Annotated in this window: 51 protein-coding genes and 2 tRNA genes (2 of these 53 running past the window's edge); 20 read left to right on the forward strand and 33 right to left on the reverse strand. The window is 69.5% G+C overall.

The window, feature by feature from the left end; all coding sequences use genetic code 11:
- Positions 1-497, reverse strand: the 5' portion of a protein-coding gene (locus EHF32_RS06870; protein ID WP_137417492.1) for an isoprenyl transferase. The gene continues 289 nt to the left of window position 1, outside the view; the window shows 497 of its 786 coding nt (coding positions 1-497); it begins with the start codon at positions 495-497; its stop codon lies beyond the left edge, outside the window.
- Between the two features lie 99 nt (positions 498-596).
- Between EHF32_RS06870 and trhA the strand changes: the two genes are divergently transcribed.
- Positions 597-1,310, forward strand: a complete 714-nt coding sequence (gene trhA, locus EHF32_RS06875) for a PAQR family membrane homeostasis protein TrhA (RefSeq protein ID WP_137417493.1) — start codon at positions 597-599, stop codon at positions 1,308-1,310.
- 4 nt (positions 1,311-1,314) lie between these two features.
- Here trhA and EHF32_RS06880 read toward each other — a convergent pair whose 3' ends face one another.
- Entirely contained in the window at positions 1,315-1,599 is a 285-nt protein-coding gene (locus EHF32_RS06880) for a hypothetical protein (RefSeq protein WP_137417494.1), read from the reverse strand.
- A 66-nt stretch (positions 1,600-1,665) separates the two neighbouring features.
- Here EHF32_RS06880 and EHF32_RS06885 point away from each other — a divergent pair, with 66 nt between their 5' ends.
- Together EHF32_RS06885 and greA are read left to right on the forward strand one after the other, a co-directional pair.
- Positions 1,666-2,061 (forward strand): DUF4307 domain-containing protein, encoded by a 396-nt coding sequence (locus EHF32_RS06885; RefSeq protein WP_137417495.1) that lies wholly within the window; start codon positions 1,666-1,668, stop codon positions 2,059-2,061.
- Between the two features lie 96 nt (positions 2,062-2,157).
- A complete protein-coding gene (gene greA, locus EHF32_RS06890) occupies positions 2,158-2,649 on the forward strand; it encodes a transcription elongation factor GreA (RefSeq protein WP_137417496.1) in 492 nt (163 codons plus the stop codon).
- A 15-nt stretch (positions 2,650-2,664) separates the two neighbouring features.
- Here greA and ilvA read toward each other — a convergent pair whose 3' ends face one another.
- The gene (gene ilvA, locus EHF32_RS06895; RefSeq protein WP_137417497.1) at positions 2,665-3,891 is read right to left on the reverse strand and encodes a threonine ammonia-lyase; all 1,227 of its coding nucleotides are present in this window, start codon (positions 3,889-3,891) and stop codon (positions 2,665-2,667) included.
- A complete protein-coding gene (locus tag EHF32_RS06900) occupies positions 3,888-5,078 on the reverse strand; it encodes an AI-2E family transporter (RefSeq protein WP_137417498.1) in 1,191 nt (396 codons plus the stop codon). The genes ilvA and EHF32_RS06900 overlap by 4 nt, the downstream gene beginning before the upstream one ends.
- 42 nt (positions 5,079-5,120) lie before the next feature.
- Between EHF32_RS06900 and EHF32_RS06905 the strand changes: the two genes are divergently transcribed.
- The gene (locus EHF32_RS06905) at positions 5,121-6,383 is read left to right on the forward strand and encodes a winged helix-turn-helix domain-containing protein (protein ID WP_137417499.1); all 1,263 of its coding nucleotides are present in this window, start codon (positions 5,121-5,123) and stop codon (positions 6,381-6,383) included.
- A gap of 3 nt (positions 6,384-6,386) precedes the next feature.
- Here EHF32_RS06905 and EHF32_RS06910 read toward each other — a convergent pair whose 3' ends face one another.
- Positions 6,387-6,956 (reverse strand): LemA family protein, encoded by a 570-nt coding sequence (locus EHF32_RS06910; RefSeq protein WP_137417500.1) that lies wholly within the window; start codon positions 6,954-6,956, stop codon positions 6,387-6,389.
- A gap of 96 nt (positions 6,957-7,052) precedes the next feature.
- Complete coding sequence (locus EHF32_RS06915; RefSeq protein WP_137417501.1) at positions 7,053-8,228, reverse strand: low temperature requirement protein A; 1,176 nt, start codon at positions 8,226-8,228, stop codon at positions 7,053-7,055.
- 210 nt (positions 8,229-8,438) lie between these two features.
- Here EHF32_RS06915 and EHF32_RS16215 point away from each other — a divergent pair, with 210 nt between their 5' ends.
- The 4 genes from EHF32_RS16215 to EHF32_RS06935 all read left to right on the forward strand — a co-directional run bounded on the left by EHF32_RS16215 (position 8,439) and on the right by EHF32_RS06935 (position 13,945).
- A complete protein-coding gene (locus EHF32_RS16215) occupies positions 8,439-8,639 on the forward strand; it encodes a hypothetical protein (RefSeq protein ID WP_443189867.1) in 201 nt (66 codons plus the stop codon).
- A 9-nt stretch (positions 8,640-8,648) separates the two neighbouring features.
- A complete protein-coding gene (locus EHF32_RS06925) occupies positions 8,649-8,951 on the forward strand; it encodes a hypothetical protein (RefSeq protein WP_137417502.1) in 303 nt (100 codons plus the stop codon).
- A protein-coding gene (locus EHF32_RS06930; protein WP_137416810.1) for an IS3 family transposase occupies positions 8,935-10,187 on the forward strand; the annotation gives its coding sequence in 2 pieces (ribosomal slippage) (positions 8,935-9,217 and positions 9,217-10,187; 1,254 coding nt in all). The genes EHF32_RS06925 and EHF32_RS06930 overlap by 17 nt, the downstream gene beginning before the upstream one ends.
- Positions 10,188-10,309: 122 nt before the next feature.
- Positions 10,310-13,945: a phosphoribosyltransferase-like protein gene (locus EHF32_RS06935; RefSeq protein WP_161594068.1), complete on the forward strand. Its 3,636-nt coding sequence runs from the start codon at positions 10,310-10,312 to the stop codon at positions 13,943-13,945.
- A gap of 163 nt (positions 13,946-14,108) precedes the next feature.
- Here EHF32_RS06935 and EHF32_RS06940 read toward each other — a convergent pair.
- The 8 genes from EHF32_RS06940 to EHF32_RS06975 form a co-directional block, all read right to left on the reverse strand.
- Positions 14,109-14,181 (reverse strand) — tRNA-Leu (locus EHF32_RS06940).
- Positions 14,182-14,274: 93 nt separating this feature from the next.
- Positions 14,275-15,723 carry an NAD(P)/FAD-dependent oxidoreductase gene (locus EHF32_RS06945; RefSeq protein ID WP_137419152.1) on the reverse strand — a complete coding sequence of 483 codons (1,449 nt, stop codon included), beginning with the start codon at positions 15,721-15,723 and terminating at the stop codon, positions 14,275-14,277.
- A 35-nt stretch (positions 15,724-15,758) separates the two neighbouring features.
- Positions 15,759-17,063, reverse strand: coding sequence for a S8 family peptidase (locus tag EHF32_RS06950; RefSeq protein ID WP_337678156.1), 1,305 nt, complete (start codon positions 17,061-17,063; stop codon positions 15,759-15,761).
- Positions 17,060-17,593: a DUF501 domain-containing protein gene (locus EHF32_RS06955; protein ID WP_137417504.1), complete on the reverse strand. Its 534-nt coding sequence runs from the start codon at positions 17,591-17,593 to the stop codon at positions 17,060-17,062. The genes EHF32_RS06950 and EHF32_RS06955 overlap by 4 nt, the downstream gene beginning before the upstream one ends.
- A gap of 37 nt (positions 17,594-17,630) precedes the next feature.
- Complete coding sequence (locus EHF32_RS06960; protein ID WP_137417505.1) at positions 17,631-18,164, reverse strand: FtsB family cell division protein; 534 nt, start codon at positions 18,162-18,164, stop codon at positions 17,631-17,633.
- A 36-nt stretch (positions 18,165-18,200) separates the two neighbouring features.
- On the reverse strand, positions 18,201-19,481 hold the full coding sequence (gene eno / locus EHF32_RS06965; protein ID WP_137417506.1) for a phosphopyruvate hydratase: 1,281 nt from the start codon (positions 19,479-19,481) through the stop codon (positions 18,201-18,203).
- Positions 19,482-19,539: 58 nt separating this feature from the next.
- On the reverse strand, positions 19,540-20,256 hold the full coding sequence (locus EHF32_RS06970) for an O-methyltransferase (RefSeq protein ID WP_137417507.1): 717 nt from the start codon (positions 20,254-20,256) through the stop codon (positions 19,540-19,542).
- 32 nt (positions 20,257-20,288) lie between these two features.
- Positions 20,289-21,137, reverse strand: coding sequence for an SGNH/GDSL hydrolase family protein (locus tag EHF32_RS06975; protein WP_443189861.1), 849 nt, complete (start codon positions 21,135-21,137; stop codon positions 20,289-20,291).
- 95 nt (positions 21,138-21,232) lie between these two features.
- Here EHF32_RS06975 and EHF32_RS06980 point away from each other — a divergent pair, with 95 nt between their 5' ends.
- A complete protein-coding gene (locus EHF32_RS06980; RefSeq protein ID WP_238343820.1) occupies positions 21,233-22,483 on the forward strand; it encodes an APC family permease in 1,251 nt (416 codons plus the stop codon).
- Here the strand turns inward: EHF32_RS06980 and hisS are convergent.
- From hisS to EHF32_RS06995, 3 genes are read right to left on the reverse strand one after another with little or no spacing between them, the layout of a single operon-like run.
- Complete coding sequence (gene hisS, locus EHF32_RS06985) at positions 22,467-23,720, reverse strand: histidine--tRNA ligase (RefSeq protein ID WP_238343836.1); 1,254 nt, start codon at positions 23,718-23,720, stop codon at positions 22,467-22,469. The two genes, EHF32_RS06980 and hisS, sit on opposite strands and share 17 nt — an antisense overlap.
- Before the next feature lie 34 nt (positions 23,721-23,754).
- Positions 23,755-24,402: a MazG family protein gene (locus tag EHF32_RS06990; protein ID WP_137417510.1), complete on the reverse strand. Its 648-nt coding sequence runs from the start codon at positions 24,400-24,402 to the stop codon at positions 23,755-23,757.
- Entirely contained in the window at positions 24,399-25,541 is a 1,143-nt protein-coding gene (locus EHF32_RS06995; RefSeq protein WP_137417511.1) for a Na+/H+ antiporter NhaA, read from the reverse strand. Before EHF32_RS06995 ends, EHF32_RS06990 begins: the two co-directional genes overlap by 4 nt.
- Positions 25,542-25,672: 131 nt before the next feature.
- Between EHF32_RS06995 and EHF32_RS07000 the strand changes: the two genes are divergently transcribed.
- Positions 25,673-28,342, forward strand: coding sequence for a phosphoenolpyruvate carboxylase (locus EHF32_RS07000; RefSeq protein WP_137417512.1), 2,670 nt, complete (start codon positions 25,673-25,675; stop codon positions 28,340-28,342).
- Positions 28,343-28,468: 126 nt separating this feature from the next.
- Here the strand turns inward: EHF32_RS07000 and EHF32_RS07005 are convergent, their stop codons facing one another.
- Complete coding sequence (locus tag EHF32_RS07005; protein WP_137417513.1) at positions 28,469-29,068, reverse strand: gamma carbonic anhydrase family protein; 600 nt, start codon at positions 29,066-29,068, stop codon at positions 28,469-28,471.
- Between the two features lie 117 nt (positions 29,069-29,185).
- On the opposite strand from EHF32_RS07005, the gene gdhA reads away from it, so the two are divergent.
- Positions 29,186-30,544: an NADP-specific glutamate dehydrogenase gene (gene gdhA / locus EHF32_RS07010; RefSeq protein WP_238343821.1), complete on the forward strand. Its 1,359-nt coding sequence runs from the start codon at positions 29,186-29,188 to the stop codon at positions 30,542-30,544.
- Between the two features lie 13 nt (positions 30,545-30,557).
- Here gdhA and EHF32_RS07015 read toward each other — a convergent pair whose 3' ends face one another.
- From EHF32_RS07015 to EHF32_RS07030, 4 genes are all read right to left on the reverse strand, one after another.
- Positions 30,558-30,923 carry an SdpI family protein gene (locus EHF32_RS07015; protein WP_137417514.1) on the reverse strand — a complete coding sequence of 122 codons (366 nt, stop codon included), beginning with the start codon at positions 30,921-30,923 and terminating at the stop codon, positions 30,558-30,560.
- A 9-nt stretch (positions 30,924-30,932) separates the two neighbouring features.
- A complete protein-coding gene (gene mfd / locus EHF32_RS07020) occupies positions 30,933-34,517 on the reverse strand; it encodes a transcription-repair coupling factor (RefSeq protein WP_137417515.1) in 3,585 nt (1,194 codons plus the stop codon).
- A gap of 99 nt (positions 34,518-34,616) precedes the next feature.
- A complete protein-coding gene (gene pth / locus EHF32_RS07025) occupies positions 34,617-35,201 on the reverse strand; it encodes an aminoacyl-tRNA hydrolase (RefSeq protein ID WP_137417516.1) in 585 nt (194 codons plus the stop codon).
- A gap of 129 nt (positions 35,202-35,330) precedes the next feature.
- Positions 35,331-35,957, reverse strand: coding sequence for a 50S ribosomal protein L25/general stress protein Ctc (locus tag EHF32_RS07030; RefSeq protein ID WP_137417517.1), 627 nt, complete (start codon positions 35,955-35,957; stop codon positions 35,331-35,333).
- Between the two features lie 213 nt (positions 35,958-36,170).
- Between EHF32_RS07030 and EHF32_RS16140 the strand changes: the two genes are divergently transcribed.
- From EHF32_RS16140 to EHF32_RS07040, 3 genes are all read left to right on the forward strand, one after another.
- Positions 36,171-36,293, forward strand: coding sequence for a hypothetical protein (locus EHF32_RS16140; RefSeq protein WP_267955137.1), 123 nt, complete (start codon positions 36,171-36,173; stop codon positions 36,291-36,293).
- 140 nt (positions 36,294-36,433) lie between these two features.
- Positions 36,434-37,837 carry an NADP-dependent phosphogluconate dehydrogenase gene (gndA, locus tag EHF32_RS07035; RefSeq protein ID WP_443189868.1) on the forward strand — a complete coding sequence of 468 codons (1,404 nt, stop codon included), beginning with the start codon at positions 36,434-36,436 and terminating at the stop codon, positions 37,835-37,837.
- Between the two features lie 7 nt (positions 37,838-37,844).
- Positions 37,845-38,276: a VanZ family protein gene (locus EHF32_RS07040; RefSeq protein WP_137417518.1), complete on the forward strand. Its 432-nt coding sequence runs from the start codon at positions 37,845-37,847 to the stop codon at positions 38,274-38,276.
- A 102-nt stretch (positions 38,277-38,378) separates the two neighbouring features.
- On the opposite strand, the gene EHF32_RS07045 is transcribed toward EHF32_RS07040, so the two are convergent.
- Positions 38,379-39,101: an ABC transporter ATP-binding protein gene (locus EHF32_RS07045; RefSeq protein ID WP_137419157.1), complete on the reverse strand. Its 723-nt coding sequence runs from the start codon at positions 39,099-39,101 to the stop codon at positions 38,379-38,381.
- 28 nt (positions 39,102-39,129) lie between these two features.
- Positions 39,130-40,590 carry an ABC transporter permease gene (locus EHF32_RS07050; protein WP_137417519.1) on the reverse strand — a complete coding sequence of 487 codons (1,461 nt, stop codon included), beginning with the start codon at positions 40,588-40,590 and terminating at the stop codon, positions 39,130-39,132.
- A gap of 192 nt (positions 40,591-40,782) precedes the next feature.
- On the opposite strand from EHF32_RS07050, the gene EHF32_RS07055 reads away from it, so the two are divergent.
- The 3 genes from EHF32_RS07055 to pgi are packed head-to-tail and all read left to right on the forward strand — an operon-like array spanning position 40,783 to position 44,663.
- Positions 40,783-41,517, forward strand: coding sequence for a response regulator transcription factor (locus tag EHF32_RS07055; RefSeq protein WP_137417520.1), 735 nt, complete (start codon positions 40,783-40,785; stop codon positions 41,515-41,517).
- Between the two features lie 53 nt (positions 41,518-41,570).
- On the forward strand, positions 41,571-42,971 hold the full coding sequence (locus EHF32_RS07060) for a sensor histidine kinase (protein ID WP_238343822.1): 1,401 nt from the start codon (positions 41,571-41,573) through the stop codon (positions 42,969-42,971).
- A gap of 9 nt (positions 42,972-42,980) precedes the next feature.
- Positions 42,981-44,663, forward strand: coding sequence for a glucose-6-phosphate isomerase (gene pgi / locus EHF32_RS07065; RefSeq protein ID WP_137417521.1), 1,683 nt, complete (start codon positions 42,981-42,983; stop codon positions 44,661-44,663).
- 438 nt (positions 44,664-45,101) lie between these two features.
- Here the strand turns inward: pgi and EHF32_RS07070 are convergent, their stop codons facing one another.
- The 6 genes from EHF32_RS07070 to EHF32_RS07095 all read right to left on the reverse strand — a co-directional run bounded on the left by EHF32_RS07070 (position 45,102) and on the right by EHF32_RS07095 (position 50,730).
- The gene (locus tag EHF32_RS07070) at positions 45,102-46,670 is read right to left on the reverse strand and encodes an FAD-dependent oxidoreductase (RefSeq protein WP_192900704.1); all 1,569 of its coding nucleotides are present in this window, start codon (positions 46,668-46,670) and stop codon (positions 45,102-45,104) included.
- The gene (locus tag EHF32_RS07075; protein ID WP_137417522.1) at positions 46,667-47,521 is read right to left on the reverse strand and encodes an FAD:protein FMN transferase; all 855 of its coding nucleotides are present in this window, start codon (positions 47,519-47,521) and stop codon (positions 46,667-46,669) included. The genes EHF32_RS07070 and EHF32_RS07075 overlap by 4 nt, the downstream gene beginning before the upstream one ends.
- The gene (locus EHF32_RS07080) at positions 47,521-48,015 is read right to left on the reverse strand and encodes an FMN-binding protein (RefSeq protein ID WP_137417523.1); all 495 of its coding nucleotides are present in this window, start codon (positions 48,013-48,015) and stop codon (positions 47,521-47,523) included. Before EHF32_RS07080 ends, EHF32_RS07075 begins: the two co-directional genes overlap by 1 nt.
- A gap of 163 nt (positions 48,016-48,178) precedes the next feature.
- Positions 48,179-49,213 (reverse strand): ribose-phosphate diphosphokinase, encoded by a 1,035-nt coding sequence (locus tag EHF32_RS07085; protein ID WP_137417524.1) that lies wholly within the window; start codon positions 49,211-49,213, stop codon positions 48,179-48,181.
- Positions 49,197-50,657 (reverse strand): bifunctional UDP-N-acetylglucosamine diphosphorylase/glucosamine-1-phosphate N-acetyltransferase GlmU, encoded by a 1,461-nt coding sequence (gene glmU / locus EHF32_RS07090; RefSeq protein WP_137417525.1) that lies wholly within the window; start codon positions 50,655-50,657, stop codon positions 49,197-49,199. The genes EHF32_RS07085 and glmU overlap by 17 nt, the downstream gene beginning before the upstream one ends.
- 1 nt (position 50,658) lies before the next feature.
- Positions 50,659-50,730, reverse strand: a tRNA-Gln gene (locus tag EHF32_RS07095).
- Positions 50,731-51,058: 328 nt separating this feature from the next.
- Here EHF32_RS07095 and EHF32_RS07100 point away from each other — a divergent pair.
- Together EHF32_RS07100 and EHF32_RS07105 are read left to right on the forward strand one after the other, a co-directional pair.
- Positions 51,059-51,556 (forward strand): MarR family winged helix-turn-helix transcriptional regulator, encoded by a 498-nt coding sequence (locus EHF32_RS07100; RefSeq protein WP_137417526.1) that lies wholly within the window; start codon positions 51,059-51,061, stop codon positions 51,554-51,556.
- On the forward strand, positions 51,553-52,080 hold the full coding sequence (locus tag EHF32_RS07105) for a hypothetical protein (RefSeq protein ID WP_137417527.1): 528 nt from the start codon (positions 51,553-51,555) through the stop codon (positions 52,078-52,080). The genes EHF32_RS07100 and EHF32_RS07105 overlap by 4 nt, the downstream gene beginning before the upstream one ends.
- 10 nt (positions 52,081-52,090) lie before the next feature.
- Here the strand turns inward: EHF32_RS07105 and EHF32_RS07110 are convergent, their stop codons facing one another.
- Positions 52,091-52,960, reverse strand: a complete 870-nt coding sequence (locus EHF32_RS07110; RefSeq protein ID WP_137417528.1) for an SDR family oxidoreductase — start codon at positions 52,958-52,960, stop codon at positions 52,091-52,093.
- A 127-nt stretch (positions 52,961-53,087) separates the two neighbouring features.
- On the opposite strand from EHF32_RS07110, the gene EHF32_RS07115 reads away from it, so the two are divergent.
- Entirely contained in the window at positions 53,088-54,887 is a 1,800-nt protein-coding gene (locus EHF32_RS07115) for an ABC-F family ATP-binding cassette domain-containing protein (RefSeq protein ID WP_137417529.1), read from the forward strand.
- 19 nt (positions 54,888-54,906) lie between these two features.
- On the opposite strand, the gene EHF32_RS07120 is transcribed toward EHF32_RS07115, so the two are convergent.
- Both EHF32_RS07120 and EHF32_RS07125 read right to left on the reverse strand, forming a co-directional pair.
- Positions 54,907-55,899, reverse strand: coding sequence for an NAD-dependent epimerase/dehydratase family protein (locus EHF32_RS07120; protein ID WP_137417530.1), 993 nt, complete (start codon positions 55,897-55,899; stop codon positions 54,907-54,909).
- Between the two features lie 143 nt (positions 55,900-56,042).
- Positions 56,043-56,650, reverse strand: partial view of an ABC transporter substrate-binding protein gene (locus EHF32_RS07125; protein WP_137417531.1) — the 3' portion only. 307 nt of this gene lie beyond the right edge of the window; the window shows 608 of its 915 coding nt (coding positions 308-915); the start codon falls outside the window, past its right edge — the gene reads right to left on this strand; it ends in the stop codon at positions 56,043-56,045.

Raw genomic sequence — 56,650 nt, forward strand, 5'->3', positions numbered from 1 at the left:
GCATCCACGATCTCGCCGCGGCCGCCGTAGCCGACGGCGAGGTTGACGTGCATGCCGGTGTTGCCCGCCGTGCGTTCCTGCACGTCGGCCAGCACGTGAGCGAGCTCCTGGGGCAGCGGAGCCGCGCGACCCACGTGCTGCACGCGCCAGTCGCGCTCGTGCGACAGCTCGTCGGCGAGCTCGGCGATGATCTCGATGAGATCGGCCAGCTCCTTCGAGTCGCGCTTGGTGAGGTTGTCGATCGACAGCAGATAGAGCGAGACGACCTTCACCCCGAGCTCATCGCACCAGCGGAGGAACTCACGCATCTTGGCCGCGCCCGCACGGTGCCCGTGCGCCGCGGAGTCGTACCCCAGCTGACGCGCCCAGCGCCGGTTGCCGTCGATCATCATCGCGACGTGTCGAGGAACGGATGCGGGCGGGATCTGCCGGCGAAGACGATTGCTGTAGAGACGGTAGAGGGGGCCCCGCCCCTCACTCTCCCGACCGCTGGTCACTCCCCTACGCTACCGCCAGCACGGCAGGAGACACGCGCATTCGGCGAACGCTGAGGCTATGTGCGGCCTGCGGCATACCCCGCGGCATACCCTGGGCACATGACCCCCTCCGGCGTTCCCGACGTGCCCTCGCTGCCGCTGATCGACGCCGCTGAGAAGGATGCCAACACGGAGATCCGCCCCACCTGGCGCGGCTGGATCCACGCGGGCACCTTCCCGGTCGCGATCGCCGCCGGCATCGTCCTGATCGTGCTCGCGCACGGCCCCGCGGCCAAGTGGTCGGCGGCCGTGTTCATGACCACCTCGCTGCTGCTGTTCGGCAATTCCGCGCTGTATCACCGCTTCGACTGGAAGCCGCGCACGAAGGTGGTCCTGAAGCGGATCGACCACGCCAACATCCTGCTGCTGATCGCGGGCACCTATACGCCGCTCGCGGTGCTGGCGCTTCCGCCCGAGAAGTCCGTGCTGCTGCTGAGCCTCGTCTGGGGCGGGGCGATCCTCGGCATCCTCTTCCGGGTGTTCTGGATCCACGCACCGCGGTGGCTGTACGTCGCGCTGTACATCCTGCTCGGCTGGGCAGCGGTCATGTACATCGTCGACCTGCTCAATGCGAACGTCGCGATGATGGTGCTCGTCATCGTCGGCGGACTGCTCTACACCGGCGGCGCCGTCGTCTACGCGCTCAAGCGCCCCAACCCGTGGCCCGGAAAGTTCGGCTTCCACGAGATCTTCCACGTGTGCACCGTGCTGGCGTTCCTCTGCCACTGGGCGGCATGCCTGCTCATCTGCCTCTCGCCCGCCTACAACGGCTAAAGCCTCAGCGCTGGGCCGGGTCGATGTCCTCGTCGTCGGTCTCGGAGTCGCGCTCGGCGGCGTCACCCTGCTTCGCCGCCAGCTCCTCCGCATCCAGCTGCTCGCGGATCTCGGACCGGTAGCGCCCGCGACGGATGCGGCGCAGCATGTCCCAGACCAGGAGGATCACCGCGACACCCACGAGCGCGATGGCCGCGAAGCCCCAGGGGCCGGGCGTCACGAGCAGCGGGTCGACATCGGTCGGCGTCGGGGTCGGGGTCACCTCGGCGAGCCACACGGCCAGGTGCATGGATGTCTCCGTTCCGCGCGCGAGCGCTTAGCCTGGACTCAAGCCTAATTCCCGATCCGAGGGTCCATGACGACGCAACAGCTGCTCGACGAGCGTTACGGCCGCACCCGCGGTGCCCGTTCCGGCCGTTTCTGGGCCGTTTTCGCGTCAGTCGGTATCGCCGCCGCGGTGATCGTCGCCGGGTGGTACGCGTTCTCGGCGAGCTCGTCGTCGGTGGATGCGGTGACGACGGGCTACCAGCTGGTCGACGAGCACACCACGAGCGTCTCCTTCCAGGTCACCGTGCCGCCGAACACGGCGGTCGCCTGCGTGCTCGAGGCGCAGGACGAGGAGCACGGCGTGGTGGGCTGGCGGGTCGTCGAGTACCCGCCCTCCCCCGACCACACGCGCGCTTTCGTCGAGCAGATTCCGATCACCGCTGAGGCGACCACGGGATTGGTCAACGGATGCTGGGTGCCGTAGGCTGACGGAAACTGATCGACGACGCCCTGGCAACCGCCAGGGCGTCTTGGCATAGTTGCGGCGCCTTGCGCCGTGACTCACGACGAAGGAGAGACCGTGTCTTCTGACGCAACGGTGAGCTTCCTCACTCAGGACGCCTACGACCGGCTGGTCGCCGAGCTCGAGCACCTGTCCACGACCGGCCGCGAGGAGATCGCGAAGCGTATCGAGGCTGCTCGCGAAGAGGGCGATCTCAAGGAGAACGGCGGCTACCACGCCGCGAAGGACGAGCAGGGCAAGCAGGAGGCCCGCATCCGCACGCTGCAGGCGATGCTGAAGAACGCCAAGGTGGGCGAGGCTCCCGAGTCGACCGGTGTGGTCGAGTCCGGCACCGTGGTGACCGCGATCGTCGCCGGTGGTGAAGAGGTGTTCCTGCTGGGCAACCGCGAGATCGCGGCGGGCAGCGAGCTCGACGTCTACAGCGAGGCGTCGCCGCTGGGCGCCGCCATCCTGGGCCTGCGCGAGGGCGAGAAGACCTCGTACACCGCCCCCAACGGCCGCGAGATCGCGGTCGAGGTCGTGAAGGTCGAGACCTACACGGGTCAGTGAGCGCGGACGCGCCGGTCAGTCGGCGACGACGACCGGCGCGAACCCCGCAGCCTCCAGTGCTGCGATCACTTCGGCGCGGTGCTCGACGCCCCGCGTCTCGACGCTCACCTGCAGGATGACCTGGCTGATCTGAAGCCCCTGCCCGTGGCGGGTGTGCAGCACCTCGGTGACATTCGCGCCGACGCGCGCGATGACCTCCGACACCTGCACGAGCTGGCCCGGACGATCCGGCAGCGGGATGCGCATCGTCATGTAGCGGCCGGCGGCGCTCAGTCCGTTCGAGATCACGCGCTGCAGCAGCAACGGGTCGATGTTGCCGCCGGAGAGCACGGTGACGAGCGGTCCGGATGCGGAGATCTTGCCCGTCATGAGGGCGGCGACGCCCACGGCACCCGCGGGCTCCACGACGAGCTTCGCGCGCTCGAGCAGCATGAGGATCGCGCGGGCGATGTCGTCCTCACCGACGGTGACGACCTCGTCGACCAGTTCGCGGATGATCTCGAACGGCACATCGCCGGGGCGGGCGACCGCGATGCCGTCGGCGATCGTCGGCGTCGTGGCGACCTCCAGGGGCTCGCCCGCGGCGAGGGATGCCGGGTACGCGGCGGAGTTGGCTGCCTGCACGCCGATGATGCGCACGGTGCGCCCCTCGGCGGCGGCGCGGGCCTTGATGGCGGCGGCGACGCCCGCGGTGAGACCGCCTCCCCCGATGCCGAGCACGACGGTGTCGACGGTCGGAAGGTCGTCGTAGACCTCGAGCCCGAGCGTGCCCTGGCCCACCACGATGTCGCGGTGGTCGAACGGGTGGATGAGCACGGCGCCGGTGCGCTCGGCGAACTCCGCAGCCAGGCGCAGCGGCGTCTCGACGGTGTCTCCCTCGAGGATGACCTCGGCGCCGTAGCCGCGGGTGGCCAGCAGCTTCGGCACGGGGACGCCCAGCGGCATGAAGATCGTCGCGGGGATGCCGAGGCGCTGCGCCGCGAGCGCGACGCCCTGGGCGTGGTTGCCAGCGGATGCGGCGACGACACCGCGGGCGCGCTCCTCGGCAGTGAGGCGGGAGAGCCGGTAGATCGCGCCGCGGATCTTGAACGAGCCCGTGCGCTGCAGGTTCTCCATCTTCAGGATCACCGGGGCGCCCACGATCTCGCTGAGCACCTGCGACTCGTCCATGGGCGTGCGGGTGATCAGGCCGGTGAGGGTGCGCGCAGCATCCTCGAAGTCGGCCAGTGTGGGAAGACTCACCGCGTCGTTCTCCTTCGTTCGCGGGGCACAGTGCTCCAGATGAGTTCGTCCGGTTCGGGTGGCCTACCGGTCTCCCACGCGCGGCGGGAGAGGTAGAGGACGAAGACGTTGACGAAGGCGGCCAGCGGCACGGCGAACAGGGCGCCCGGGATGCCGGCGATCATCGCGCCGCCGGCGACCACGAGCACGACGGCGAGCGGATGCACCTTGACGGCGGTGCCCATGAGGATGGGCTGCAGGATGTGGCCTTCGATCTGCTGCACGCCGAGCACGACCACCAGCATCCACAGCGCGATCCAGGGCCCGTTGTAGACGAGGGCGAGGAAGACCGCGAGGGCGCCGGTGAGGACGGCTCCGACGAAGGGGATGAACGCACCGAGGAAGACGAGCACGCCGACCGGGATGGCGAGGGGCACGCCCAGGAGGAAGGCGCCGAGGCCGATGCCGATCGCGTCGATCGTGGCCACGAGCAGCTGGGTGCGGGCGTAGGTGACGACGGTGAGCCAACCGGACTTGCCGGCGCCGTCGACCGCGGGGCGGGCGGCCTTCGGGAAGAGCCGGATGACCCACTTCCAGATGCCGCCGCCGTCGGCGAGCACGCAGAGCAGGATGAAGACGGTCAGCAGGAGGCCGGTGGCGACGTGGCCGACGGTGGAGCCGATGGCGAGCGCGCCCGACCACAGAAGCGACGCCTGCTGTTCGAGCATGCCGAGGCCCTGGCGCAGCATCCCGTCGATCTGGTCGGCGGTGAGGTGCAGCGGGCCGTCGATGAGGTAGGCACGGAGGTCTTCGATCGCGCCGACGGTGCGGTCGCGCACCGATCCCCACTCGCGGGTGATCTGCCAGATCGCGAGCCAGAACAGGCCCGAGACGATGGCGACGGTGCCGAGCACCGAGGCGACGATCGCGAGCCACCGCGGCCAGCGGTGACGCAGCATCCACGTGAAGGCCGGCCACACGAGGGCGGCGATGAGAATCGCAATGAGGAGCGGGATGACCAGCAGCTTCAGCTGGATGATGATCCAGATCGCCACACCGACGGCCGCCGCGATCAGCAGGAAACGCCACGAATATGCGGCGGCGATGCGGACGCCGCGCGGCACGCTGTGCGTGGTGTCGGAGCTGACGGTGCGCTGACGCAGGGCGTCGAAGAACGATCCGCGAGGTTTCTCGTCGGGCTCGGTCATCTCGCCAGTCTAGTTGTCGGAGGCTGACGCTACGCTGACGCGGTGCGTGCCAGATTGAGCCGGTCCGAAGCCCGACGTATCGCCCTGCGCGCGCAGGGTCTGGGGGCTCCGCGGCCCGCCGAGGTCACGGGAGTGCACCTGCGTCGCGAGATCCGCCGGATGTCGGTGTTGCAGATCGACTCGGTCAACGTGTTCGCGCGCTCGCACTACATGCCGCTGTTCTCACGGCTCGGTCCCTACGACCCCGCGAAGCTCGATCGGCTGCTGTTCCAGCGCCGCGCGCCGTTCGTGGAGTACTGGGCGCACCAGGCGTCCTTCATCGACGCGGCGGACTGGCCGCTGTTCGCGTTCCGGATGCAGCACTATCGCGCGCGGCACGAGGCAAAGGGCTGGCGCGGCATCGACGCGGCGACGCTCGACTGGGTGCGCGGCGAGCTGGCGGCGCGGGGCCCGCTGCGGCCGGCGCAGATCGAAGACGACGCTTCGCGCGCGCCGCGGGGTCCGTGGTGGGACTGGAGCGTCGTGAAGAGCGCGCTCGAGCTGCTGTGGTTCACGGGTGAGGTGGCGATCGCCGGGCGCCGCGGGTTCGAGCGCGTGTACGGGTTGGCGGAGCAGGTGCTGCCCGCATCCGTCGCCGGGGTCGAGGCGCCGAAAGACGACGCGGTGCGTGAGCTCGTGCGTCGTGCGGCGCGGGCGTACGGCGTCGCGACGGCGCGCGACCTCGACGACTACTGGCGGCTCGGAGATCAGCGCGCGACGCTGCAGGCGATCGGCGAGCTGGTGGATGCGGGTGAGCTGCAGCCGGTGCAGGTGGAGGGGTGGACGCGGGCGGGGCGCCCGGCGCCGGCGTGGGTGCATCGCGAGGCGACGCTCCCCCGCACGATGGATGCGGCCGCGCTGCTCACGCCGTTCGATCCGGTCGTGTGGTTCCGCGATCGCGCGGAGCGCCTGTTCGACTTCTCGTACCGGATCGAGATCTACACGCCCGCGCCGCAGCGGCGGTTCGGCTACTACTCGCTGCCGGCGGTGATCGGCGACCGCGTGGCGGCGCGGATCGACCTGAAGGCGGATCGCGCCGCATCCGTGCTGCGGGTGCAGTCGGCGTGGTGGGAGCCCTCGCGTCTGCCGGGCGATGTGGAGCGGGTCGCCGGACTTTTGCGGGATGCGGCCGCGTGGCAGCAGCTGGAGACGATCAGCGTGTCGCGGTGGGGCGATGCGACGGACGAGATCGCGGTGGCGCTGGGCGCTGAGCGCCACGACTCACGGCCCGAGCCCGTCGCCCTGGCGGGCGACGAACCGGGCTGAGCCTCAGAACTGGATGCGGGGAGGTTCCGCGATGGCGGCCCCGTCGACGACCTCGAAGAACTCGCGCTCGTGGAAGCCGAGGTTGCGGGCGAAGAGGTTGTTGGGGAACACCTTGATCTTGGTGTTGAGCTCCCGCACTCCGCCGTTGTAGAACCGGCGCGAGGCCTGGATCTTGTCTTCGGTGTCGACGATCGACTGCTGCAGGTGCAGGAAGTTCTGGCTGGCCTGGAGCTGCGGGTAGGCCTCGGCGACGGCGAACAGCGACTTGAGCGCCTGCTGCAGGTGGCCTTCGGCGATGCCCGCTTCGGCGGGGCCCTGCGCGTTGATGGTCTCGGCGCGCGCCTGGGTGACGTTCTCGAAGACCGCCTTCTCGTGGGCGGCGTATCCCTTGACGGTCTCGATGAGGCTCGGCAGCAGGTCGGCGCGGCGCTTGAGTTGCACCGTGATGTCGCTCCAGGCTTCGTCGACGCGGACGTTGAGCTGGACGAGCGAGTTGTACGTCGCCCACAGATAGATTCCGACGACCAGGACGATCAGTACGACGACCGCGACAGGGATCAGCCATTCCCACATATGACGAGCGCTCCGTTCTCTCCGGGTCATCCTACTGCCGCGGCCCGCGCTGATGACGGGCGGTTGCGGACTCTCAGCCCATGCCCACCCCCGGTATCAGTGGGAGTGGGTCGACGCTCGTCGTGAGGCGTCGATCTCGAGCAGGGCCACGACGCCGATCATGACGGCCGCAGCGGCGATGTACTCGCCGACCGGCAGCAGTCCGGATGCGGCCACGAGCGCGATGCCGACGAGGATCACCCACCAGATCGTGCGCCGTACGGTTCCGCGCAGCAGCACGGCCCAGGTGGCGAGAAGGAAGAGCGCGAGCGGCAGGGTGAGGGCGAGGCCGGCGGCAGAGCCGGAGATCTCGGTCGCACCGGTGACGTGGTCGATCTCGACCTCGACGCCGGAGGAGACGGCGCCGACGGCGGCGAAGAGGAAGTAGTGGAGGTAACCGAAGACGAAGCCGTCGGAGGTGCTGCGCAGGCGGGCGGCCTGTTCGCGGGCGAAGTAGATCCACCAGATGGAGGCGGTGATGACGACACCGGATGCGGCGAGGCCGATGAGCTGGCCGGTGTGCTCGCCCGTACTGAGCGCGTCGATCATCGCGTTGGCACTCGCGAGCAGACTCTCGCCGAGAAGGATGAGGGTGAACAGGCCGTAGCGTTCGGCTATGTGGTGCGGGTGCCACTGGGTGCGTCCGTGGCGCTCCGCCCACACCGGCACGGCGATCTCGACAAGCATGAGAGCGAAGAAGCCGATGAGTTGGGGCGCACCTTCCGGCAGGGCGAGGCGGGCCACCCAAAGCACCTGCACGCCGGCGACCCCGATGGCGAAGCGGAGTGCGGTGGGGCGGGATGCCGCATCCGAGATCGCGGCCCGCAGCCACTGCGCGACCATCGAGAGGCGCATGATGACGTAGCCGATGGTGACGATGAGGAAGTCCTCGTACACCATCGCCTGCTGCACGCCCGCGGCGAGCACGAGCACGCCGCCCATCTGCGCGATGGTCATGACGCGGTAGAGCCAGTCGTCGGTGTCGAACGCGGAAGCGAACCAGGTGAAGTTCATCCACGCCCACCACACGGCGAAAAACACCATCGCGTACGAGAGGAGCCCGTGGGCTACCTCCCCCTCGCTGATCAGGTGGTGCAGCGTGCTGGACGCCTGCGACACCGCCACCACGAACACGAGGTCGAACAGCAGCTCGAGCGGACTCGCCACCCGGTGGGGCGAACGCGGATCGAGCGCCCGCATCCGGCGCAGCCCCACGCGGGTGGTTGCGATCATGAGTCGATTGTGACTGATGCGCCAGGTTCGGTGGATCTCAGGCTTACCCGCTCGCCCTCTGCCTGATCGGATTCCACTGCCAGTGAGCCGGTGCGGCGATCGCGTGTGCCAGTAGTGTCAGCAGAAAGCGCGGGGACGCGTTACAAACTGGGGGTGAGCGTGGGCTTCCACGTCCGCACGAGTGTCAAAGCCGGACCATTCCGATTCAACATGAGTCGGGGCGGGGTAGGCGTTTCGGTCGGAGTTCCTGGATTCGGAGTGGGAACCGGCCCGCGTGGGAACTACATACGCACCGGCCAGCACGGCGAAAGCGGAAATGGCTGGGGGCATTGGCCACGGGGACACTGGCGTGTGGGAGTCACCGGTAATAGTTCTGGCCATAGCTCCACTCGGCGGGCGGTGTCCCTCTAGAGTGTGGCCATGCTGTTCGACGATCTTGGGGAATCGGCGCGAACCTTGCTGAACGCGCGAGGGCGAGTCATCGGTGACGGGCTGACCAAACTGGCCAAGGAGCACGCGCACCGTTCATCCGCTGATCTGGTCGAGGCTGTCGCGCAGGCACCACATGAGGACAAGCCAGCTGTAGGACTGCTATTGGCAAGAGTCGCACTGGAGGAGGCAGTTGCAACGCGGTCACGCGAACTCTTCAATCGATTGACTCGCCCCGGCATGTCCGGAGACAGGATTCCTTGGAAGGATCTGTCTCATGGGACGTCCCAGTAAGTACCCGCGCGAGCTACGCGAGCGCGCTGTCCGTATGGTCGCCGAGGTGCGATCCGACTATCCGAGCGAGTATGCCGCGATGACCGCTGTCGCGCAGATGCTCGGCGTCGGGTCGTCAGAAACGATCCGCACGTGGATCCGCAGGCAGCAGGTCGACGCGGGCGACCGGCCCGGAATCACGACCGACGCCGCGGTGGAGATCAAGCGGCTAAAGCGGGAGAACGCGGAACTGCGGCGGGCGAACGAGATCTTGAAGGCGGCTTCGGCTTTCTTCGCGGCCGAACTCGACCGGCCACGAGGGCGATAGTCGGCTTCATCGACGCGCATAGGGATCGCGCCGACGGTGGCCTCCGATGGGGTGTCGAGTCGATCTGCGCCGTGCTCACCCAGCACGGCGTGAAGATCGCCCCATCGACCTACTACGACGCGAGGGGCCGCGGTCCGTCACCACGTATTGTGTCGGACGAGAGGTGGAAGCCGATCATCCTGACCACATGGCAGACGCACCGGAAGGTGCTCGGGGCCCGCAAGCTCTGGCTGCGGTTGCGTCGCGACGGGCACGACATCGCCCGTTGCACGGTCGAACGCCTCATGCGCGAGCTCGGGATCACCGGTGTCGTCCGCGGGAAACGGAAACGTCCCGTCGATACGGATCTGCGGGAGACCAGGCCCGCGGACCTCGTCGACCGGCACTTCGCCCGGTTCCGCACGAACCAGCTCTGGGTCGCCGACTTCACCTACGTCTGGACGTGGTCCGGATGGGTCTACGTCGCGTTCGTGTTCGACGCGCACTCCCGCCGCATCATCGGGTGGAGAGCGGCGACCTCGATGACAACTCCGCTCGTGCTGGACTGCCTCGACATGGCCCTGTTCACCCGCCGCCGCGAAGGCGTCATCGGGTTCGCCGGGCTCACGCACCACACCGACGCGGGCAGCGTCTACACCTCGATTGCCTTCACCGACCGGCTCGTCGACGAAGGCATCGACCCGTCGGTCGGATCCGTCGGCGACGCATACGACAACTCCCTCGCGGAGTCACAGATCGGGCTCTACAAGTCCGAACTCATCCATCACGACGGGCCCTGGCACGACATCGATCAGGTCGAGGCGGCGACCGCGTCCTGGGTGCTCTGGTTCAACACGGAGCGCACCCACGGCTCTATCGACGACCTCACGCCCCTCGAGGTCGAGCAGCTCGACTACGCTCGCATCGAACCGGTCCGAAAAGCCGGCTGACACCAGCAAAACGCTCTCCGGACATGCCGGGGCGAGTCAGATTCCTATATCGATTTGGCGCGCACCTGAAAACGAGCGTGAGCCAGTCAGGTCTATCACAATCGCAACGGCTAGCAATCGCCATGTCCGCCGAGAAGCTCTTTGACGTTCTGCCTACGTCGAGCAGCGCCCAGAGGGCGGGGGCGGCCGCAATCCGAAGACGCTTGAGTGGAGTCGAAATGGACGACTCTGACTGGCGCTCGACCCTTGGATTGTCGCAGGCCGAGTTCTCGGAAGTGATCAATCAGTTCGCGAGAGAACTGGGCGATCGACGCCGCAACGGAACTCGTCACCGCTCTGACCCGCCGCCTCAAGCACCGAAGAATTCCCCTCGCCAGCAGGTTCGGGTCCATCCGACCCCTGCTTGGCTCACGACCACGTTCTCGACGCCACCAGATCCGCTAGTCTCCGCGACGGCAAACTGGCCCAGCTCAGGCATGCTCGGCGGTGCGCCGTCAAGTGTGGAGCGTGCTTGGTCTGCCTTTCGCGAGAACAAGTATGGGCAGGCGAAGTCCGAGCTGAGCGACCAGCTCAGTCTGCTCGGACCTGACTGGGGTCCAACGAGCGGGGCAGATGCTCTGCGCACGTGGAACTGGATCCGCCTGGTAGTCGAGCTGGCGGCAATTGAGACCGGAGAGGCAACCGACCTCCGTCGTTCTTGGACATCGGCCTGCGAGTACTTGCAGCGGTGCCTGCCGGACGACGCGGACCTCATCGACTCCACCGTGGAGAAGGCGATTGGCGACTTCGTCGCGAACGACTTGGCTAGCACGCGCGCCTGGAGTGCCTACACCGCACGTCTAGTCGCCACGATGGGCCACGAGACTGTGCTCGCCGCCTACACAAACAAGCAGAAGGCGGAACTCAGGTCAGCTTGGAGCGCCCAGTACGACTTGTCGCAGGCGGATGTGCGAAGCACAGCGGCAGCCGCCTCATCGATCGCGCCGAAGTACAAGCGGTCCACGCAGAAAATGTATCTCTCGGCGCGCGATGAGACATCCCCCGCCCGCGCGCTCCGCGACGGCTCGCATCACTTCGTACAGTTCCTGGACGAATTCGAAGGCAGTCTGTTCCGCGAGTGCCTCGAGATCGCGGAAGATGCTGAGCGAGCAGTCGGCATTGATGGCACCACACATCGCGATCTGCTTGACCGCAGAACCGAGCTGGTGGAAGTACGATCGATGCTGGCGCGGTCCGGGAGCGCACTGCTCCTCGACTTTGTATCTCCATTGCTGCAACAGGCGATCGCCCATATCGATTCGGCCATGATCAGGCTGGGAGACAGCTCCAGGCCGGACCTCTCGATACGTCTTCTTTCAGCCAAGATTCCTTTCAGCGCTGCCGAGGGTTCTGAATACCAAATCCGCTTTGCAGTGACCAATTCTGGTAACGCTGTCGCCGAAGACGTGGTTTTGCGAGTTCGAGAAGCGGATCTGGGCATTGATTCTTCTGCCCGTCTCACTTCGTTGGGCCCAGGGTCACAATCCGACATTGCGGTAACGGTCGTTGCCAGCGGAACCGCCAAGCGGGCGGTCACGCTGACGTGTGAGACTCAGTGGAGCGATGCTCTACTCCAACAGTTCGTTAAGTCTCAGCAAGTGTCGGCGGAGGACCAGATGCCTGTCGCCTGGGCTTCCGACGATGAGAACCCATTCAGTCTCGGCACAATTTCGGAGCCCGGACGCCTCGTCGGGCGAGCCGAAGATCTCGCGCGCCTCGACGCGCTTCTCGCAGGTCGAGCCTCCGCATACATCACAGGACACAAGCGAGTAGGGAAGACCTCGCTCACTCGCGTGCTACTGCGCGCTGCTCGCGACAGTCGCGGCTGGGCGGGGAGCCTCCTTCCGTTAGGTCGAGCTCTCGGACCGGAACAGCTCGCCGGGGACCTCGTGTTCGCTCTGCTAGACGAGATTCTCGACGCCGCACGTGAGGCTTACGGGGGTGTCATGGCCGTGGTACCTGAAGTTGCTGAGCAGGACGTAAGCAACTTCGCGCGCGCGGCCAACCGCTGGCTTCGCACAGTCTCTAGGGCGCTGCCCCCCGAGGCCAGGGTCGTCGTGGCTATCGACGACTTCGATGAGCTCCCGCCACATCTCATCCGCGGACCGCAAGCGGACGCGCTGTTCCTGTTCCTTAGATCGCTGGTCGACGAACCCTGGCTCAACTTGATCGTGGTCGGCAGCGAGATACTGCCGTCGATTATTCAGGCCCAAGCTCACAAGCTCAACCAGGTTGTCCCAGTGTCGGTTACCAACTTCGCATCGCGTGTTTCCACGGCCGAGCTCCTGGAGTCTCCAACCGTCGAGCGCCTCGAATGGATCTCCGAGGCTGTGGATCGCGCACACTATCTGTGCGCTGGGAACCCGTACTACGAGACCTTGCTCGCACAGCGTCTATGGCAAAACATGCGAGACACCTCTCGCTCCGTCGTCACCGCGAGCGATGTCGACGAGGCGGCAGATGCGGTGGCGCGAGAGGCGTCGGACTCGCACTTCATCCATTTGTGGGCTGACAGCGCGGCTGGGCTTGATCACACTTCACGTTCAGCAATCGTGACAAGTGCCGTTCTTCGGTCGGTTGCCAGATGCGGAGGCGATGCCCTGGCTCCAGCGGCGATTGACGAGGTCGCTCGCGTTTCACAGAGTTGGATTCAGACCGCAACTACAGAAGAGCTAACACAATCGATCGCGTCGCTGAAGTCGCGGGAGATCGTGCGTACAGGTCCATCCGGAGACCGGCTCCTACTTAGCATTCCGCTCGTTGGAGTGTGGTTACTCGCGGCGGGCGGGCGGGCACTAGATGGTGTCTACGCCACGTCTAAGCACGCGACCGCCACCGTTCGAATGATCACCGATTCTGACCTCGTAGGGCTCGCGAAAAACCTGCGATACGGCGGTGAGCAGGTGACAGAGATCCGACTGAAGGCGTGGCTGGAACAGTTCGGCGGGAATGATCGTCAGTATCTCGCTTTCAAAATGCTTCGACGAATGATCCTCGACGGCTACTTCACCACGACGCGTCTTCAGAACACCGAACTACCAAGACTTGTGACCGCCGTGGGAAAGCTCATGGTGAATCGCTCACTAGTCCGAGAGGCTAACAGCCACTATCTGCGTAATGCGTTCCTCATCGAGCACGGCGTTGCCGGCGATAGCACCCAAGGCACATTGTCATCGCTCACCAAGGCGCTCAAGATCAAGAAGGCAAACGTAATCCGGCCCGAAGTGCTACCCGAGCGCGCTCGCGCCCTCGACAACGATGTTGTTCTTTTCTTGCTCGATGACTACTGCGGTTCAGGTACCCATCTAACGAAAGAACTGGAGAAGCTCACCGACATCGTCATGGGCATGGGTGAGGATTGGGTGGAGCGAGTTCATATCGTCGTGGGCGCCTGCGTTGTCGCTGATGAGGCGGATCTCCCTTCTGTTCCAGGACCGATCCACATTGAACGAGTCGGAGGAACGTTTCTCGGCGAACGCTTCAGGCCATTCAGCCCAGGCTCAGGAGTCTTCGACACTGCAAAGGAGCGCGAGGATGCCGAGATGATGACGACTTCGATTGGAAAGGCGCTTGTTCCTAACAACCCGCTGGGATTCGGAGGCCGCGCTCTCTTGACCCTGTTCGAGTTCAACTGCCCGAACAACGTGGCCCCAGTGTTCTGGAAGACCGGCTCTGTGTCGGGCACGGCATGGATACCTCTATTTGAACGCGCCGTGTGAACGTACCTGCATCCCGCTCGTCTGGGTTCCGCTTCAACACGCCTTTCACCGCATCATCAAACCGACTACGAAGCCCCGCAGCACCCAGTATCGGCATTAGCAACCCAACGCTGCGCTCCAGAGCAGAGGCGCAGAGGACGGCAACGTCCCTCTACACCCGTTGTGCCCCCACTGGGACTCGAACCCAGACTGAAGCGATTTTAAGTCGCCTGCCTCTGCCATTGGGCTATGGGGGCCCGCCTCCACGCTAGCGCGCCGCCGGGCGTCGCCCGCGCATGACGCTGCCCCCGTCACCGAAGCGACGGGGGCAGCATCCAAGCGGGAGAGGGTCAGCCCTTCGCGGCGACCTTCTTGTCCTTCTCGGCGGGAGCCACGGCGGCCTCACCCTCATCCTTCGCGGCGCTCTTCGGGTCGATCGGAGGGGTGGCGGGCTTCTCGACCGGAGCCTCGGCAGCCGCCGGACGCGGACGCGCGGCGAAGGCCTCGAACGTCTCGCGCGGGTTCTGCACCGTGATGAGCGTGACGTTGTCACGGCCCAGGAAGAAGTTGTGCAGCCAGTCGCCGATCACGCGCCACTTGCGCTCCCACGACGGCATCGCCAGGCCGTGGTAGCCGCGGTGCGCGAGCCAGGCGAAGAAGCCCTTCATCGCGAACTTGCCCGACTGGAACACACCGTTGTACAGCCCCAGGCCCGCGACGGCGCCGAGGTTCTTGTGCACGTACTCGCGCGGCAGCTCGCCACGGATCACGGCGGTGATGTTCTTGGCCATGAGCTTCGCCTGACGCACGGCGTGCTGCGCGTTCGGCACGCAGTAGCCGCCCACGCCGCCACCCGACAGGTCGGGAACGGCCGCGACGTCACCGGCGGCCCAGGCGCCCTCGACGACATCTTCGGGCGTACCCACGCGGAGGTCGGCGCGCGCACGGATGCGGCCGCGCTCCTCGACGGGCAGGTCTCCCCCGCGCACGACGGTCGGGTTCGCCATGACGCCGGCGGTCCATACGATCAGGTCGGTGGGGATGACCTCACCGGTCGAGAGCTCGACGTTGCCGTCGACGGCGCCCTTGACCTGCGTGTCGAGGTGCACGAACGCGCCGCGCTCGGCGAGGCTCTTCAGCACCCACTCGCTCGTCTTCTGCGACACCTCGGGCATGATGCGCCCCATCGCCTCGATGAGGTGGAAGTGCGTGTCGTCGAACGTCAGCGTCGGGTAATCCTTCACGAGCGACGACGCCAGGGCGCGCAGCTCGGCGAACACCTCCATACCCGCGAAGCCGCCACCGACGACGACGACGCTCAGCAGGCGGTCGCGCTCGGGGCCGGCGGGCAGGTTCGACGCCAGCTCAAAGTTCTTGATCAGGCGGTCGCGGATCGCGACGGCCTCCTCGATCGTCTTCAGACCGATCGCGTTCTCGGCGATGCCCGGGATCGGGAACGTACGCGAGACAGCACCGGCGGTGACGACGATCTGGTCGTACTCCTCCTGCCACGGCTCACCCATCTCGGGCGTGATCGTGGCGACCTTGTTCGCGTGGTCGATGCCGGTCACCTTCGCGGCCACGACGCGCGTGCGCTTCAGGTGACGACGGTGACCCACCACCGCGTGCCGCGGCTCGATTTCACCCGCGGCGACCTCGGGCAGGAACGGCTGGTACGTCATGTAGGGAAGCGGGTCGACCATGGTGACCTCTGCTTCGCCCTTGCGCAGATGCTTCTCAAGCTTCCAGGCGGTGTAGAAGCCGGCGTAGCCGCCGCCGACAATGAGGATCCTGGGCACGGTGCTGGTCACGGTGGAACGAACTCCTAGACGATTCAACGGCTGCGCGCGCGTTCGACACGCGCCAATCGGATGCGACGGACAGCAGCACTGACGCCGAGCGCTATCAGTATAGCGGCCACCGAGAACACCAATAACGGGATCGACCCGTACAAAAGCGTATCCATGCTAGGAAGCAGCGGAGATGCCGGCCGGGAACCCGCCTCGGCGGGCGGCAGCGGCGGCACCGACGCCTCCCCCACCGTCGGCAACGGCGCCGGGGATTCCTCCGCCCGACGGTGTACGCGGATCCACTCCGACAGGTCTCCCATCGGATTCGCCGAGACCTGCGGAACGGATGCGGACACCGCCGCGGCCGCATCCACCAGGCCATACCCGTACTGGTCGTCCGGCAGCGAACCCACCCCGGCAGGTGCCTTCGCCGTCGCGATCAGCCGCTCGATCACGTTCGCCGCATCCAGCTCCGGATGCGCAGCCCGCACGAGCGCGGCGATGCCCGCCACGATCGGCGCCGCACCGCTCGTGCCCTTCCACACGACCACCTGGCCGTCGGCCGAGACCCCGAGCAGCTGCTCGCTGGGCGCCGAGACGCCCAGCGTGATGCCCTGCGTCGACGCCTCCACACTCGCCTTGCCCTGCGGGTCCACACCTGCGACCGGCAGCACACCGGGGATCGTCGCCGGCGCACCCACACGGGCGGTGCCCGAACCGCGGTTTCCCGCCGCCACGATCACGACCACGTCGTGCTCGAAGGCGTACTGGAACGCGTCGTCCCAGCTCGGATCCCAGTCGAGCGTGTTCGTTGTGAACGACAGGTTGATGACCTTCGCGCCGTTGTCGACCGACCACCGCATCGCGTTGGCGATCTGCTCGGAGAACGGCACCGGCGAGCTCGTGCCGAACCCGACCGACACCGACAGCAGTGAGGCTTCCGGCGCGACCCCGATCATGCCCGTCTCGTTCGGCAGTCCGCGGGATGCGGCGAGCGACGCCACCCAGCTGCCGTGGTTCGCGTCGACCGCGCCCACGGGCGTTCGCCCGTCCGCCGTGCCGAGACCCGATACATCCGTTCCGCCGATCACCGCGCCGTCGAACTCAGGCGCCTTGCCGATGCCCGTGTCGATGATCGCGATCTTCACGCCCTTGCCGCGCGTGGTCTCCCACGCCTTGCGGATGCCGTACGCGTCGAGCCAGTACTCCTGCGCGCGCATCGGGTCGACACCCGGGCTCTCCTGCGGCACCGGCGCGGGCGTCGTCTGCGCGTACGCAGCGGGCGCGACACCCGCCGTCAGCGCGACGAGAACCGCGACGGCGGCGACCCGCAGGGCGAGCTTTCTCACCCCGGGGTGCCCTCGGCCAGCGCCGCGCCGGGGTCGGCGCACACGCAGCGAGTCGGCGACCAGGTGCTGCGCTCGAGCGCCGCGTCGCCGATCGGGTTGACTCCGGGGCCGGCCGCCAGGGAGTGACCGGCGAGGGCGTGCAGGCACTTCACGCGGGTGGGCATGCCACCCGCGGAGATCCCGGCGATCTCGGGCACCTCGCCGAAGCTCTCGCGGTCGGCGAGGTAAGCCTCGTGCGCCGCGGTGTAGGCGGCAGCGGTGTCTTCGTCGTCGAGCATGGCCGCGAACTCGGGCATCACATGCTCGGCCTCGAGCGTCGACATCGCCGCGGTCGCGGCGGGATGCGTGAGGTAGTAGAACGTGGGGAACGGCGTGCCGTCGGCCAGTCGCGGTGCGGTGGCGACGACGGTCGGGTTGCCGCATACGCAGCGCGCGGCGATCCCGACGACATCGCGCGCCGGGCGCCCCAGCTGGGAGCGGAGCACCGCGAGCTCGGCGTCGGTGACCGGGGGGAAAGGCGCGGAACTCACCCTCCCAGGCTACCGTGAGCCGCCTGGGAGGCCGGGCTCAGGGCGCGGGAGTGGCGGGCGTCCCGCCGTCCGCGGGAGCCGTGGGGTCGGCGACCGCCGTCTTGGCGGCGCCGGCGGTGATGACGGAGCCCACGAGCTGCGCCATCCAGTCGGTGCGTGTCTGCTGCACCTCGTCGCTGACCGCATCCTGCTCGCGCGGCTGCTGCGCCGCCGTCAGGTCGTTGTCGACGATGTAGGCGATCTCGCCCGGGTTCATGTAGTACAGCCGCTCACGCGCCTGCGTCGTGATGTAGGCCGGATCGTCCCAGCGTTCGCTCTGCGCCTGCAGGTCGGCGATCTGCGACTCCGTGAGCTGCACCGAGTTCTTGAGCGCCGTGATCCGCTGCTGCTGATCGAGGTACGTGCCCACGGTCGGCACCAGCACGAGCACGCCCAGCACGACCAGGCCCAGCATGATGATCATGAAGCCGGAGAGCCGGATGCCGCCGAGCCAGTCGCGCACGTCGACGCGGCGCCGGGGCGCATCCGAAGAACGCCGGGAACGAGAAGGAGGAGCCGTTCGTGCTGCCACGGCTCCTCCTCTCGTTCAGTGACGGCTAGTCGTCACTCAGCCCTTGAAGCGCGGGAACGCGGCACGGCCGGCGAACACAGCCGCCTCACCCAGTTCCTCTTCGATGCGCAGAAGCTGATTGTACTTCGCGACGCGCTCGCTCCGAGCGGGCGCACCGGTCTTGATCTGACCCGCGTTGGTCGCGACGGCGAGGTCGGCGATCGTGGTGTCCTCGGTCTCACCCGAGCGGTGCGACCACATCGAGCGGTAGCCGTTGCTGGTGGCCAGAGCCACCGCATCCAGCGTCTCGGTGAGCGAGCCGATCTGGTTGAACTTCACGAGCAGCGCGTTGGCGACACCGAGGTCGATGCCCTGCTGCAGGCGCTTCGGGTTGGTGACGAAAAGGTCGTCGCCGACGAGCTGCACCTTGGTGCCGATGGCGTCGGTGAGGGCCTTCCAGTTGTCCCAGTCGTCCTCGGCGAGGGCGTCCTCGATCGTGACGATCGGGTAGTTGGCGACCAGGTCGGCGAAGTAGTCGACGAGCTGCGCGGGGCTCCACGGCTTGCCCTCGACGGTGTACACGCCGTCCTTGTAGAACTCGGTCGCGGCGACGTCGAGGCCCACGGCGATGTCGGAGCCGGGCGTGAAGCCCGCCTTCTCGATGGCCTTGAGCAGGAAGTCGAGGCCCTCGCGGTTGCTGGGGAGGTCGGGGGCGAAGCCGCCCTCGTCGCCCAGGCCCGTGTTGTAGCCGGCCGCCTTCAGCTCGCCCTTGAGGACGTGGTAGACCTCGGTGCCCCAGCGCAGCGACTCGGCGTAGGTCTCGGCGCCGATGGGCGCGAGGAAGAACTCCTGGAAGTCGATGCCGTTGTCGGCGTGCTCGCCACCGTTGATGACGTTGAACAGCGGAACGGGCAGCAGGTGCGCGTTCGGGCCGCCCAGGTAGCGGAACAGCGGAAGGTCGGCCGAGTCGGCGGCGGCCTTGGCGACGGCCAGGCTCACGCCGAGGATCGCGTTCGCGCCGGTGCGCGACTTGTTCTCGGTGCCGTCGGTCTCGATGAGGATCTGGTCGATGACGCGCTGCTCGCTCGCCTCGACACCCTCGATCGCCGGGCCGAGCTCGTCGATGACGGCGTTGACGGCCTTCAGCACGCCCTTGCCGCCGTAACGGCTCTTGTCGCCGTCGCGCAGCTCGTACGCCTCGAACGCGCCGGTGGATGCGCCGGAGGGCACTGCCGCACGCTGCACGACACCGTCATCGAGGAGCACCTCCACTTCGACGGTCGGGTTACCGCGCGAGTCGAGGATTTCGCGCGCGCCTACAGCCTCGATAAGTGCCACAGGGGACTCCTTGAGTTTGGGGGTGTGATCTCGGAGCGACATCGGTCCGCTTCCGAGTCTAGTGACGCTCGGCGCGAGACCCACCGGAAGAAAGCCCCGGATGCGTGATGAGCGCCACCGCGAAGCCGTCCCAGCCCTTCGCATCGAGGGTCTGCACCGCCGTCGCGTCGAACCGATCGTCGTCGGCGAGCATCGACAGCGAGCGCCGCACGCCCTCGACCTGACTCTCGTGGTTCTCCGGATCGACGATGCGGCCGGCGCGCACGACGTTGTCGACCACGACCACGGTCCCCTCGCGACCGAGGCGTGCAGCCCAGTCGAGGTAGATCGTGTTGGACTCCTTGTCGGCGTCGATGAAGACCAGATCGAACGGGCCCTCCAGTTGGGGCAGGACATCCGCCGCCCTCCCCTGCCGGATCTCGACGCGCTCGCCCACATCCGCGCGGTCGATGCTCCGCCGTGCCACCGCGGCGTTGCGCGGCTCGGCCTCGATCGTCGTCACCCGACCCCGCTCACCCACGGCGCGCGCGAGCCAGATCGTGGAGTATCCACCGAGGGTGCCGATCTCGAGCACCCGGCGTGCGCCGATCATCCGCGCCAGCAGGTGCAGCAGCTTGCCGGTCAGCGGAACGACTTCGATGGCGGGAAGGCCCGCCGCATCCTGAGCCGCGCGGGCATCCTCCAGCGCGGGGTCCGCCTCGACCAGCGTCTCGGTCAGGTATGCGTCGACGGCGCGCCAGCCGTCCGGCGTAGGTGCCGGGTTCGTGTCGCTCATGCCGCCAGCCAATCGGGCCGCGCGCGACCAGGTCAACCCCTGCCGGCGAGCGCGTCCCGCGTGTCAGGAGGCTGGTGTCCGGTCGGCAACCGAACCTCCTCGCCCAGGGCGGCGAGCACCGAAGGCAGCAGCGCGTCGGCGGTGCGGCGGTAGCCGACCGCGCTCGGGTGGAAACGGTCGAGGCTGAACATCTCGTCGGGGTTCGAGATGAAGAACGGCCCCACGACGTGCCGCAACGACACGGCCCAGGCGCCCGCGGCGGTTGCGACGCGCGCCTGCGCCTGAGCGAGCTGGCGCGACAGGCGAGAGCCGAGCGAGCGCAGCGGCTGCGGCACCGGACGCAGTGCGCCGAGGTCCGGGCAGGTGCCGACGACGACCTCGGTGCCCTCCAGGCGCAGCCGCTCGATCGCCTCCTCCAACGATGCGACCGAGCGGGAGATCGGGATGCGGTGCGTCACGTCGTTGCCGCCCACCACGATCACGGCCACATCCGCGCGATAGTCGTCGGGCAGGGCGTCGAGCTGGCCGGCGAGCGCAGCGGACTCGGAGCCGACCACCGCCGCGGTGCGCAGGCGCACGGGTCGCTGCGTGCGGCGGGCGAGCGCGCGGGCGAGGCGGGCGCCGAGGGTGTCCTTGCGCCGCTCGGCCCCGAGCCCCGCGGCGATCGAGTCCCCCAGCACGAGGAGCTCGATGGGCGTGCCGTCGTAGCCGGGACGCCACACGCGGTCGGCCGAGGGCGCCTGCTCGCCGAGCGGCTTGCCGATCTGCCGGCGGGCGTGCGCGGCCTGGCGCCGCAGCACCTCCCGGGCGGCAGCGAGCGCGAATGCGATCACTCCGGCGAACGCTGCGACCGTGCGCGCGGGGAATCGGATGCGGGCCACGCACCCATCCGAACCCCTCGCGGTGAACGGGTCGTGACGGCTGGATGACCGATCGCCTGCCCGGCGGTTCACACCGCTGCAGTAGGGTGCCCGACGTGACCGGCTCGACCCTCCAGCGACGCCTCGGACTCGGTGATGCCGTGGCGATCGGCCTGGGCTCGATGATCGGCGCCGGGGTGTTCGCCGTCTTCGCCCCGGCCGCGCAGGCCGCCGGCGCGGGCCTGCTCGTGGGCCTCGCGATCGCCGCGGTCGTCGCCTTCGCGAACGCCACCTCCACGGCGCAGCTCGCCGCCGCGCATCCGGTCGCCGGCGGCGCGTGGGCGTACGGCCGCGCCGAACTCCGTCCGTGGGCCGGATTCGTCGCGGGCTGGGGGTTCGTGATCGGCAAGCTCGCGAGCTGCGCCGCCATGGCCATGACCTTCGCGGCCTACGCGGCTCCTGCCGGGTTCGAGCGGCCGGTGGCCGTCGCGGCGGTCGCGGCGCTCACGATCGTGAACCTGCTCGGCGTCACCCGCACGGCCCGGCTCACCCGCATCCTGGTCGCGATCGTGCTGCTGTGCCTCTCCGTCGTCGTGGCGGCGGGTGCGGTGTCGCTGCCGGACGGCCTCGGCTCGACCGGCGCCGACGTCAGCCCGTACGGGGTGCTGCAGTCGGCGGGGCTCATCTTCTTCGCCTTCGCCGGCTACGCCCGCATCGCCACGATGGGCGAGGAGGTACGCGATCCCGCCCGCACGATCCCCCGTGCGATCCTCGGCGCCTTCGCGGGCGCGCTCACGGTGTACGCGGTCCTCGCCGTGCTGTGCCTGCTCGTGCTCGGCCCGGAACGGCTGGCGGCCGCATCCGCACCGCTCGCCGACCTCGTCTCGGCCGCGGGCTGGGAGTGGGCGCAGCCGGTCGTGCGCGTGGGTGCGGCCGCCGCATCCCTCGGCGCGCTCCTCGCCCTCATCGCCGGCATCGGGCGCACCTCGTTCGCGATGTCGCGCGGCGGCGACCTACCCGGCTTCTTCGCCGCCGTGCATCCGTCGCGGCACACGCCCTACCGCGCCGAGATCGCCGTCGGGGCGATCGTCATGGTCGCGGTCGCCCTCGTCGACCTGCGCGGCGCGATCGGGTTCTCCTCGCTCGGCGTGCTCGTGTACTACCTCGTCGCGAACCTCGCAGCGCTCAGACAGGATGCGGCCCGCCGCCGCTTCCCCCGCGCGCTCGCCGCCCTCGGCGCCGCGGGCTGCGCGGTGCTCGCCGTGACGCTGCCGTGGCAGGCGGCCCTGGCCGGGGCGGGCGTGCTCGCTGTCGGCGTGATGCTGCGGCTCGTGTTCGGCCGCCGCGGCGCTAGGCGAGCGGCTTGAGCTCGAGCTCGGACGGGTCGTCGCCCGCGGCCACCGTCGCGAACGCCGTGTAGCCGTCGGCGGCCGCGCGCTCCAGCAGCGCCTTCAGATTCTTGGTGCGCTGCTCGAGCCGCACGCGCGAGCCCGCCGTCACGAGCGCGGACTTCACCGCCACGAGCTCGGCGACCGGCACGTCGCGGTCGTGCACCAGCACGACGGCGTCGAGCCCCGCATCCTCCCCCGCCGACACGAGATCGACGATGCGCTCGAAGCCGATCGAGAAGCCGACCGCCGGCACGTCCTGGCCGAGGAAGCGGCCGATCATGCCGTCGTAGCGCCCGCCGCCGCCCAGCGAGTAGGGCACGGAGGGGTGCGCGAGCTCGAAGATCGTACCCGTGTAGTAGCCCATGCCGCGCACGAGGAACGGGTCGAACACGAGCGGCACCTCGTCGAGCCCCACCGCGGCGCTGACCGCCTCGCCGATGCCCACGAGGTGAGCGACGACCTCGTCGGCGATGCCGTCGGGCAGCTGCGCGCGGATGTGCGCCTCACCGAACGCGGTGTTCTCCGCGGCGGGACGGGCGAGGAAGGCCGCGAACGCGTCGACGGCGGATGCGTTCGCCCCGCGCTCGCGCAGCTCCGCCTCCACACCCGCGGGTCCGATCTTGTCGAGCTTGTCGATCGTGATGAGCACGCCGGCACGCTCGGACGCCTCGAAGCCGAAGACCTCCAGCATCCCGTCGAGCGCACGGCGGTCGTTGATGCGCACGCTCGCGCCGACGAGACCGAGTGCGTCGAGCGTGTCGAGGGTCGCGACGATGAGCTCCGCCTCGGCGCGGGCTCCGGCGTCGCCGATGATGTCGATGTCGCACTGCACGAACTGGCGGTAGCGCCCCTTCTGCGGGCGCTCCGCGCGCCACACGGGCGCGATCTGCACGGAACGGAAGACGCCCGGCAGCTCGGCGCGGTGCGAGGCGTAGAACCGGGCCAGCGGCACGGTGAGGTCGAACCGCAGCCCGAGGTCGCTGAGGGCGGCCGGGTCGTCGGCGGCCGCCGTGATCGCCTCGGGCGAGAGTGCGCGCTTGAGCACGTTGAACGCGAGCTTCTCGTTATCGCCGCCCATGCCGGCGTGCAGCCGGTCGTAGTCCTCCATGACCGGCGTCTCGATCTCGTCGAAGCCGTGAGCCCGATAGCGGTCGCGGATGACGGCGAGCACGCGCTCGCGGCGGGCCTTGTCGGCGGGGAGGAAGTCGCGCATGCCGCGCGGGGGGTTCACTGCTGGCACCAGACCATCATCCCAAACCGGCCTCGGCCCGGCGCACACCCTCCTCGAGCGCGCGCGTGCGCATGCGCAGCGCCCGCTCCGCATCCCAGCCCTCGGCCTTCGCCCGCGCCACGAGGGCGAGCAGGGCGTCGCCCAGCTGCTCCTCCGAGGTGATCTCGAGCGGACGCGCCGGGATGGCGGCGCCGGGCGCGCGCCCGACGACCTTCTGCGCGCGGGCCAGCGCCGGCATCGCGGCGGGGATCCCGTCGAGCACGCTGCGCCGCTCGCGCTTCTCCGCGGCCTTCGCGGCGTTCCAGTGCACGAGCACCTCTTCGGGCGTCGTGGCCGTCTCGCCCGCGAACACGTGCGGATGCCGGCGCACCATCTTGTCGGCGAGGTCGCCGGCGACGTCGTCGATGTCGAAGGGATCGTCGGCGTCGCGCGAGGCGATCTCGGCGTGGAACAGCACCTGCCACAGCAGATCGCCCAGCTCCTCGCGAAGCTCCTTGCGGTCGCCGTTCTCGACCGCGTCGATCACCTCGGCGCTCTCCTCCACGAGGTACGGCACGAGGGCGGCGTGATCGATCTGCTGCGACCAGACGCATCTCTCGCGCACCTCGTGCATCACCTCGGCCGCGCGCCGGAGACCGTCGGAGGCCGCATCCGCGTCGTTCATACCCTGCGCTCCTCGCGTCGGTAGTGCCGTGCCCGCCATGCTACGAGCACCGCCGCCACCACGAGGGAGACCAACGACCCACCGAGCACGCCGAGCGTCGCCTCATCGCGCAGCATCGCGTCGTCGGCGAACGCGAGCTCCGACAGCAGCAGCGACACGGTGAACCCGATGCCGCCGAGCGCGCCGGCGGCGAGGAGATCGGCGAACCGCAGGCGTTCCTCCGGGTCTTCCAGCCGCTGAGAAAGCCAGCCGAACACGGTGATGCCCAGGAGCTTGCCCACCGGAAGGGCGATGAGCACGCCCCAGAACACCGGCTGCAGTTCGTCGAGCCCGACCGCGGGGATGGCGACGGATGCGGCCGACAGCGCGAACAGCGGCAGCACCAGCCCGTTCACCCACGGCTCCAGCCCCGGCCGCACCCGGGCGGCGGGCTTCGACGCCATCGCGAGCCCCAGCGCGACGCCCGCGATCGTGGCGTGCACGCCCGAGAGGTACACGAGCACCCACACGAGGATGCCCAGCAGCACCAGCACGATGCCCAGCGGCACCCGGTTGCGACGGGTGAGCCGGCGGCTGAGCAGGGAGAACAGGATGACGCCCACGAGGGCGGCGAGCAGGAGGAAGAGGTCGACGCCGTCGGTGAAGAGCACGGCGATGAACACGATGCCCACGATGTCGTCGAGGATCGCGAGCGCCAGCAGGAACGCCCGCACGCCCGGCGGGAGACCCCGGCCGAAGACGGCGAGCACCCCGAGGGCGAACGCGATGTCGGTCGCCGTGGGGATCGGCCACCCCGACGCCGACGAGGTGCCCATCGCGATGAGTGCGAACACGACGATCGGGGTGATCACACCGCCCGCGGCCGCGATCGCCGGCTGCACGGCCTTGCGGAGCGAGCTCAGCTGTCCCTCGGTGAGCTCGTGCCAGAGCTCGATGGCCGCGACGAAGAAGAAGATCGCGAGCAGGCCGTCCTGGATCCAGTGCGAGACAGAGAGATCGAGCAGTCCCGGGATGCCGACGTGCGCCTCCTTGACCGCGACCACACCCGGCGCGAGCGGCGAGTTGGCCAGGAACAGTCCGAGCCCCGCCGCGATCAGCAGGACGACGGCGGGAAAGCGCTCGGAACGAAGCAGCTTCATGGGACTCCGGGGGAAGAAGAACGTTCGTCGCAGGCGACGAGGCGACCGGACCCGCCGCCATTCGGGTGCCCATCGTAACGAGGTGCCTCGCGTGTCCGAAGTGCCCTTCCGCTCCCAGTACCGTTGTTCCCATGCTCGAACCCACCCCCACCGAGGCCATTCGCGTCGTCGGACGCCACGAGGCAGGGCAGGAGATCCCCGATCAGATGCGCGCGGACGTGCGCGTGCTCGGCTCCCTGCTCGGACAGGTGCTGCAGGAGAGCGGCTCGGCGGGTCTGTACGAAGACGTCGAACGCCTCCGTGTGGCGACGATCCAGGCCTACACCGACCCGAGCGACGAGGCCTTCGAGCGCGCCGCCGAGATCGCCGACTCGTTCACGATCGAGCGTGCCGACGAGGTCGCCCGCGCCTTCACCGTCTACTTCCACCTCGTGAACCTCGCCGAGGAGCACCAGCGTGTGCGGGTGCTGCGCGAGCGCGACGGCCAGCCTGAGCCCGAGGGCCGCACCGACTCCATCCGGTCGGCGCTGCGCCAGCTCGCGTCCGAGGTGGGCGACGACGTCGCGCTCGAGCGTCTGCAGTCGCTGCGGTTCCACCCCGTCTTCACCGCCCACCCGACCGAGGCGCGCCGCCGCGCGATCTCGACCGGCATCCGTCGCCTGTCCGAGCTGCTCGACGAGTACGACTCGCTCACCGAGGGCGGCGTCGACCAGCGCCGCGCGCGCCGTCGGATGCTGGAGGAGATCGACACCCTCTGGCGCACCGCGCCGCTGCGCGCCGAGAAGCCGTCGCCCACCGACGAGGTGCGCGCGATCATGGCCGTCTTCGACGACACCCTGTTCACGACCGTCCCCCGCGTCTATCGCCGCGTCGACGACGCGCTCGGCGAGGGCGCCGGCAACCGCCCCCCGCTCGTGCGTCCCTTCGTGCGCGTGGGCACGTGGGTCGGCGGCGACCGCGACGGCAACCCCTTCGTCACGGCCAAGGTCACGCGCAAGGCCGCCGGCATCGCGAGCGAGCACGTGCTGCTGGGTCTGGAGCGCACCGCGCTGCGGATCGGGCGCACGCTGACCCTCGACGCCACATCCACTCCCCCGAGCGACGCCCTCGTGGCCCTCTGGAACCGCCTGCGCAGCGCCGACGAGGAAGCAGCGGCCGAGATCGCGAAGCGCTCCCCCAACGAGCCGCACCGCCGCATCCTGCTGATGGTCGCGCGCCGGATCGCCGCGACCCGCACCCGCAACGCCGACCTCGCCTACCGCGACCCCGAGCACCTGCTCGCGGACCTGCGCACCGTGCAGCAGTCGCTCGCGGATGCGGGCGCCGCCCGCCAGGCCTACGGCGCGCTGCAGCAGCTGGTGTGGCAGGTCGAGACCTACGGCTTCCACCTCGCCGAGCTCGAGGTGCGCCAGCACTCCGCCGTGCACAAGAAGGTCCTCGCGGAGCTCGAGGCCGGCGGTGAGCGCAGCGAGCTGACCGAAGAGGTGCTCGAGGTCTTCCGCGCGATCGCCTACATCCAGGAGCGCTTCGGACCGCGCGCCGCGGGCCGCTACATCGTCTCGTTCACGCAGTCCGCCGAAGACCTCGCCAACGTGCACCGCCTCGCGCGGTACGCCGTGGGCGCGGACGGCACGGCGCCCGTGCTCGACGTGATCCCCCTGTTCGAGACGTTCGCCGACCTGCAGGCGGCCCCCGGCATCCTGGCCGAGATCGCCGAGCACCCCGAGTTCGCCGCGCGTCTGGACGCCACCGGCCGGCGCCTCGAGGTCATGCTCGGCTACTCCGACTCCTCGAAGGATGTCGGACCCGTCGCGGCGAACCTCGCCCTCTACGAGGCGCAGGCGGAGATCGCCGCGTGGGCGCAGGCCAGCGACATCGAGCTCACCCTCTTCCACGGCCGCGGCGGTGCCCTCGGCCGCGGCGGCGGGCCCGCCAACAGCGCGATCCTCGCGCAGCCGCCGCACTCGGTCGACGGCCGCTTCAAGCTCACCGAGCAGGGCGAGGTCATCTTCGCCCGCTACGGGGACCCGCAGATCGCCATGCGCCACATCGATCAGGTGGCCGCCGCCATCCTCATGGCGTCGGCGCCGTCGAACGAGGCACGCAACCGCCGCGGCGCCGAGATGTTCGCCGAGATCGCCCAGGTGCTCGAGGACTCCTCTCGCGAGCGGTTCTACTCGCTCGTGAAGGCGCCCGGCTTCGCGCCGTGGTTCGCGACCGTGACCCCGATGGAGGAGGTGGGTCTCCTCGCCCTCGGCTCGCGTCCCGCTCGCCGCGGGCTGTCGGTCGAGTCGCTCGAAGACCTCCGCGCCATCCCGTGGGTGTTCGCGTGGTCGCAGGCGCGCATCAACCTCGCCGGCTGGTTCGGCCTCGGCACGGCGCTGGAGACCGTGGGCGACGAGCAGCTGCTGCGCACCGCCTACGCCGAGTGGCCGCTGTTCCGCGCGATGATCGACAACGTCGCGATGAGCCTCGCGAAGGCCGACGACCGCATCGCCCGCGAGTACCTCCGCCTCGGCGACCGCGACGACCTCGCCCAGCTCGTCATGGAGGAGATGTCGCTCACCCGCGACTGGGTCGTGCGCATCGTCGGCGGCGACGCACCGCTTGCCAACAAGGCCGTGCTGCAGCGCGCCGTGAAGCTGCGCAGCCCCTACGTCGACGCCCTGTCGCTCCTGCAGCTGCGGGCCCTGCGGGCCCTCCGCGACGCCCCGACCGATGCGCCCGCCGACACCGCCAACCAGCGTCTGCTGCTGCTGTCGGTCTCCGGCGTGGCGGCCGGTCTGCAGAACACCGGCTGAGCCGCATCCGGCGCCGCGCGGCGCCACCCTTGCGCAGGAGAAATCCCGCCATCAGGACGATCCACCCGGAATCCGTCCTGATGGCGGGATTTCTCCTGTTGAGGGGCGGGCGGATGCGGCCGCGCCTCAGTCGAGGAGGCGGTCGTCGTCGTGGCGCGCGAGGCTGCGGCCGTAGCGCTCCGTGAGCTGCACCATGAGGTCGGGGGTGTCACGGTCGAGGCCGAACACGTAGCCCGGGAAGTCGAGCTCCTGTTGGCGCGCCCAGATCTCGTCGTGCTCGTCGGGCGAGACGACGATCGCGGGATCCCCCACCGCGACCCAGCCGATCGGCACGACCGAGCCCTCAGCGAGGTGGGTGCGCAGATGCACCGTGGCGCCGATCCGCACCTCGCTGCGGCGGTCGATACGCGCGCCGTTGAACACGCGCGCGCCCGTCGCGATGAACACCTCCTCGGCGATCGTCGCCCCGGCGATGCTCGCCGTGGGGCCGATCAGCGTGTGATCGCCGATGTGCACCGGGTTGGCGGCCGTCGCGCGCACGAGGGCGTTCTCCATGACGATGACGTGCTCGCCGAGCGTCAGCGGACCGCCCTCCGAGGTGAGGATCGCGCCGTGCAGGATGCGGCATCCCGCCCCGACCGTGACGTCGCCGCTCAGCACGGCCGTGGGTGCGACGCTGGCCGACGGGTGGACCGACGGCGCGGCGCCGAGGTGCTCGTAGCGCATGCCGTCACCCTAGGGCAGCGCGCGTCGAGGCGACAGGTCCGGCGCCGCTAGGGTGGGAGCGTCCGCATCCATTTGGGACATCGCGCCGCGCGCGATACCCGGCCAGAGAGAACCACGTTGACCGAGACCTTCGCCGCGCTGCCCGAAGCCGTGCGCTCCACCTTCGCCACCGTCCTCGCCCGCAACCCCCACGAGCCCGAGTTCCAGCAGGCCGTGCACGAGGTGCTCGACTCGGTGGCTCCCGTCATCGAGCGCCACCCCGCGTTCGCAGAGCTCGGCATCCTCGAGCGCATCGTAGAACCCGAGCGGCAGATCATGTTCCGCGTGCCGTGGGTCGACGACGCCGGCACCGTTCGCGTGAACCGGGGCTTCCGCATCCAGTTCTCCTCCGTGCTCGGTCCGTACAAGGGCGGGCTACGCTTCCACCCGACCGTGAACGCGTCGATCGTGAAGTTCCTCGGATTCGAGCAGATCTTCAAGAACGCGCTCACGGGCCAGGGCATCGGCGGCGCCAAGGGCGGCAGCGACTTCGACCCGCACGGGCGATCGGATGCCGAGATCATGCGCTTCTGCCAGTCGTTCATGAACGAGCTGTACCGGCACCTCGGCGAGCACACGGACGTTCCCGCCGGCGACATCGGGGTGGGCGCGCGCGAGATCGGCTACCTCTTCGGCCAGTACCGCCGCATCACCAACCGCCACGAGTCGGGCATGTTCACCGGCAAGGGCGTGCAGTGGGGCGGCGCCGAGGTGCGCACGGAGGCCACCGGCTACGGCGCCGTGTTCTTCGCCGAGGCGATGCTCGGCGTCGCGGGTGAGAGCCTCGAGGGCCGCCGCGTGAGCGTGTCGGGATCGGGCAACGTCGCCGTGTACGCCATCGCGAAGGCGCAACAGCTCGGTGCGGTGCCGGTGACCGCATCCGATTCCAGCGGTTACGTCGTCGACGACGCCGGCATCGACCTGGGGCTGCTGCGGCAGGTGAAGGAGACCGAGCGCGCGCGGATCGCAGAGTACGCGGCCCGCCGGCCCAGCGCCCGCTTCGTGCCGGACGCCCGGCCGTGGGAGGTGCCCGTGGATGTGGCGTTCCCCTGTGCGACGCAGAACGAGCTCGACGAGATGGATGCCCAGGCCCTCATCGCGAACGGTGTGCGCGCGGTCGTCGAAGGCGCCAACATGCCCTCCACCCCCGGCGCGATCGCCGCGTTCCGCAGCGCCGGCGTGCTGTTCGCGCCCGGCAAGGCGGCCAACGCGGGCGGCGTCGCCACCTCGGCGCTGGAGATGAGCCAGAACGCCTCGCGCCAGCGCTGGACGTTCGCCGACAGCGAGGCGAAGCTGCGCCAGATCATGCGCGACGTGCACGACGCCGCGTTCGACGCGGCGGAGCGCTACGGGCGCCCCGGCGACTACGTCGTCGGCGCCAACAGCGCGGGCTTCGAGCGCGTCGCCTACGCCATGGCGGCGCAGGGCGTCATCTGACGCGGGCCGTTCCTCAGGCGTCGGGGGTGCGGGCGGCCGCCGCGCGGCTGCCGACGGCCGCGCCGTAGAGCACGAAGCCCAGCATCGCGGCGCATCCCGCCAGCACGATCGCCGCGAGCCCCGCGGACGGCACCGGCAGCAGCGCGCCCAGGCCCGCGACAACTCCCGCGATCCCGCCGCAGATCGTCGCCTGCTTCGCGCGAACGTGGGCGGCCAGCCACGCCTCATCGCTCGCCATGGTGACGGAGGTGCGGATACCGGCGATGGCATTGCGCTTCAAGCGACCGGACGCGGCGGCCACCGCCATCCAGATCATGAGGCAGCCGGAGGCCACCATCACGACGGCGAGCAGGATGCGGATGAACAGGTCGTTGTCCATGGGGGTACCTCAGGCCGCGGGGGCCGGATCGGGAACGGGGAACAGCGCGTCGAGCAGCTGACTCGTCCAGGCGATGAGCTCGGCATCGCCCAGCGGCTCGCCGCCGGCGGTGGGCAGCGGCACGACGAGCGCCTCGCCGGAAGCGACGAGCTTCGCCTTCGGGTACAGCCGCTGCATCCGCACACGCAGCGAATCGGGCAGGTGCGCGGGCGCGACGCGCAGGTTCGGGCCCATCGCGACGACGTCGGCCAGCGACGAACGCGCCGCACGACGGCGGAGTCGCGCCACGGCCACGAGACCCTCGACCTCGGCGGGCGGCTGCCCGTACCGGTCGGTGAGCTCCTCGATCACGAGGTCGATCGCGTCGTCCTTCGCCGTCGCGGATGCCGCCGCCGACAGCTTCTGGTACGCCTCCAGGCGCAGGCGCTCGCTGTCGATGTAGTCCTCGGGGATGCGGGCCTGCACGGGCAGCTCGAGCCGCAGCTCGGTCTGCCCCTCGGTCTCCTCGCCGCGGAACGTGGCCACGGCCTCGCCGATCATGCGCAGGTACAGGTCGAAGCCGACGCCCGCGATGTGCCCCGCCTGCTCGGCGCCGAGCAGATTGCCCGCGCCGCGCAGCTCCAGGTCTTTGAGCGCGACCTGCATCCCCGAGCCGAGGTCGTTGTTGACCGAGATGGTCTCGAGCCGGTCGGCCGCGGTCTCGCTCAGCGGCTTCGTCTCGTCGTACAGGAAGTACGCGTAGGCGCGCTCACGCCCTCGACCGACACGGCCGCGCAGCTGGTGCAGCTGGCTGAGGCCGTACTTGTCGGCGCGGTCGATGATGATCGTGTTCGCGTTGGAGATGTCGAGGCCGGTCTCGACGATCGTGGTCGAGACGAGCACGTCGGCCCGGCGCTCCCAGAAGTCGTCGACGACCTGCTCGAGCTGGTGCTCCCCCATCTGCCCGTGCGCGACGGCGATGCGCGCCTCCGGCACGAGCTCGGCGAGATCCGCCGCGACCCGCTGGATCGACGAGACCCGGTTGTGCACGAAGAACACCTGTCCCTCGCGCAGCAGCTCGCGCCGGATGGCCGCGGCGATCTGCTTGTCGTTGCGCGGCCCGACGTAGGAGAGGATCGGATGCCGGTCCTCGGGCGGGGTGGCGAGCGTCGACATCTCGCGGATGCCGGTGACCGCCATCTCGAGCGTGCGAGGAATGGGGGTGGCACTCATCGCGAGGATGTCGACGTTGGTCTTGAGCTTCTTCAGGGCGTCCTTGTGCTCGACGCCGAAACGCTGCTCCTCGTCGATGATCATCAGCCCGAGGTCCTTGAAGACGACCTTCTCGGTGAGGATGCGGTGCGTACCGATGACCATGTCGACCGTGCCGTCGGCGAGGCCGGCGACCACATCCTTCGCCTCCTTGTCGGTCTGGAAGCGCGAGAGCGCGCGCACCTTGACCGGGAAGCCCGCGAAACGCTCCGAGAAGGTCTCGAGGTGCTGCTTGACGAGCAGGGTGGTCGGCACGAGCATCGCGACCTGCTTGCCGTCCTGGATCGCCTTGAAGGCTGCGCGGACGGCGACCTCGGTCTTGCCGAAGCCCACGTCTCCCGACAGCAGGCGGTCCATCGGGATCGGTCGCTCCATGTCGGCCTTGATCTCGTCGATCGTCTGCAATTGGTCGGGGGTCTCGGCGAACGGGAACGCCTCCTCCAGCTCGCGCTGCCAGGGCGTGTCGGGTCCGAAGGCGTGCCCCTTCGCCGCCATCCGCGCGGAGTAGAGCTTCACGAGCTCGACCGCGATGTCGCGGACGGCTCGGCGGGCCTTGCTCTTGGCGGCGGCCCAGTCGCTGCCGCCCATCTTCGACAGCGCGGGCGCTTCGCCGCCGACGTAGCGCGAGAGCAGGTCGAGCTGATCCGTGGGCACGTACAGCTTGTCGCCCGGGTGGCCGCGCTTGGAGGCCGCGTACTCGAGCACGAGGTACTCGCGCTTGCTCTTGACCGCATTGCGGCCACCGCTGGAGACCTCGCGCTGCACGAGCTCGACGAACTTGCCGATGCCGTGCGTGGAGTGCACCACGAAGTCGCCAGGCTTAAGCTGCAGCGGGTCGACGACGTTGCGCCGACGCGAGGCGAGCTTCTTGACGGCGCGGGTGTCGCTGCCGATCGTGCGGCCGTAGAACTCCGACTCGGTCAGCACCGCGAGCCGCGCATCCGCGACCTGGAATCCGCGCTCGAGCGTGCTCACGACGACCGTGGCGAGTCCCGGCTCGGGCGGCTCGCTCAGCGACTCCACCCGTCGGGCGGCGATCCCCCGCTCGGCGAGCACGTCGCGGGCGCGGTCGGCGAGACCCGCACCCGACGCCGTCACGACGACCGCCCACTGCTCGGTGAGCAGCTGGGCGACGTGATCGATCGCGCCCTCGACACTGCCCGCGAACGACGGAACGGATGCGGCGGCGATCCGGGTGACGCCGGCGTCGTCCGAGAGGCCCTCGGCGGCCGCATCCGCTGCACCCGAGTCGAACGAGGAGAGCTCCCACCACACGTCCGTGCGCGCACGGGCGGCCTCGTGCAGCTCGGGCAGCGAGAGGAAGTCGCCCGATCCGAGATCGACCGGGGTGTCGGCACCGGCGACGGCGGCGCTCCACGCCGCATCCAGGAACTCTTGGTTGGTCTCGGCGAGGGTCGTCGCGCGGGTGGCTGCGCGCACCGGGTCGACGACGGCGACGGCGCTCGCGCGCGGCAGGTAGTCCACGATCGTCACGAGGCCGTCGACGAGCGCCGGGATGAGCGACTCCATGCCCTCGACCGGGATGCCCTCGGCCATCTTCGTGAGCATGCCCGCGAGCGACGGGAACGCGTCGGCCAGGCCGAGCGCGCGGTCGCGCACCTCGTCGGTGAGCAGCAGCTCACGGCTGGGCAGCAGGTCGATCCGGTCGATGTCGCCGGGCAGCGACCGCTGGTCGGCGACGGAGAACGCGCGGATCTGGTCGACCTCGTCGCCGAAGAACTCCACGCGGTACGGATGGTCGGCGGCGGGCGGGAAGACGTCGAGGATGCCGCCGCGCACCGCGAACTCGCCGCGACGCGAGACCATGTCGACGCGGTGGTACGCGAACTCGACGAGGCGGACCACGATCGCTGCGAGGTCGTGGCCGCGGCCGCCGACGCTGAGGCGGATCGTGCCCGCATCCCCGAGTCCGGGGACGATCGGCTGGATCGCGCCGCGCACGGATGCGGTGACGACCAGGGGTGCGGTGCCCTCCCACTCGGCGATGCGCTGCAGCACGGCGAGGCGGCGGCCGACGGTCTCGGCGCTCGGGCTGAGGCGCTCGTGCGGCAGGGTCTCCCACGCCGGGAAATGGCGCACCTCGGCGCCGGGGAGCAGCGCCGCGAGCGCGGGGCCCAGCGCCTCGGCGCGGCGACCGGTGGGGGCGACCGCCAGCAGCACGGCGGGCTTCCCCGCCTCGCGGCGCCGCTCGAGCAGGGCCGCGAGCAGCGGGGCGTCGAGGCCGTCGACGAGGGAGAAGTCCCCGTCGACGGAGGCCGCCCCGGCTGCGTCTCGGAACGTTTCTGAGCGCGCGAGGGCGCGGACGATCCCGGGAACTGTCACCACAAGAGTCTACGGCGCCCCACCGACACCCGCCCCGGGAGGGCTCGCGGGGCAGACGAGGCCAAGCGCCCGGATGCGGTGCGCCCCGGCGCAGGAGGATCAGGCGCGGGGGGCGTGCCAGCGCTGCTGGGCGGCGACGAGGCCCTCGTCGACGAGGAGCTCGACCGCATCCGCCGCATCCGAGATGAGGATGGGGAGCGTCTTGCGCTCGGTCTGACCGAAGGCGTCGAGCACCCAGTCGGCAGGGTCCTGGCGGCCGGGAGGGCGGCCGATGCCGACCCGCACCCGGGGGAACTCCGGCGTGCCGAGCGCCTTTGCGACGTCGCGGACGCCGTTGTGCCCGCCGTGTCCACCGCCGGTCTTGAGCTTGAGGGTGTCGAAGGGGATGTCGAGCTCGTCGTGCACGACCACGACACGGTCGGCGGGGATGTCGAAGAACTTCGCGAGGTTCGCGACCGGTCCGCCGGACACGTTCATGAACGTGTTGGGCTTGGCGAGCACGAGCTTCGGTCCACCGGGGCGCAGCCAGCCCTCGGCGACGCGCGCACCCGCCTTGTGCACCTTGAAACCCTCGTTGCGGCGTCCGGCGAGCTCGTCGATCACCATCTGGCCCACGTTGTGGCGTGTCGCCTCGTAGCGGGGTCCCGGGTTCCCGAGTCCCACGATCAGCCAGGTGTCGGCCATGTCATCCCTTCCGGAGGCGGCGCGAATGCGGTGTTGAGACGGACGTAAAACAGGAGAAATCCCGAACGCAGGACGATTCTTGCGAATCGATCCTGTCGTCGGGATTTCTCCTGTGCGAGTGGGGCGGGATTACTCCGCGGCCTCCGCGGACTCCTCGGACTGCTCAGCAGCGACCTCGGCGTCGGCCTCGGCGATCTCGTCCTCCGCGGCGAGGGTCGCGGCGGGCACCGAGACGGCGACGACGAGCGTCTCCGGCTCGGTCACCAGCGTCGCGCCCTGGGGGAGCTTCAGGTCGGCGGCCGTGATGTGCGTGCCGTCCTCGAGGCCCTCGACGTCGACCTCGATGTTCTGCGGGATGTTGGTGGCCAGCACCTCGAGCGACACGGTCGTCGCGTCCAGGTTCGCGATGGTGCCCGCGAAGGGCTCGCCCACGACGACGACGGGGACGTCGACGGCGACCTTCTCGCCCTTCTTCACGACCAGCAGGTCGATGTGCTCGATGATCTGGCGCACCGGGTCCTTCTGGACGTCCTTGACGAGGGCCAGGTGGTCCTTGCCGTCGGCGGTGAGCTCGAGCAGCGCGTTCGCGCGACGGATGAGCAGGGCGACCTGGTGACCCGGCAGGGCGAGGTGCACGGGCTCGGTGCCGTGGCCGTACAGGACGGCGGGGATCTGACCGGCAGCACGGAGGCGACGGGCGAAGCCCTTGCCGAACTGCGTGCGCACCTCAGCGGTGACCTTGTTGTCTTCCGACATGATGATTCTCCTTGCGGGCCCACGGGCCCCAGATCGGGGATGGTTCGACTCGAACGCGAGCGCGTGAGGAAGCCGTAGGCCTGCACACCCTCGTCGATTACGGATGCGGATGCCGCATCCCTCGCCGAAGTTCGCGTCAACTCTACCAGTGCCGCCCGGTAGCATGGAAAAGATGCGCCCGCCGGCGCGAGCCCCGATCGAAAGGACTCCCCCGTGGACGCTCAGCTCGCCTCCGACCTCCTGCTCGGCTTCATCGGCCTGCTCTCGCTCGGATCCCTCATCGGCGTCATCGGCGCCTTCTGGTCGATGGGCCGCCAGAACTACCGCAAGTCCTGACTCCGCGGCGGCGCCCGACGTCGCACGGAATCCTCGCGGCGCGCGGGAACACTACGATTGGCGTGTTCCCACCCTTCGTTCGAGGAGTATTTTTCGTGACCGAGGCATCAGCCAACATCGGAGTCGTCGGACTCGCCGTCATGGGGTCGAACCTGGCCCGCAACCTCGCCTCGCGCGAGGGCAACACGGTGGCCGTGTTCAACCGCAGCTATGACAAGACCGAGCACCTCGTCACGGAGCACCCCGAGGCGGGCTTCGTGCCGGCCTCGACGTACGCCGAGTTCGCCGCGTCGCTGCAGAAGCCGCGCACCGCGATCATCATGGTCAAGGCGGGCGGCCCCACGGATGCGGTCATCAACGACCTCGTGCAGGTCTTCGAGCCGGGCGACATCATCGTCGACGGCGGCAACGCCCTGTTCACCGACACGATCCGCCGCGAGAAGGCGGTTCGGGAGACCGGCATCAACTTCGTCGGCGCCGGCATCTCCGGCGGCGAAGAGGGCGCGCTGAACGGCCCCTCGATCATGCCCGGCGGCTCGGACGAGTCCTGGGTCACGCTCGGACCGATCCTCAAGAGCATCGCGGCGGTCGCCGAGGGCGAGCCCTGCGTCACGCACGTCGGTCACGACGGCGCGGGTCACTTCGTGAAGATGATCCACAACGGCATCGAGTACGTCGACATGCAGCTCATCGGCGAGGCGTACGACCTCATCCGCCGCGGCACCGGCAAGTCGCCCTCCGAGATCTCCGAGATCTTCGCCGAGTGGAACCGCGGCGAGCTGGAGTCGTACCTGATCGAGATCACCGCCGAGGTGCTCAAGCAGGTCGACGCCACCACCGGCAAGCCGCTCGTCGACGTCATCGTCGACCAGGCCGGCGCCAAGGGAACGGGCGCCTGGACCGTGCAGACCGCCCTGGATCTCGGCATCCCCGTCTCCGGCATCGCCGAGGCCGTCTTCGCGCGCTCGCTCTCCTCGAAGCCCGCGCAGCGCGCCGAGGCGACCTCGCTGCCCGGCCCCTCCTCGACGGCAACGGTCGCCGACCCCGAGGCGTTCATCGAGGACGTCCGCCAGGCGCTGTATGCCTCGAAGATCATCGCCTACTCGCAGGGCTTCGACGCGATCGTGGCCGGCGCCGAGCAGTACGGCTGGGACATCAAGAAGGGCGACATCGCCAAGATCTGGCGCGGCGGCTGCATCATCCGCGCCCAGTTCCTCAACCGCATCACCGAGGCGTACGCCGAGAACCCGTCGCTGCAGGCTCTCGTGCTCGCGCCCTACTTCCGCGACGCCGTCGCGACCGCTCAGGATGCATGGCGCCGCGTCGTCATCGGCGCCGTCGAGACGGGCGTGCCGACCCCGGCGTTCTCGTCGTCGCTGGCCTACTACGACGGACTGCGCGCCGACCGCCTGCCGGCCGCCCTCATCCAGGGGCAGCGCGACTTCTTCGGTGCACACACGTACAAGCGCATCGACAAGGAGGGCACCTTCCACACGCTGTGGTCGGGCGACCGCTCCGAGGTCGAGGCCGTCGACACCCACTGACCCCGTCATGACGGACGCCGCCGTGCGCGGCCGCCGGAGCACGCTGCTCCTGGCGGTCGCCACGGCGGCGTATCTCGTCGTGCTGGCGCGCCTCACGCTCGTGGCCGATGACGCGGCCGGCACCGGCGGCATCCTGAGAGCGTGGGCCGACGCCTTCGGGGCCGTGCCGTGGACCCGCTGGATCACGTTCGATCTGCTGGAGTTCACGGCGAACATCGTGCTGTTCGTGCCCGCCGGCCTTCTCGGGGCCCTGTGGCTGGGACGCCGGTGGTGGCTCGCCATCCCGATCGGCCTCGCGATCAGCGCCGGGATCGAGACGACGCAGGGTCTGGCGCTCGCCGGCCGTGTCGCCGATGTGCGCGATCTCGTCTCGAACACGACCGGCACGGTCGTCGGCGCGCTCGCGATCGCGGCGACGCGCCGCATCCGTCGCCGCTGAACGACCGACGGACGCACGTCGACGGCGGAGCCCCCGAAGACGTGCCGCTGCTGTGGGGGAAGCAGCGACACGCCCTCGGCGACCCCGCCGCAGACGCCGGGCTCAGCGCGTGATGTCGCGGACCGTTCCCTTCTCCAGACGGAGGCGCCGCGATGCGCGCCGCGCGACCGCGGAGTCGTGGGTCACGACGATGAGGGTGAGTCCCTCGCGGTTCAGGGCCTGCAGCACTTCGAGGATCTCGTCGCGCATGTGCTCGTCGAGGTTGCCGGTGGGCTCGTCCGCAAGCAGCACGCGAGGCTTCTTCGCGATGGCTCTGGCGATCGCCACGCGTTGCTGCTGCCCGCCCGACAGCTCGCCCGGACGGTGGTCGCCCCGCTCGGCGAGTCCGACGTGCTGGAGAGCGTCCGCGACCCGCTGCGCCCGCTCCTGCTTCGTGAGCTTCAGCGGTTCGAGGCCCATGTCGACGTTCTCTGCGGCGGTGAGCGTCGGGATCAGATTGAAGCCCTGGAACACGAATCCGATCTCGTGCGCTCGAAGCTCTCCGAGCTGAGCGTTGGTGGCACGGGCGATGTCGGTGTCGCCGAGGAACACATGCCCCTCGGTCGGCCGGTCCAACGCGCCCAGCAACTGCAGGAAGGTCGACTTGCCGCCTCCGGTCGGGCCCTGGATGGTGACGAACTCCCCCTGCGCGATCTCGATGTCGACGCCCGTGAGCGCCTTCACGACCCGACCCTTCTGCTGGTACGTCTTGGTCACGCCGCCGATGCGGTAGGCGGTGGTCGCGGCCGAAGCCGCTCCCGATGCCGTGGTGTCGGTGATGGTCATCTCAGTCATTCCTTGTCCTTGATTCGGGTCAGGCCACGGCGCGAAGCGCCTCGGCGGGGCTCAGGCGGGCGGCGCGCCATCCACCGAAGGCTCCGGCGACGAGCCCGGCGGCAACGGCCAGTCCCACAGCGGCGAGGATGATGCCCACCGAGATCGGTGCGCTGAGCACGATGTCGGATGCGGTCTGCGCCGCCTGCTGGCGGAATCCACCGCCGCCGGGGCCTCCCGATCCACCGGGACCCTGCATCTGCTCCGAGGTCGCCGAGATGGTCGGCGAGGCGATGTTGATCGCGAACACCGCGATCAGACCGATCACCAGGCCGCCGACGCCGCCGATGAGTCCCTGCACGACCGACTCCCCCGCGACCTGCCCGATCACGCGGCCGTTGGACCAGCCGATCGCCTTCAGCGTGCCGAACTCGCGTGTACGCCGCGAGACGCCCGAGATGGTGAAGAGGACGGCGAGCGCGACCGCGACGACGAGCACGAGGATCGACAGCCACGTGCCGAGGCTCGTGATCAGCGAGGAGGCGCTGGAGAGCGACCCGGACACGGTGGAGGCCAGGTCGGACTGAGAGCTGACGGTGGCGTCGGGCAGTTCCGTCTGGATCGCGCTCTGCACGCTCGAGATCGCGTCGGCCGATGAGGCCTGCACGTACACCGTCGACACCACGTCGCCGACACCGGCGAGCGACTGGGCGACATCGAGCGGGATGTACACGTTCGCCGCCGTGTCGGCCTCACTCGATGCCGAGGCCACGATTCCGACGATCTCCATCTCGGTGCCCCCCACATCGATGGTGCCGCCCACGGAGAGTTCGTTCGTGGTGGCGTACGTCGCGTCCAGGACGGCGACGTTCTGTCCCGCGTCGTCGGCGTCGAGAAGGCGCCCGTCGGACACCGTCACCGCCGACAGCGGTCCCACCGAGGCGTCGTCGCTCGTGATACCGAGCACCGAGAACGAGTCGAGATCGAACGATCCGCCGCCGAAGCCACCGCCTCCGCCACCGCCGGACGGAGGCTCGCCCTGCGTGGCACCCGACGAGCCGTCGGTCTGTGTCGGCGCCTCGGGCAGCTCGCCCGAGAACGTCGTGTTCGTCAGCGCCAGTGCACCGGATGCAGCGCCGACACCGTCGACTCCGGTGATGGTCTGCACGGTCGAAGCGTCGAGGGTGCCGCGCATCATGTCCGTCATCAACCGCGACTGGCTGAGCGACGTGGTCCCGTCGTCGCCCGTGGAACCGCCGTCCTGACCGAACTCGAACTGCGGGCCGCCGCCCTGACCGGGCTCCGCCTGGGCGCCCGTGACCGTGAGGTCGGTGCCGACGCCGTACACGGATTCCAGGGCCTGCGCCTGCGCATCCCGCACGCCCGCGGCGAGGGAGTTGACGACGATGACCAGGGCGATCGCGATCGCTAATCCTGCGGCGACGATGATCGTCTGTTTCTTGCGGCCGGCCAGCTCCCGGCGCAGGTACGTTCCGTACATGGGTCTCCTTCCGGCCACCGGTGTGGGCCGTCTCTGCGAAATTAGAGAGCGGGAGAATGCGACCCGCATGCGGCCGTTATGTCTCAGCTATGCGACGATGTCTCTCGAGCAGACCGAGAAGCACCGCCTCTCACAGCGGGCTCATAGCCGGCTCCATAGGAACGGCATAGATTCACCCTCACAATCGGAGGCATGACTTCGATGGCTCCCTCCCCCTCTCTGCACCGCGCAGACGGCACCGCCCCGCGCGTCTTGGTCGTCGATGACGAACAGATGCTCACCGATCTCCTCTCCATGGCCCTGCGGATGGAGGGATGGGACGTGCGCGCTGCGGCGAGCGGTTTCCAGGCCCTGCAGGCCGCGCGGGACTTCGCGCCGGACGCCATGGTGTTGGACGTGATGATGCCCGACCTCGACGGAATGGCCGTGTTGCAGCGGCTGCGCCAGTCGGGCAACGACGTTCCCGTCCTCTTCCTGACGGCGAAGGACGCGGTCGCCGACCGTGTCGCCGGACTGACGGCGGGAGGCGACGACTACGTCACCAAGCCGTTCAGCCTGGAGGAGGTCGTGGCACGACTGCGCGGACTCATGCGTCGCGCCGGCACGGCGCAGGCGGGCGAGGCCGAGCCGATCCTGCGCGTCGGCGATCTGAGCCTCAACGAGGACAGTCACGAGGTCGAGCGAGCCGGCACGGAGATCGAGCTCACGGCGACCGAGTTCGAGCTGCTGCGCTATCTGATGCGCAACCAGCGCCGCGTCGTGTCGAAGGCCCAGATCCTCGACCGGGTGTGGAACTACGACTTCGGAGGTCGATCGAGCGTCGTCGAGCTCTACATCTCCTACCTGCGCAAGAAGATCGATGCCGGCCGGGATCCCCTCATCCACACGGTTCGCGGCGTGGGCTACATGATCAAAGCCCCGCAGTGACGAAACTGCATCCTCGACGCGCCCCACGACAGCTGACGCTGCAGGCGCGGCTCATGGTCGCCGTGATCGGGATGGTGGCGGTGATCCTGGGCGCGGTCGGGCTGGCCACCGGAACGATCCTGAGCTCGATCATGCAGGACACCTTGAATACGCAGGTGCAGGCGCTCGGCCAGCTTCGTGTCTTCCCGAACGACACGGCGCAGGACATCCTCGATCGAGGTCGCCAGGAGTCGGGGGCCCTCCTGGTCTACCACGGGCCGAGCGGCGATCCCACGGGCGCCTACGTCGTCGACGAGTCGGTCTCCACGCTGACCACCGATCAGGTGTACCAGTTGATCAACTCGGTGAAGCACACCGGTCTGGACACCATCTCCATCGACGGCCTCGGTGAGTACCGCGTCTACACCACGGGCGCCGCGATCGTCGGCCTGCCCACGTCTGAGGTGACGGCGGTCATGGGCCAGATCCTGACGACGGTGGCACTCGTCACGGTGGGCGGTCTCCTGCTGCTGGGCGTCGTGCTCGCGATGGTCATCCGCCGGAGCCTGCGGCCGCTGCGGGAGGTCGCGGCGACCGCGCAACGCGTGGCCGCTCTGCCTCTCGCGGAGGGGTCCGTCTCCATCACGGAGCGCGTCGCGGCATCCGAGGCGGACGACCGCACCGAGATCGGCCGCGTGGGCTCCGCCCTCAACACGCTCCTCGATCACGTCGACAGCTCGCTGGAGGCCCGCCAGCGCAACGAGGAGCGCATGCGTCGCTTCGTCGCCGACGCCAGCCACGAGCTGCGCACACCACTCGCATCCATCCGCGGATACTCCGAGCTCTCGCTGCGTGACAGATCCCTCACGACCGACACGGCGTCCGCGCTGGAGCGCATCCAAGCCCAGTCGCTGCGGATGACCACGCTCGTCGAAGACCTTCTCCTGCTCGCACGGCTCGAGGAGGGGCAGGAGCTCGTCTACGGCGCGGTGGATCTGTCCCGGCTCGCCGTGGAGGCCCTGGGCGACGCGCAGGCGGCCGGCCCCGACCACAACTGGCAGCTCGACCTCGACGAGGAGCCCGTCGTGGCGGCGGGCGACACGGGCCGACTCACGCAGGTGCTCGCGAATCTGCTCGCGAACGCACGAACGCACACCCCCGCGGGCACCACCGTCACGCTCTCCGTCACCCGGGAGGGCTCCGAAGCGGTGCTGCGCGTGCACGACGACGGACCGGGCATCGATCCGGCGGTACGAGACGAGCTGTTCGAACGCTTCGCTCGCGGCGACCTCTCCCGCGCACGAAAGACCGGTGGAACCGGGCTGGGCCTCTCCATCGCCCGGGCGATCGTGGAGGCGCATGCGGGCTCGATCACCGTGGTCTCGCAGCCGGGTGACACGACGTTCTCCGTCCGCGTGCCCGCCAAGCCCATTGATCCGGGATCGGTCGAAGCCGAGGCTGATCCGAGCCGCTAGCGTGGTGGGGTGACCACTCCGATCGATCCCACCACCACCTCCGCTTGGACGGATCTCGCCGCTCTCCGTGACGGGTTCTCCCCCGATCTGCGGGGCTGGTTCGCCGCGGACACCGACCGCGCCGCACGCCTGAGCCTGCCGCTGGCCGACCTGCACGTCGACCTGTCGAAGAACCTCGTCACCGACGAGATCCTCGCCCGGCTCGTGGAGCTCGCCCGCCAGACCGGCGTCGAGGAGCGCTTCGGCGAGATGCTGGCGGGCGTGCACATCAACACGAGCGAGGACCGCGCCGTGCTGCACACGGCCCTGCGCCGTCCCGCAGGCGCCGAGCCCGCGCTCGTCGTGGACGGCCAGCAGGTCGACGAGGACGTGCAGTCGGTGCTCGAGCTCGTCTCCGCGTTCGCCGACCGGGTGCGCTCGGGCCGGTGGCAGGGTGTCACGGGCAAGAAGGTCACCCACGTCGTCAACATCGGCATCGGCGGATCCGACCTCGGACCCGTCATGGTCTACGAGGCCCTCAAGCCCTACGCGGATGCCGGCATCCAGGCGCGGTTCGTGTCCAACATCGACCCGACCGACCTCGCCCAGAAGACCGCGGACCTCGACCCCGAGACGACTCTGTTCATCGTCGCGTCCAAGACCTTCACGACCCTCGAGACGCTGACCAACGCGCGCCTCGCGCGGGACTGGCTGTGGGCGGGGCTCACCGCATCCGGCGCCATCGCCGACGAGGACGACGCCCGGACGGATGCGGTCGCGCACCACTTCGTCGCGGTGTCGACCGCGCTCGACAAGGTGGCCGCCTTCGGCATCGACCCGGCCAACGCGTTCGGATTCTGGGACTGGGTCGGCGGCCGCTACTCCGTCGACTCCGCGATCGGCCTTTCGCTGGCGATCGCGCTCGGCCCCGACGTGTTCCGCGAGCTGCTCGCCGGCTTCCACGCGGTCGACGAGCACGTGCGCACCACCCCGCTCAAGCGCAACGTGCCCGTGCTGATGGGGCTGCTGAACGTCTGGTACAACAACTTCCTCGGTGCGCAGTCGCACGCCGTTCTGCCCTATGCGCAGCAGCTGAGCCGCTTCCCCGCGTACCTGCAACAGCTGACGATGGAGTCCAACGGCAAGTCGGTGCGTTGGGACGGCTCCCCCGTCACGACCGACACCGGTGAGATCTTCTGGGGCGAGCCGGGCACGAACGGTCAGCACGCCTTCTACCAGCTGATCCACCAGGGCACGCGCCTGATCCCCGCCGACTTCATCGCGTTCGTGAATCCCGCCTACCCTCTGCGCGACGGCGACCGCGACGTGCATGGGCTGTTCCTGGCGAACTTCCTCGCGCAGACCAAGGCGCTCGCATTCGGCAAGACCGCCGCGGAGGTGGAGGCCGAGGGCACCACCGGTGCGCTGGTCGCCGCCCGCACGTTCGCGGGGAACCGTCCGACGACGTCGATCTTCGCGCCCGCCCTGACTCCGGCGGTGCTCGGCCAGCTCATCGCGCTGTACGAGCACATCACGTTCACGCAGGGGGCGATCTGGGGCATCAACTCGTTCGACCAGTGGGGTGTCGAACTCGGCAAGCAGCTCGCCCTGCAGATCGCCCCCGCGATCGAGGGCGACGCGGACGCGACTGCGGCGCAGGATGCGTCGACGCGCTCACTGCTGGACTACTACCGCGCCCACCGCACGCACTGACGTCCCGGGGCCACAACGCCGCGGCGCCGCATCCCTTTCCGGGTGCGGCGCCGCGGCGTTGTGGTGGGGTTCCGTTCCGCGGCGCTCCCCGCATCCCTATGCCCGAGTTGCGGCGCATCTGCGCAGATGCGCCACTTTTGCGCAGGTGCGCCAGGAATGAGCAGGCGCATCTGCGCAAAAGTGTGGCGCGTCCGCATCCTCTTCCGCTGACGACGCGCCATCGGCGGCGAGCCGATACGTGAGCCTGACGGGGATGCCGCTCGCCCGCCCGTATGCGATCCTCCGCGGTCTGGAGCTACAGAAATGCGCACCCGCGCCAGCGATCATCTGGCGCGGGTGCGCAGAACTGTGGCAGTTGCGCAACTGCGACGCAACTCGGGCATCGCAAACTCGGGGACACGGATGCCGGGCACTGGGATGCGGGATCGGTCCGGCGGGTCAGTAGCCGCTGAAGGCGTCGGTCGTGATGCCGCGGGCCTTCTCGAGCGCGGGCGCGAGGTCGGCGATCAGCCGCGGCGGACCCGACACATACGCGTGGCGTCGGCCCATGTCGGGGACGACGCGGGCGAGGTGCCCCGCATCGATCCGATCGGGACCAGCCCACGTCCAGTTCGCAGGCAGCGCTCCCGGATCGTCGGGTGTGAACACGACGACCGGAACCCCGGATGCGGCGATGTCGTCACGGAACACGAGCTGACCGGCATCCGACGCCACGAAGACGAGCACGATGTCGCGGCGCATGCCGCTCGCCGTGAGATGACGCAGCTGCGACACGAAGGGCGTCACGCCGATGCCTGCGGCCACCAGCAGAACGGGCCGCGAGGTGTCCTTCGGCAGGACGAAGTCGCCCCAGATCCCCGTGACGGCGAGCTTCGTGCCGGGCTGGACCTCGCCGAGCGCCTTCTTGTACGAACTCTGCGGCCCGACGCCGTCGCGGTACGCGACGCGCACCGTCGGGAGGTCCTCGGGTGCCGAGACGATGCTGAACTCGCGTCGGGTCCCCCGCGCGTCGGCGCGGCGGTGCGGCACATCGAGCTCGAGGTACTGTCCGGCACGGAAGGCAAGACCGCGCTCGGCCTGGAACACGAGTTCCCGCACGGTCGCGCTCGGCGAGCGCCGCTCGACGAGCGTCAGACGCACGGCCTGGCGCAGGCAGAACAGGAACGCGATCAGGTTTCCGATGAGCAGCGCCCGCTCCTGCCCCAGCGTCATGTACCCGACCGGGATCGGCCAGCCGGCCAGCACACCGACGACCGCCGCCACCGCGTACTGCTGCCAGCGCCGCGGCGGCAGCGTCAGCGGCTCCGAGAGCATGAACGCCCCCAGGAAGAGGAACGGGGATGCGGTCAGCACCTGTCCGATGACGGTTCCCCCATCGATGGCGAGTCCCGCCTGCTGGTACTGCACGAAGACCCGGACGAGGTTGACGACGACGGCCACGATGAAGAAGAGCCCGACGACACGGATCTTCTCGGTGCGCCAGAGCACGACGAGCCCGAGCAGCAGCACCGGTCCGAACAGCACGGGGGTCCCCACCCACCAGGCCGAGCCGCCGATGCCCGAATCCAGCGGCAGGAGCGCGGACACGATCGTCACGACCGTCGCCCCCACGGCCGCCGGGTTGAAGATGTGGCGGCCGCGCCAGGCGAGCAGGTACTTGGAGACGGATGCGGCCAGCGCGGCGATCGCGATGCCCACGAGCCCCATCGGCTCGATCGTCGGCCGCAGCACGAACAGCAGGATCACGGAGGTGATCAGTGTGGACTCGGTGCGCAGCGGCAGGTGCAGCAGTCGCTGCGCGGTCGTGTCGGCGAGGACGCCGACGATGGCCAGCACGGCCGCGGTGACCAGCAGCTCCCACGGCGTGGGGACGACGAGGCCGAAGAACGAGAGCACGAAGGCGATGGCGGCGAGCACGCCCAGCGCGAGCTGGACGAGCCGGTACATCGACAGGCGCCCGAACAGGGCGGTGACCCGGTTCGCGCCGGCGGTGAAGGAGGCGATCACAGGAACAACTCGGCTTTCTGGTCTGCTGACCATTCGACGGTGCCGTCGGTGGTCATTCTCACCCACGACGCCCCCCAGCCGGCGGCCAGCTCCGGGCCGCCGTCGAAGAAGAGTGCGGTCGCCGCGGCGTCGGCATGCATCGCATCGGATGCCAGCGCCCACGTCGCGGCGATCGTGCGCACCGGCACACCGGTACGGGCGTCGAGCACGTGATGGAGGCCCTCGCCCCACGCGCGGCGGTTGACCGCGGAGGCGCACAGCGCCGCATCCTCGACCTCGAACACGCCGATGGCGCGCGACGGGTCGAAGGGATGCTCGAGGCCGACCCGGACGGGTCCTCCGTGTACGGCCATGTCTCCGCTCGCGTCGACGACGAAGCCGCCCGAGACGGCGTCGGCGAGGACAGCGGCGACCAGATCGACCAGGCGCCCCTTGCCGAGCGCACCCACATCCAACAGCGCGGGCTGCGCGAGGCGCAGCGTCTGCGCATCCCATTCGAGCGCCTGCTGCCATGACGGCGCGGGAGTCGCCCCTCGGTCGACGAACGAGTAGGCGGCGTCGTATCCGCGACGGGCGAGGCTCTCCCCCACCAGCGGATTCACCGCGCCGGCCGTGGCAGCATCGAGCTCGCGGTACACATCGAGCATCGCCGCCGCGTCAGCCGGCGCGGCCGCCTCGCCGCCGTCGACGGCGAGGCGGCTCACGAGGGAGTCCGGGCGGAACCTCGACCACTCCTCGTCGAAGCTCGCGATGACGGAGCGGATGAGCGTGCGGGTCGGGTCAGTGACGGGCTCGGCGGTCTCGATCTCCCAACGGGTGCCGATCGCATCGAACCCCCACAGCTCGGGCATCAGGCCTTCGCTTCGGTCTTGATCTCCTCGATGGCCTTGTTGAAGCCGCCGCTCGTGAGCGACGAGCCGGCCACGCGACTGACCGAGATCTCATCGATGTCCTTGCCCACGACGACGTCGGAGATGCCCCCGATGAACTGAGACTGGTACTGCTGCGACTCGCGCGCCTGCGGATCCCCGGTCACCTCGACCGAGGTGATGACATCGTCGGCCAGGGTGACGGTGACGCTGATCTCTTCGACGCTCTCGGGGGTCTGGTAGGAACCGGACGCCGTATAGGTGCCGTCCGTGTACGTCGTGGTCCCGGTCGAGCTGCCGGTCGAGCTCTCGGTCGTCGCCGTCGAACCGGTCGAGCTCGGCGTCGACGCGGTCTCCGTGCTGGTTGATGCGGTGTCGGTCTGCGATGCGCAACCGGCCAGAGCGAAGGCTCCGGCGACGCCGATGACGGCGGCGGCAGTGCGGACGGGGCGGGGTACGGCGTTCGTGCGGATCATTTCGGTCCTCCTGGATGCGGTGCCTCGACAGACGAGCGCGGCGTGTGTGCCGTGCACGTCCCTCGCGCTGTCGTAGCCGTCCGCTTCATGCGGCGGCATAGACCATCCTGCGCAGTGGACTTTTGTGACCCCTATGAATCCCGGGAAATGTGGATAAGAACGGTCAGGCGGCGCCGTCGAACATGCTCGTGACCGAGCCGTCCTCGAAGACCTCGCGGATCGCGCGGCCCAGAAGCGGCGCGATCGGCAGCACGGTGAGCGCGGGGAAACGCTTCTCTTCGGGAAGCGGAATCGTGTCCGTCACCACGACCTCGTCGATCGACGCATCCTGCAGGCGTTCGGTGGCCGGATCACTGAAGACGGCGTGCGTCGCCGCGACGATGACCCGTTCCGCACCGCTGGCCTTCAGCGCCTGCGCCGCCTTCACGATCGTGCCGCCGGTGTCGATCATGTCGTCGACCAGCAGGCACACGCGGCCCGCGACCGAGCCGACGATCTCGTTGACGGTGACCTGGTTGGCGACGTTGGGATCGCGACGCTTGTGGATGATCGCCAGCGGCGCACCGAGGCTGTCGGACCACGTGTCGGCCACCCGCACCCGGCCGGTGTCCGGTGAGACGACCGTGAGCTTCGCCCGGTCCTCGGGAGTCAGGGTGCGCTCGAAGTACTCGAGGAGCACGGGCTTCGCGAAGAGGTGGTCGACGGGACCGTCGAAGAACCCCTGGATCTGGGCGGCGTGCAGGTCGACGCTCATGACGCGGTCGGCGCCCGCCGTCTTCAGCAGGTCGGCGACCAGGCGGGCGCTGATGGGCTCGCGACCGCGACCCTTCTTGTCCTGGCGGGAGTACGGGAAGTACGGCGCCACGACGGTGATGCGCTTGGCGGATGCGCGCTTGGCCGCATCCAGCATGATGAGCGTCTCCATGAGCCACTCGTTCACCGGCGGGCCGAAGCTCTGCAGCAGGAAGAAGTCGCAGCCGCGGATCGAGACCTCGAAGCGCGTCAGGATCTCGCCCGACGCGAAGGTGCGGTACTCCGTGGGAACGAGCTGCGTGCCCAGCTGCGTGGCGACCTCCGCCGCCAGCTCGGGGTGCGAGCGCCCCGAAGCCACGACGAGACGCTTCTTGGTCTTGGCGACCAGTCCCGGAGCGATCCCGCGCTCACGATCCAGATCGACCGTCTTATCTTTGCGTGCCATCGCCAGCTTCCTGTGCGGTCCGTGCGCGCTTCGCCGCATCAGCTGCGGCCGTGCCCGGCCTGTTGTTCTCGACCCATCCCTCGACGTTGCGCTGAGGGGCGACGCTGAGAGCCAGGGCACCGGCCGGAACATCCTTGCGGATGACAGCTCCGGCACCGGTTTTCGCGCCGTCTCCGATCTTAACCGGCGCCACGAACACATTGTGCGAGCCGCTGTGCACCTCGTCACCGATCTCGGTGCGGTGCTTGGCGATGTCGTCGTAGTTCGCGGTGATCGCGCCGGCTCCGAGGTTGACGCCGCGTCCGATCGTCGTGTCGCCGATGTAGGACAGGTGCGGAACCTTGCTGCCCTCGCCGATCTGGGAGTTCTTCGTCTCGACGAAGGTTCCGATCTTGCCGTCGGCCGCGAGGGTCGTGCCCGGGCGGAGGTAGGCGAACGGTCCGACGCTCGCGCGCGGCCCGATGACGGCGAGGGTCGCATCCGTGCGGCGCACGACCGCATCCTCCCCGACCTCGCAGTCGGTGAGACTCGTGTCGGGGCCGATCGTCGCGCCCGCGGCGACCGTCGTCGCCCCGAGGAGGTAGGTGCCCGGCAGCACGGTCACGTCTTCGGCGAGGGTCGCGTCGACGTCGATCCAGGTCGTCGCCGGATCCAGGATGCTGGCGCCCGCCGTCTGCCAGCGGCGCACCGTGCGGGCGTTGAGGATGCGGGCGGCCTCGGCGAGCTGCACCCGGTCGTTGACGCCGAGGGCGGCAGCGGGGTCGGGCGACTGTCCGACGGCGATGCGCTCGCCGGCGCGGCGGGCCAGTGCCACCACGTCGGTGAGGTACTTCTCGCCCTGCGCGTTGGCCTGGCCCACCTCGGGGAGGTGTCGGCGCAGCGCGTCGGCACGGAAGACGTAGACCCCCGCGTTGATCTCGGCGACCTCGGCCTCGTGGTCGGTCGCATCCTTCTGCTCGACGATGCGCTCCACGTCGCCGGACGCGTCGCGCAGCACCCGGCCGTAGCCGGTGGGGTCGGCCAGGACAGCGCTGAGCAGGGTCACGGCCGCCTCGCGCGCCCGGTGGGTCTCCACGAGCGCACGCAGCGTCTCGGCTTCGAGCAGTGGCACGTCGCCGCTGAGCACGAGCACGTCGCCGTCGAAGGTGTCGAGGCCCGCGAGCCCGAGCTCGACGGCGCGTCCGGTGCCGGGGATCTCGTCCTGGTCGACGACGACCGCGTCGGGCGCGAGCGCCGCGACCGCCTCGGCGACGAGTGTGCGCTCGTGCCGCACCACGACCGCCACGCGCGCGGGCTCGAGCACGTGCGCGGTGCGCAGCACGTGGCCGACGAGCGGTTGCCCGGCGAGCGGATGCAGCACCTTGGGCAGGCGGGAGCGCATACGCGTTCCCTGACCGGCGGCGAGGACGATGACGGCGAGCGGTGCGGTAGGCGATTCCGACATGCTCCGCCGCCAGGACTCGAACCTAGACCTCACAGCTCCAAAGGCTGTCGTGCTGCCATTACACCACGGCGGACCGCCCGCTCTCGGGCGGGCTCCCCCAGTCTGCCACCTGCCGCCCGACGCGCCCGCATCCGCTCTCGACCTCACCGCATCCGGATCCCACCGGATCCGGATGCGCATCCGCCGCCGTCCGGGCAGCCCGCTGCCCGCGAGAGTGCATCTTCTGCACGAGATCACGGGTGGATGACAGTGATCTCGTGCTCGAAATGGGCCCACGCGCCAGAGGCTCCGCGTCCGCGCAGCGGGCGTGGAGAAGGCGTGGGGACAGTCTCGCGGGGAGGATGTGGGATGACGGTGCGGGCGGGTGCGCGCCCGAGGGCGCCGGTCGCCATAATGTCCTCATGGCCACAGAGAGCGACGAGGTCGACCGCATCGTCGGATCGTGGATGACCCAGCGCCCTGACCTCGATTTCTCGCCGCTCGAGGTGCTCTCCCGTGTCGACCGCCTTTCGCGGCACCTCGACCGCGCCCGGCGGGAAGCGTTCCGTCGCAGCGATCTGGAGCCCTGGGAGTGGGATGTGCTCTCGGCCCTGCGGCGTTCCGGGGAGCCGTACCAGCTCAGCCCGAAGCAGCTGCTGCAGCAGACGCTCGTCTCCAGCGGCACCATGACCAACCGCATCGACCGACTCGTCGGACGTCGACTCGTGCGCCGCGAGGCGGATCCCGCCGACGGCCGCAGCGTGCACGTGATCCTCACCGACGAGGGCCGCACCCGCGTCGACGCCGCCATCACCCGCCTGGTCGATGCCGAAGCCCTGCTGCTGCAGCGACTCTCCCGCGGCGACCGCGACCGCCTCGCCGCCCTGCTGCGCAAACTCTCCCTGGGATTCGACACATGAGCGAAGACACCGCCGCCATCACGCCCGTTCCGGATGCGGCCGGGCACAGCAGGCTGCAGCGCTGGTTCGACAACCGCTTCCGCACCCCGGTCGCCATCTACGGCCTCATCGTCTACACGACGGTCGTGCTGATCGCCGACGAGGAGGGCCCCGTCAGCGAGATGCTCGCGATCGCGATCAGCAGCCTCATCGTCTTCTACCTCGCTCACGTGTTCGCGCACACGCTGTCGGACCACGGCCGCCACGGCCTGGGGGCGGCGACACGGCTCGCCTTCGTCCATTCGCTCGGCATGATCTACGCGTGCGCGCCGTCGACGATCGCCATGATCATCACGGCGTTCTTCACGACGGATGCGGGCGACGTGCAGGATGCGGCGATCTGGACGGCCCTCGCGATGCTCGCCGTCCTCGGTTTCTCGGCCTACGCCCGCACCGGCGCGAAGCTCTGGGTGCGGCTGCTCGGCGCAGTCGGCACGGCCCTGTTGGGCCTACTGGTCGTCATGCTGGAGTTCCTTCTGCACTGAGCGCTGCCGCTCATCCCAGAGAGAACCCGCCGTCACCGGTGAGCACCTGCCCCACCACCCAGCTGCCCGCGGCGCTGGTCAGCCAGGAGATCAGTTCCGCCGCGTCCTCGGGGCGGCCGAAGCGTCCGAACGGGGTCGTCCGGAGGTACTCCTCGACGCCGTCCAGCGGACGGTCCGCGGTCTCGGCGTCCAAGTAGCCGGTGTTCACCGGACCCGGGTTCACCGTGTTGAGCACGATGCCGAGCTCCAACAGCTCCGCGGCGACCGATGCGGTGATGCCGGCGAGCGCGGCCTTGCTCGTCGCGTAGGCGATCTCTCCCCGCATGGGCCCGTGGATCTGACCCGAGGTCATCCAGATGACGTGGCCCTGCGGCGCAGCGTACGGCTTCGCGCCGCTCACACGCTCCCCCGGGCGCCGCTGCTCGTCACGACTCGGAGCCTTGCGGCGGGCGAACTCCGCCGTCAGCAGCAACGTCGAGCGTGCGTTCACCTGCCAGAACGCGTCGAGACGCGCGGGCGTCATGTCGAGGATGCTGCCGTCGTCGCCGCTCTTGGCGTGATTGCAGACGAGGATGTCCACGGCGCCGGTCGCGGCGGCGGCCGCATCCATCACCCGATCGATGGCCCCTTCGTCCGCGAGATCGGCGCCGACGTCGGTCAGCACCGCTCCGGGCGCGAGCTCGGAACGGATGCCGGCGCGGACGGCGTCGAGATCGTCGGCTCCCCACGGCTGGTCGGCGTCGTGCGGACGATGGTGCTGGATGACGAGGTGTGCGCCGCGTGCGGCGAGTGCGCGGGCGACGGCGTAGCCGATGCCGCGACGGCGCGAGACGCCGGTGACGAGAGCGGTCCGGCCGCTCAGCGGAAGATCTGCGTGCATGGGTGAACCCTTTCCGAGGCGCGCGAGCGCGCGTTGACGGGAGAAGAAGGCGGGTCACCGGCATTGCATGCTGCGAGCGTAGCAACCGCACCGGGCGCGCGAGGCGGTCATCTAGCCTGGAAGCAACATGGCTCATCTACTCGGCGGCGAAGCCCTCCACCTCGAATACCCGACGAAGGTCGTCTTCGATTCCGTCTCGCTCGGTGTGAACGAGGGCGACCGCATCGGCATCGTCGGCCGCAACGGCGACGGCAAGTCCACCCTTCTCGGAATGCTCGCCGGACGCACCGAGCCCGACAGCGGACGGGTCACCGTCCGCGGCGGCGTGCGCATCGGCGTGCTGGATCAGGCCGACACCCTCGTCGACGGACGCTCGATCGGCGAGAGCGTCGTCGGCGACCGCCCCGAGCACGAGTGGGCGGGCGACGCCCGCGCCCGCGACGTCATCTCGGGGCTCCTCGGCGACCTCGACTGGGATGCGGATGTCGCCACCCTCTCCGGTGGCCAGCGGCGCCGCGTGGCGCTCGCGGCACTCCTCGCCGGCGACTGGGACGTCATCGCCCTCGACGAGCCCACCAATCACCTCGACGTGGAGGCGATCAGCTGGCTCGCCGCGCACCTGAAGAAGAGATGGCCCGCCACCGCCGGCGGCCTGCTCGTGGTCACACACGACCGGTGGTTCCTCGACGAGGTCTGCACCGTGACCTGGGAGGTGCACGACCGCATCGTCGAGCCCTTCGAAGGCGGCTACGCGGCGTACATCCTGCAGCGCGTCGAGCGCGACCGCCAGGCTGCGGCCATCGAGTCGAAGCGGCAGAACCTGGCCCGCAAGGAGCTGGCGTGGCTGCGACGCGGCGCGCCCGCACGCACCTCGAAGCCGAAGTTCCGCATCGATGCGGCGAACGAACTCATCGCCGATGTCCCCGAGATCCGCGACAGCGTGTCGCTGCGTTCCCTCGCCGTCGCCCGACTCGGCAAAGACGTCGTGGACCTGCTCGACGCCTCCGTCTCCTACGACGACCGCGAAGTGCTGCACGAGGTGGAGTGGCGCATCGCCCCCGGTGAGCGCACCGGCATCCTCGGGGTGAACGGCGCCGGCAAGTCCACGCTGCTGAGGCTCGTCTCGGGCGAGATCGCACCGACCGCGGGGCGTGTGAAGCGCGGCAAGACCGTGCAGGTCGCGACGCTCTCGCAGCGCATGGACGAGCTCGACGAGCACCTCGACTCCCCCGTGCGCGTCGTGCTCGCCGGTCTTCGCACGACCTACTCGTTCGGGGCGGGGTCGAAGGCGCAGGAGCTCACCCCCGGTCAGCTGCTCGAACGCCTCGGATTCTCCAGCGCGCAGCTCTCGACCCCGGTCAAGGATCTGTCGGGGGGCCAGAAGCGGCGCCTGCAGCTGCTTCTCGTCCTGCTCTCACAGCCCAACGTGCTGATCCTCGATGAGCCGACCAACGACCTCGACACCGACATGCTCGCGGCGATGGAGGATCTGCTCGACTCGTGGCCGGGTACCCTCGTCGTCGTCTCGCACGACCGATACTTCCTCGAGCGCGTCACCGACCAGCAGTACGCGATTCTCGACGGCCGACTCCGGCACCTGCCCGGCGGCGTCGACGAGTATCTACGCCTGCGTGCCGCACAGCCGGCGAACACCGGGGCGGAGCGGCAGAAGCCGGCGGATGCGGCGGCCGCATCCCCCGCGCTCGCGGGTGCCGAGCGTCGCGCCGCCGAGAAGGAGCTGTCGGCGATCGACCGGCGCCTCGCGAAGCTGCAGACCGAGATCGCCGCGCTGGACGCCCGGTTCGCCGACGCCCACGACGACTACGACCGGCTCCTCGAGCTGCAGCGCACCCGTGACGGGTACGTCGCCGAGGTCGCCGGGCTCGAAGAGCGCTGGCTGGAACTCGGCGAGGCGCTCGACGACTGAGCGCCCCGCCGAAGGTTCGTCAGGCAGGGACGGTCTCGCGCGGATGCTCGACGCACCAGGCGAGGCAGGCGCGGATCTCGCCCAGCACATCGTCGGGTTCGACGTCGAGGGCGATCGTGTCCGCCACATCCCCCACCGCGCGCTTCTCGCCCAACAGTGCCGTGTCTGCGGGGTGCAGACCGAACTCGCGACCGACCGCCTGCACCTCGGCCTCGCGGGCCTCGGAGGTGGGAAGCAGGTCGCCGAGCGGCACCACGGCGACGTCGTGCGGGTCGCGCCCGACCGCCTCGCAGCACAGTTCGAGGAACTGGGAGTGGCTGAGCTCGTAGGCGCTCAGGGTGTACCGGCTGCCGTGCGTGCCCCGCTCCATCGCTCCGACGGCGGCCTGCGCGACCTGGCGCACGGTGACGGCGGATGTGGACCCGCCCAGCACCGGGATCGGACCGCCGCTGGATGCGACCGCATCCAGCACGGCCTGCCAGCGGGGGCGCTGCCCGGCCACGACGCCGAAGATGTACGGCAGGCGCAGCACCATGACATCCATCGCGCCGTCGCCCTCGAGCACCGCGACCTCCTCCTGCGCGTAACGGGAGCGAGGGTAGGCGTTGCGGGTGCGGAACCCGAGCTCGGGCCAGCGCTCCCCCCACTCGGCGGTGTCGGAGCCGAAGACGATGAAGCGCCCGACACCGGCAGCGCGCGCGAGGCGTGCGAGGCGCTGCGTCGGGACGACGTTGGCCTCGTAGTAGAAGCGGGATGCGGGGGCGGGCGGGAGCGTGCGCTCATCGGCACCCATCGCGAAGAACACCGCATCCGTGCCGGTCAGCAGGTCGGCCAGCTCACCATCGGTCATCAGGTTCAGGTCGCCCCAGTGCGCGTCGACCTCGACCGGCAGCTCCGGAGCGTCGGTCGCCGGAAGCGCGAGGGTCGCGACCCGATAGCCGCGACGCAGGAGCTCCTGCGTGGTGTGGTAGCCGAGGAGGCCGGTGCCGCCGACGACGAGTGCGCGTTGCATGATGAGCCCTTCCGCGCCGATCCCCTCGGCGCCCTGTGTCTTCGACGCTAGGCGCGCGCATCCGGACGCAGCAGGGGCGAAGGTCCCACGACGAAGGGACCCCGGCGCGGTGCACGCCGAGGTCCCTTCGCTGATGGATGCGGTCAGCTCAGGCCGTTGTCCGCCAGCCACTTCTTGGCGATCTGGTCCGGCTGCTGCTGGTCGACCGTGCTCTCGACGTTCAGCGCGACGAGGCCCTCGGGCGTCAGCGCGGCGCTCACCTTGTTGATGACGTCGGCGATGTCGCCGGCGACGTCCTTATTGACGAGCGGAACGACGTTCGACGCGAGGAACAGCGACTTCGGGTCTTCCAGAACCTTCAGCTTCTGGGTCTGGATCTGCGGGTCGGCCGTGAACACGTTGGCGACGTTCACGGTGCCGGCCACGAGGTCTTCGACCGTGGTCGCGCCGGTCGCCTGGAAGGCCACGTCGATGCCGTAGGTGCTCTTGAGACCGGTGGGTCCGTACGGACGGTCGGCGAGCTCGGGCGGGCCGCCCAGGGTCAGCGGCTCGGTGACCTTCGAGAGGTCGGCGATGGTCTCGAGGCCCCACTGCTCGGCGAACGCCTCGGTGACCGTGTACGAGTCCTGGTCGCTCGCCGTCGACTGGTCGAGCACCGTGAGGTTCTCGGGCAGGGCCTCCTCGAGCGCCGCGTAGACGTCGTCGGACGAACGCGCCTCCGTGTCCGGCTCGAAGAACTGGAGCAGGTTGC

Origin of the sequence: Microbacterium sp. RG1 (assembly GCF_005347485.1) — a bacterium.
Classification (GTDB): domain Bacteria; phylum Actinomycetota; class Actinomycetes; order Actinomycetales; family Microbacteriaceae; genus Microbacterium; species Microbacterium binotii_A.

What these genes read in the sequence shown, in the direction of transcription:
- trhA (WP_137417493.1), top strand. Translation starts at nt 597, where the DNA reads ATGACCCCCTCCGGCGTTCCCGACGTGCCCTCGCTGCCGCTGATCGAC.
- EHF32_RS06880 (WP_137417494.1), bottom strand. Translation starts at nt 1,599, where the DNA reads ATGCACCTGGCCGTGTGGCTCGCCGAGGTGACCCCGACCCCGACGCCG.
- EHF32_RS06885 (WP_137417495.1), top strand. Translation starts at nt 1,666, where the DNA reads ATGACGACGCAACAGCTGCTCGACGAGCGTTACGGCCGCACCCGCGGT.
- EHF32_RS06900 (WP_137417498.1), bottom strand. Translation starts at nt 5,078, where the DNA reads ATGACCGAGCCCGACGAGAAACCTCGCGGATCGTTCTTCGACGCCCTG.
- EHF32_RS06910 (WP_137417500.1), bottom strand. Translation starts at nt 6,956, where the DNA reads ATGTGGGAATGGCTGATCCCTGTCGCGGTCGTCGTACTGATCGTCCTG.
- EHF32_RS06915 (WP_137417501.1), bottom strand. Translation starts at nt 8,228, where the DNA reads ATGATCGCAACCACCCGCGTGGGGCTGCGCCGGATGCGGGCGCTCGAT.
- EHF32_RS16215 (WP_443189867.1), top strand. Translation starts at nt 8,439, where the DNA reads ATGAGTCGGGGCGGGGTAGGCGTTTCGGTCGGAGTTCCTGGATTCGGA.
- EHF32_RS06925 (WP_137417502.1), top strand. Translation starts at nt 8,649, where the DNA reads ATGCTGTTCGACGATCTTGGGGAATCGGCGCGAACCTTGCTGAACGCG.
- EHF32_RS06935 (WP_161594068.1), top strand. Translation starts at nt 10,310, where the DNA reads ATGTCCGCCGAGAAGCTCTTTGACGTTCTGCCTACGTCGAGCAGCGCC.
- EHF32_RS06970 (WP_137417507.1), bottom strand. Translation starts at nt 20,256, where the DNA reads ATGAGCGACACGAACCCGGCACCTACGCCGGACGGCTGGCGCGCCGTC.
- hisS (WP_238343836.1), bottom strand. Translation starts at nt 23,720, where the DNA reads ATGCGCGACTTCCTCCCCGCCGACAAGGCCCGCCGCGAGCGCGTGCTC.
- EHF32_RS06990 (WP_137417510.1), bottom strand. Translation starts at nt 24,402, where the DNA reads ATGAACGACGCGGATGCGGCCTCCGACGGTCTCCGGCGCGCGGCCGAG.
- EHF32_RS06995 (WP_137417511.1), bottom strand. Translation starts at nt 25,541, where the DNA reads ATGAAGCTGCTTCGTTCCGAGCGCTTTCCCGCCGTCGTCCTGCTGATC.
- EHF32_RS07000 (WP_137417512.1), top strand. Translation starts at nt 25,673, where the DNA reads ATGCTCGAACCCACCCCCACCGAGGCCATTCGCGTCGTCGGACGCCAC.
- EHF32_RS07005 (WP_137417513.1), bottom strand. Translation starts at nt 29,068, where the DNA reads ATGCGCTACGAGCACCTCGGCGCCGCGCCGTCGGTCCACCCGTCGGCC.
- EHF32_RS07015 (WP_137417514.1), bottom strand. Translation starts at nt 30,923, where the DNA reads ATGGACAACGACCTGTTCATCCGCATCCTGCTCGCCGTCGTGATGGTG.
- pth (WP_137417516.1), bottom strand. Translation starts at nt 35,201, where the DNA reads ATGGCCGACACCTGGCTGATCGTGGGACTCGGGAACCCGGGACCCCGC.
- EHF32_RS07030 (WP_137417517.1), bottom strand. Translation starts at nt 35,957, where the DNA reads ATGTCGGAAGACAACAAGGTCACCGCTGAGGTGCGCACGCAGTTCGGC.
- gndA (WP_443189868.1), top strand. Translation starts at nt 36,434, where the DNA reads ATGGGGTCGAACCTGGCCCGCAACCTCGCCTCGCGCGAGGGCAACACG.
- EHF32_RS07040 (WP_137417518.1), top strand. Translation starts at nt 37,845, where the DNA reads ATGACGGACGCCGCCGTGCGCGGCCGCCGGAGCACGCTGCTCCTGGCG.
- EHF32_RS07045 (WP_137419157.1), bottom strand. Translation starts at nt 39,101, where the DNA reads ATGACCATCACCGACACCACGGCATCGGGAGCGGCTTCGGCCGCGACC.
- EHF32_RS07050 (WP_137417519.1), bottom strand. Translation starts at nt 40,590, where the DNA reads ATGTACGGAACGTACCTGCGCCGGGAGCTGGCCGGCCGCAAGAAACAG.
- EHF32_RS07055 (WP_137417520.1), top strand. Translation starts at nt 40,783, where the DNA reads ATGACTTCGATGGCTCCCTCCCCCTCTCTGCACCGCGCAGACGGCACC.
- EHF32_RS07060 (WP_238343822.1), top strand. Translation starts at nt 41,571, where the DNA reads ATGGTCGCCGTGATCGGGATGGTGGCGGTGATCCTGGGCGCGGTCGGG.
- EHF32_RS07075 (WP_137417522.1), bottom strand. Translation starts at nt 47,521, where the DNA reads ATGCCCGAGCTGTGGGGGTTCGATGCGATCGGCACCCGTTGGGAGATC.
- EHF32_RS07080 (WP_137417523.1), bottom strand. Translation starts at nt 48,015, where the DNA reads ATGATCCGCACGAACGCCGTACCCCGCCCCGTCCGCACTGCCGCCGCC.
- EHF32_RS07085 (WP_137417524.1), bottom strand. Translation starts at nt 49,213, where the DNA reads ATGGCACGCAAAGATAAGACGGTCGATCTGGATCGTGAGCGCGGGATC.
- glmU (WP_137417525.1), bottom strand. Translation starts at nt 50,657, where the DNA reads ATGTCGGAATCGCCTACCGCACCGCTCGCCGTCATCGTCCTCGCCGCC.
- EHF32_RS07100 (WP_137417526.1), top strand. Translation starts at nt 51,059, where the DNA reads ATGGCCACAGAGAGCGACGAGGTCGACCGCATCGTCGGATCGTGGATG.
- EHF32_RS07105 (WP_137417527.1), top strand. Translation starts at nt 51,553, where the DNA reads ATGAGCGAAGACACCGCCGCCATCACGCCCGTTCCGGATGCGGCCGGG.
- EHF32_RS07110 (WP_137417528.1), bottom strand. Translation starts at nt 52,960, where the DNA reads ATGCACGCAGATCTTCCGCTGAGCGGCCGGACCGCTCTCGTCACCGGC.
- EHF32_RS07115 (WP_137417529.1), top strand. Translation starts at nt 53,088, where the DNA reads ATGGCTCATCTACTCGGCGGCGAAGCCCTCCACCTCGAATACCCGACG.
- EHF32_RS07120 (WP_137417530.1), bottom strand. Translation starts at nt 55,899, where the DNA reads ATGCAACGCGCACTCGTCGTCGGCGGCACCGGCCTCCTCGGCTACCAC.